We start from the raw sequence: 57,671 nt of genomic DNA, 5'->3' as shown, positions 1-57,671 counted from the left end.
AAGTTTGATGTGTAATCCAAATCATTGCGCGGATAAACGAATGGCTGACCGATGTGATATTTGAAAGCCATTGCCGCAATTGTCGGCATTTTCGCGATCATGCGAAGGCTTGCAATCATACGCTGGTGTGGGTCTGTAATGTCTGTGCTGTCATGATAAAATGCTGAAAGAGCACCAACAACACCACACATAATCGCCATTGGGTGCGCATCACGGCGGAAGCCTGTGAAGAAGCGCGCCATCTGTTCATGAAGCATTGTGTGATAGGTTACCCGCTCCACAAAATCTTCTTTTTCCGGTGCATTCGGCAAATCGCCATAAAGCAGCAGGTAGCATGTCTCTAGAAAATCACCATGGTCTGCAAGTGATTCGATCGCGTAACCTCTGTGTAGAAGCTGCCCTTTGCCACCGTCGATAAATGTAATTTCTGAATTACAAGATGCCGTTGACGTAAAGCCTGGATCATAAGTGAACATGCCAGTTTGCGCATATAACGAAGAGATATCGATTACATCAGGTCCGATGACACCAGACTTAATTTGGAAATCAAAGCTCTTTCCATCGATGTTAAGTTGTGCTGTTTTATCTGACATTCTTATCCTCCATGTAATCCCAGCAGGGAACAAACCGACATGGCTCGTAATTAGCTGAGAGCGTACAAGTTTATGAAATTGCACGTGGTTTTCGTTGGCCATTGAGTACCCGATTTAGGTCTCAGGGGCAATACACTGCAACCAATTGACTAGGCGAAAGTAAACTATGAATAAAATCATATTAAGCTTAGGCCTGCCAAGTTGTTGTAAACAAAGACATCTCTTGATGTGGGCTTTTGCTGCACAGCAACATAAATATTTTTTATTGCCCTATTTAATTCAATTGATCTTTGATGCGAGCAAGTGATTCATCACGGCCAAGCAGTTCAAGAACCTCAAAAATACCAGGCGCATTGGTCGTACCAGTCAGTGCGCAACGAAGGGCAGGGCCAACTTTACCAAGCTTCAAATCGTTCGCTTCAAGGAATGTCCTAACTGAGCTATCCAACTCATCGTGATTCCAAGTCTGCACAGTTTCAAGTTCATCAACTAACTTGGATAGACGTTCCTTCGCTTCGTCATTCAAAATGGAAACGGCTTTATCCGTCAAAGGCAACGGAATGCTGTCATAAACAAAAGCTGCACCCTCAATCAATTCAATCAAGGTTTTTGAACGCTCTTTCAAAAGCGGCAGCGCTGCTTGTACTTTCGCGCGCTTATCATCTGAGAGTTTCGCCGCAATCGCATCGCCACCTTCGATCTCAGGCAAGATGCGTTCAATGTGCCCCATAAGCTCGCCGTCATCAGCTTGTCTAATATAGTGTCCGTTAAGGGCTTCGAGTTTTGTAAAGTCAAAACGCGCGGCGGCTTTGTTCATACCGTCAAAACCGAACCAAGCGATCATATCCTCAAGCGTGATAATCTCTTCATCGCCCTTTGCCCAACCAAGGCGAACGAGATAATTTTTCAATGCTTCAGGCAGATAGCCCAACGCGCGATAGGCCTCAGCACCCAATGCACCATGACGCTTTGAGAGCTTCGCACCATCTGCACCGTGAATGAGAGGAATGTGGGCGAATACTGGTACATCCCAATTCATCGCATTGAAAATGGCAGTTTGTCGCGCAGCATTGGTGAGGTGGTCATCACCGCGAATAATGTGGGTAACACCCATATCATGATCATCAACCACAACAGCCAGCATATAGGTGGGCGTGCCATCTGAACGAAGAATAACAAAGTCGTCGATATCTTTGTTAGGAATGCGAACTTCGCCTTGAACTTTGTCTTGAACAATTGTTGTGCCGTCTTGTGGTGTTTTTACACGGATAACGGGATCCACACCCTCAGGTGCCTCAGATGGGTCACGGTCACGCCAGCGCCCATCATAGGCTGGGGAACGACCTTCAGCTTTTGCGGTTTCGCGCATTTCAGTCAATTCTTCAGGCGTTGCATAACAGCGGTAAGCGGTGCCAGCCTCGAGCATTTGGTCCACCACTTCGCGGTGACGGGCAACACCAGCAAATTGAGATATCGGATCACCATCCCAATCGAGGCCTAACCAAGATAAACCATCAAGCAAGGCACCGACTGCTTCATCGGTTGAGCGCTCACGGTCTGTATCTTCAATCCGCAACAGCATTTTACCACCGTATCGCTTGGCAAAAAGCCAATTAAACAGCGCGGTTCTAGCGCCACCAATGTGCAAATAGCCAGTTGGTGAAGGGGCAAAGCGGGTAACTACCTGTTCGGTCATTGTAAGATCTCAAGCTAAAATTTGAGTGATATTGGCATCCAACGCAGTCGCTGGAAATGAACTTTGTTGCCATCTAACACGAAGCATGTTTGCAATGAAGCCGTGTTTTGAACAAAATAGCGTTGAGTAACGAGAGTAAGTGGTGTGGCGTTAAAAAATTTAGATAGCCGTAAGAGGGGGGACACGCGCGCCAGACCCTTTGCTATCGAAGATTTCACGAAGCCGCAGCAATGGATAGAGACAGCCAAATTACTTACTTTTCATTGCAAATTGCAGGTTCATGACGAGGTTGAAAAGGCGGAACCTTTCATCTGGTTCACTGTGGTTTTTCTGTTTGGCGTCGTTGCTTATTTCGCAGCGCCCCAAGAGCCATCACTCTTTGCAGTCTTGCTTGCAACCATCGTGACCGGATTTGTTGCCGTCGTTCTTCGCCATAAAGGTCGGCAGTTTTATTATGCTGCGGCCCTTGCAGCATTGTTCGCTGGTTTCACCGCTGCAACATTTCACACGTCATTAAAAATACAACCATCCGTTTCTCGTTCAATCAATCAAACCATCAAAGCACAAGTGGTAAGCATTGAACGGCGGGCTGATGGATCGCGGCGTATAATTTTGAATAATGTGCAACCGCAAGAACGAGAATTGGATACTCCTTTACCAAACAAGGTCAGACTTCGCCTTTTAAGTAAGAGCGCCATTATCAAAATAGGGGACACTATTCAGGCCAACATCAGACTATCGCCACCCATTGGCCCTGTCATACCCGGAGGTTTTGATTTTAGCCGAGACATGTTTTTCAAAGGGATTGGTGCGTCTGGCTTTATCTATGGAACGCCACAAATTTTAAAAACAGGCACGAATGTAGGCGGGATTGGCAACCGAATTGAACGATTGCGCAACTTAATTGAAACGCGGGTTGTTGATGCGCTCAAAATGTCTGACTTGGAGAATGTATCAGGCTTTGCAACAGCTGTATTGGTTGGAACAAAAGGGGCCATCAAACAGGAAGACAGAAGGGTTTTATCTGTTTCTGGTATCGCGCACTTACTCGCAATTTCAGGCTTGCATATGGCACTGGTTTTCACCTTTGTCATGTTTGCCGCAAGAGCAGGTTTGGCACGCTGGTCTGTCATTGCAAGTGATGTTCCTATCCGAGACATTGCTATTGGCTTGGGGCTATTCACAACTCTTGGTTATTATACGATCTCAGGAGGAAGCATCTCAGCGACACGCGCTTTCATCATGGTGTCGATAATGGCTTTGGCCTTGCTTTGCGGGAGACGTGCATTGAGCGTTCGCAATATTGCTATCGCGGCTTTCCTTATTCTAGCCCTGTCACCTGCCGCCGCAATTGGCCCAGGTTTTCAAATGTCATTCATGGCAACGTTGTTTCTGGTGAGTTTTTCCAGTTGGTGGCTTTTGCCGAAGGTCGACCAGAACGAAAACAAGATCTCAAGATGGAAACGTTGGTTTAATGGTTTCAAACGCTATGGCATTGGTCTCGTCGTTACATCGAGCCTTGCAGGGCTAGCCACAGCGCCAATAGCAGCTTTTCACTTCAATCAATTCGCGCCATTTGGACTTGTCGCCAATTTGCTTGCTGTTCCCGTATTTTCAATTCTCGTAATGCCATTCGGCTTCCTCGGCCTTATCGCCATGCCGTTTGGGTTCGAAGCTTATCCGCTTTTCATCATGGGCCAAGGCATCGTCATTATTCAGCATATAGCAGAATGGTTTGAACTACTTTCAAGAGGGCTATCAGCAGCACCTCAGCTCAATGCCACTTTACTGACGACCGTGTTTTTTATCATGATGATTGCAGCACTATTGAAAACCAAATTACGCTATATTGCGCTGGCGGTCGGATGCGGCATTCTCGCCTTCATGCCGAGCTTAGCGCCGCCAGATATTTTGATTTCAGAAGACGGGAAGACAGTTGCGATTGCAAAAGATCGCGGGCTTATTGTCTCCGGTGCGCGGGCAGGACGGTTTGAAACGAAGGTATGGCGACAAGCACTAGGGTTGCCAGAAAGCCGAACAAAAAAATCGAAACATCAAAGCTTCAACTGCGATCATTATGGATGCATCTACAATGCTGGCACATACTCAGTCGCGCATGTAAAACACCCATCGGCCTTTTATGAGGATTGCCGCAAGGCCTCCATTGTTGTGTCGACGCTTTCTGCACCAAAGTTCTGTTCAAACACTGCATTGGTCATAGACCGTAAAGCACTAAGACAGGGTGGGGCGCATAAGTTGTTTGTTCAAAAAACAAAAAAGGAGGGCGAAACCCTCCTTAATTTCAAAATTCAAAAAGCCATCCCAGACATCAAACGTCCGTGGCACGCTCAGTTTAAACCCTAGAGCCTAATACTGGCGAACAAGACCAACGAGCTTACCTTGAACCTTTACGCGGTCAGGGCCGAAAATACGGGTTTCATAGGCTGGATTTGCCGCTTCAAGAGCAACAGATGCCCCTTTACGACGAAGCCGCTTGAGTGTTGCTTCTTCTTCATCAACCAATGCGACAACAATATCGCCGTTATCTGCTGCACTTTGATTTTTGATAATGACAGTATCGCCATCCAAAATACCAGCTTCAATCATCGAATCGCCACGCACTTCCAACGCATAATGCTCACCATTGCCCATGAGATCTGGCGGTACGGCGATAGAATGAGAATGCTCTTGTATCGCAGAAATTGGTGTACCCGCCGCAATGCGGCCCATCACAGGTATGCTAACTGCCTGACTGCCATCATCTGATGTTTGCAAAGGCGCAGGTTCATGCGTTTTGCCAAGACTGCCTTCAATAACACTTGGAGAGAAGCCTTTTGATCGATTTGCAGATGCAAGGCCCGGCGTCACTGATTCTGGTAGTTTCAAAATCTCTAAGGCCCGCGCACGGTTAGGTAGCCGACGCAAAAATCCACGCTCTTCCAAAGCTGTAATCAATCGATGAATTCCAGATTTCGATTTTAAATCAAGAGCATCTTTCATTTCATCGAAGGAAGGCGGCACGCCACTTTCGCGGAGCCTCTCATTGATGAACATCAAAAGCTCATGTTGTTTTCTAGTTAGCATGGCAGGTAAATCCCGAATCGTTGCAATGGATACAAAACACGAACATATATAGATGTTCTAGTTGTGTTCTGCAACGGTAAATATTCCGTTAAAGAATAAGCCTCGTAATTGAAAAAGTACTAAGAGTGGTCCAAATTGGTCTAAATCTTTAAAACGTAGTGCGTTGATAAACTGATCTGATGATCGGTAATTTGTGTTAGATTAAATGCAAATAGAATTAAAAGGTAAAAACTAGGCATGGCCAAAACACCAAAATCACCAAAAAAGCCCAAGAAATCAGACAAAGCGAGCGCGACGCCCGCGCTTCCCGCGCTTCCCATGTTTTACAACAAGGTGGAGGCTCTTTCTGCCAGCGCCCATGGTGATTTAAAAGTAAAAGAAAACAGCAATGACGTCTCTTTTGCGCGTGAGGCCAAGTCACTCATGCTGACAGCTGTCGAATTTTCCCAAGCCGCTCGTCATTATCCTATTGTATTTGGCACCTCAGACGTTGGCGCCGTCCCTTTAGCTGTAACTGGATACACAGGAAGCGAAAATATTTTCATTGGAGACGATGGCAAATGGCGTGAGGGTGTTTATCTCCCAGCCTATGTTCGCCGTTATCCATTCATTCTAATCGAAAACGCCGATGACGACAGCGTAATCCTAGCGATCGACCCAACCAGCCCGATGATTAGTAAAGATGAAGGAAAGCCACTCTTTGAGGACGGCGAAGGCACTGAAATTGCTAAAGGCATTATGAACCTTTGCGTCTCTTATCACCGTGAGTATCAAAAAACCAAAATACTGTGCAAACAAATTGATGACACAGGCATTTTGATAGAACAATCGGCGGAGGCAACGCTCCCCGATGGCAAGAAGACGCAGGTAACAGGGTTCCGCGTTGTTGACGAAAAAGCATTCAACGCGCTCAGCGACAAAGAATTCAACAAACTTCGCAAATCCGGAGCTCTCTCGTTGATCTATTGCCACCTATGGTCAATGGGCACATGGAAAAACCTGTTCGAATAATCTCGTAGATTGAAATTGGCTGGCCGCGCCTAGAAATTCGTTGGAGCGCCGCCTGCCTCATTTCGTTTTGCTACAAAAGCATAAAGCTCGTCTTTAATGGCTTTGTCCAAGGCGGGCTTTTTGTATTCTTGGGGCATAGAAAGCTGAACGGCTTCAATTGAAATGCTTTAGAACCGCATGATCATGCACGTATCACCAGCTTGAGCGGCGGGCGCATGGGGTGGACGGATAAGCAGGGCGTTGGCTTTGTTAAGAACCGAGAGCAGTGAGCTATCTTGATTATCAAAAGCGGTTGCGACCAGTTGGTTGCCTTGTTCTTGCACATGGCAACGCAAATACCCTTCACGCTGGCTATTCTTTGACATCGGCGCACCAACAACAGCTTCTTGAAGCGGGTAACTTGGGTCACGTTGCTGCATTTGTAACAAAAGCGGTTTTAAAAACAGCAAGCTACACACCAGACTTGAGACCGGATTGCCGGGCATACCTAGCACCAAAACATCATCACCCCAACGCCCAAACATAAACGGCTTGCCAGGGCGCATGGCGATTTTCCAAAAATCAAGCGAAACGCCGCGCTCACCAAAAGCATCTTTGATCAGATCATGTTCACCAACCGACGCGCCACCCAATGTGGTGATAATATCGCAGCCTAACTCGCGTGCTTTATCAAGTGCTTGAGAAATTGCGGTTTTGTCATCCTTCGCGATACCAAGATCAACAGGTATGCCGCCATTGGCGCGCACAAGGCTTGCAACACCAAACGAATTCGACGAAATGATTTGATCAGCCGACGGCGTTTCACCTGGCTGAACAAGTTCGTCACCATTGGATAAGATACCAACCACAGGTCGCTTGTGCACAGGCAGTGTGGGCTCATTCAGGCTTGCAGCGAGGGATAGCGAACGGAAATCAAGCAATGTCCCAGCTTTAAGTTGCACAGACCCTTGCGCGAAGTCGAAACCAGCGGGGCGCACATAATCACCTAGCGGCGGGATTTCTGTCGGCGTGATAGCATCACCCTCACGCACAGCATCTTCTTGAATGAGGATGGTATCAGCGCCCGTTGGAAGCGGTGCACCTGTAAAGATGCGCGTTACTTCGCCAGAGCCTATTTCACCACCAAAACCATGACCAGCAGCAGCTTCACCAATAACAGTGAGCGCTTGATCTAAACTTAGATCTGCATGGCGCACCGCATAGCCATCCATAGCTGAGGCTGCGAAAGGCGGTTGATTACGGGTGGCAATCTTGTCGCTTGCCAACACCATGCCGTCTGCATCATGCAAAGGAAGTTCAATAATATCAGTGGTTTTTGCAGCAGATAAAACGCGTGTCAGGGCTTCTTTAACTGGCAACAACATGGGCTACGCCTTAAAATCGCCGGAAGCACCGCCGCTTTTTTCTGTGAGTTTGATACCCGTAATGGTCATGGAGCGGTCAACGGCTTTCGCCATGTCATAGATGGTGAGACAGGCAACACTTGCCGCTGTCAACGCTTCCATTTCAACACCCGTCTGTCCGCTGCATTTCGCCATTGTTGAAACACGCAAACCGGGTAGGGTATCATCTGCTTTAATATCAACATCCACTTTGGTAAGCGCCAAAGGATGACAAAGCGGGATCAGGTCAGATGTTTTCTTTGCGGCCATAATACCAGCCAAACGAGCGGTGCCGATGACATCACCCTTTTTCGCATCACCATTCACGATAAGGGCCAGCGTTTCAGGCTGCATGATAACAGCGCCTTCAACCCGAGCGGTACGCGTTGTGATTTCTTTGTAGCCAACATCAACCATGTTGGCCGTGCCGTCGCCATCAATATGTGTGAGATGATCGCTTTTGCCGTTCATAGAAATTGCCTCAAGCCGTAACTGTTTGTCGGGTCAAAAGCGTTTTCGTCGCTCCCGCAACATCATCTTGGCGCATCAAGCTTTCCCCGACAAGGAAGGTTGTAATACCAACCGCTTCCATTCGCGCCGTGTCTTCGCCTGTGAAAATGCCGCTCTCTCCAACTAAATGCATGTTGGAAGGCACAGCCGCCGCCAATTCTTCTGAGGTTTTGAGCGTCACATCAAAGGTTTTGAGATTGCGATTGTTGATACCAAGCATTGTCGATTTCAATTTCAACGCACGTTCAAGTTCCGGCATATTGTGCACTTCAATCAGCACATCCATACCGAGTTCAAATGCCTTGTCTTCAAGTGCTACCGCTTCATCATCCGTGACCGAGGCCATGATGATCAAGATACAATCAGCGCCCCACGCACGGGCCTCATAAACTTGATAGGTCTCATAAAGAAAATCTTTGCGAAGCGCGGGCAGGGAGCAGGCTTCACGCGCTTGAATTAGAAACTCAGGCGCGCCTTGGAAAGACGGGCCATCAGTGAGGACAGACAAACACGCAGCGCCACCGGTCGCATAATCACGCGCATGGGCAGGCGGGTCGAAATCTGGTCGGATCAAACCTTTGGACGGGCTTGCCTTCTTGATCTCAGCAATCAGACCGTATTCACCGGCGTCTTTCTTGGCATCCAATGCTTTTAGAAACCCACGCGGTGCTTCTTGATCCGTAATTTTCGCCTTCAAATCATCCAGCGAGACAATGGCTTTTGCCGCCTCAATTTCTTGACGCTTATAAAGTTCGATCTTCTTTAGAATGTCAGTCATGACGCGTTTGATACCTCAACGAGTTTATTGAGCGCACCCATGGCACGGCCAGACGCAATACTGTCACGCGCAAGTGCCACGCCGTCCGCCCAGTTGTCAGCCTTACCAGAAACAACAAAGCCAGCACCTGCATTAAGCAGGATGGTGTCAGTATGGGCGCTTGTTTCGCCCGAAAGTACAGCCTTTAGTGCCTCCGCATTAACAGCAGCATCCCCACCTTTAATGGCAGAAAGCGGGGCAGTTGTAATACCAACATCAGACGGGTTTAGAATTGCATCAGTCAATTCGCCGTCTTTTAAGATGCAGGCCTTTGTCGGGCCAGAAATTGAGATCTCATCCAGTCCGCCATCACCATGAACAACCCAAACATGCTTTGAACCGAGCGCTTGCAATGTTTCAGCCATTGGGCGCACCCATTCTGCTGAAAACACGCCAATCATTTGACGCGAAGCATTGGCGGGATTGGACATGGGGCCGAGTAGATTGAAAATCGTGCGAGTGGCTAATTCAACGCGGCAAGGGCCGACAAAACGCATTGCCGCATGATGGTTCGGCGCGAACATAAAGCCGATTCCCGCTTCACGGATACAACGAGCAATCGCGTCAGCATCCGCTTCCAAGTTAAGCCCAAGCGCACTTAGAACATCACCAGCGCCAGACTTTGACGACATTGCCTTATTGCCATGTTTCGCAATCGGAACACCGCCGCCAGCAAGCACGAAGGCTGATCCGGTAGAGATATTAAACGTGCCAGAACCATCACCGCCTGTACCGACAATATCAACAGCATCGTCAGGCGCATCAACAACAGTCATCTTGGAGCGCATAGTAGTTACAGCGCCGACCAGCTCATCAACAGTTTCACCGCGCACCCGTAACGCCATCAAAAACCCGCCAATTTGGGAAGGTGTCGCCTCGCCAGACATCATAATGTCAAACGCTTGCTTAGCTTCCTCGCGGCTGAGGCTTTCACCCGTAGCGATTTTGCCAATTAGCGGCCTTAGATCAGACATGGAAATTGCCCCTTAAACTTTCTCAGACACTGTTTTCGCAATATCGAGGAAATTACGCAACATGTGATGTCCATGTTCGGACGCAATGCTTTCTGGATGAAACTGCACGCCATGCACAGGGTGATGGCGATGCATCACACCCATAATGGTGCCATCATCAGCACTGGCCGTGACCACAAGGTCATTAGGCACGGATTTCGGGTCAATGGTGAGGGAATGATAGCGCGTGACGTTCACAGGCCCGTTCAGGCCTTTAAAGACGCTGATTCCTTCATGGCTAATGGCACTGACCTTGCCATGCATCAAACTGTTCGAACGAACAATATCGCCACCATAGGCTTGGCCGATGGATTGATGGCCTAAGCAAACCCCGAGGATCGGAACCCGACCCGCTGATTTTTCAATCAACTCAAGACAAATGCCAGCTTCATTGGGGGAACAAGGACCAGGTGACAAAATGATGCCTTCTGGCTTTAACGCCAAAGCCTCATCAGCTGTAAGCGCATCATTACGGCGAACATCAAGTTCAGCGCCAAGTTCACCCAAATAATGAACCAGATTGTATGTGAAGCTATCGTAATTATCGATGACCAAAAAGCTCATAGCTATTGCCCCCGCGATGATTGACTAGAAAAACGAACGGCTTCTTCTGCTGCTCTAAACAGGGCTTTCGCTTTGTTGACGCATTCTTGGAATTCACTCTCAGGATCAGAATCGGCAACAATACCCGCGCCCGCTTGCACATACATCTTGCCATCTTTGACAATGGAGGTGCGAAGTACGATGCAGGTATCCATATCGCCGTCAGCTGTGAAATACCCAACACAACCAGCGTAGATGCCGCGTTTTTCGTGTTCCAGTTCGTCAATGATTTCCATCGCCCGCACTTTAGGTGCGCCCGAGACAGTGCCCGCAGGAAAACCAGCAGCAAGGGCTGCGATCATATCGTGACCATCAGCCAATCGGCCTTTGACGTTTGAGACAATGTGCATGACGTGGCTGTAATATTCGAGGAAGAATTTATCAGTCACTTCTACAGAGCCAATTTCAGAAACGCGACCAACATCATTACGCCCAAGGTCAAGCAACATAAGGTGTTCGGCCAATTCCTTTGGATCACTTAGTAGGTCATCCGCATAGGCTTTATCTTCAGCATTCGTCGCACCGCGTGGACGGGTGCCCGCAATTGGCCGCACAGTTACGTCACCATCGCGCACTCGAACCAAAATCTCAGGGCTGGAACCAGCGACGGAGAAGCCATCATATTTCAGATAAAACAAATAAGGGGCAGGGTTGGTGCGACGTAACGCGCGGTATAGTGAGAACGGCGGCAGGGTGAATTCAGCCTCAAAACGCTGAGCAAGCACCACCTGAAAAATATCACCTGCGGCAATATAGTCTTTGGCCCGAGCGACCATGTTCAAATAGTCGGCTTTTTCAGTGTTGGATGAAATGTTGATTTCAAAATCAGCTTCGCCACCAATAGCAGAGCGGTCAATCGGTCCATCTAATTGGTCGATGACTGTACGCAATCTATCAATTGCTGCTTCATAAAGCCGATCAGCGTCCTCGCTAGTGCCGTTGTTTCTTACAGGCGTAACAACAATGATCTCGTCTTTTACATTATCGAAAATTACGATCACCGTCGGACGGATCATGATGGCATCAGGCGCGCCAATTGGGTCGGGATTGATATCCGGCAAATGTTCAATCAATCGGATCGTGTCATAGCCGAGATAACCAAACACGCCGGCCGCCATTGGAGGCAAGGTCTCTGGTAGGGGAATATTCGATTCACTCACCAGCTCACGCAGGGCATCCAAGGTTGGAAGCGCGCAAGGCGAGAAAGCTTGCGAATTGGTCAGTGCTTCCCGATTGATTTCAGCCTCATTACCAAAGGCACGAAACACGATGTCAGGATCGACACCAATGATAGAATATCGAGCACGGTTCGCACCGCCCTCGACAGATTCCAACAAGAAGCAATTCTCGCGCGATGTTGAAAGTTTCAACATCGCGGATACGGGTGTTTCAAGGTCAGCTACCAGACGCGTGTAAACGAGCTGGCTTTCGCCCTTTGAGAAGCGCTGAGTGAATTCAGGTTTTGACGGTTCAAACATTGTACTAGTAGTTGTGCCCACCACCATGCTGCTGGCGGTCAAGATCGGTTGCAAGAGCTATGGCTTCAGCGTTGATGCTTGTACCTTCACGGTTTCTAACGCGCACTAAGTAAGTTTCAATCACATCATTCTGGATTGCTTGAAGAACTTGCTCAGTGCCAGTTTCTGTGGCTTCAGCCTTTGGTACTTTTACTTCTTTGATATGAAGCACAAACACTTGGGTTGCTCGATCACCTACGGCAGTCGTAACAAAGCCTTCAGCACCATTAAAGGCGAGGGCAACGGCTGGGCCGCTTAGACCGTTAGCAGGCTCTCCGCGTTTAACACCACTTACCGTTTGAACCTCTTTTGCAACTTCAAGAGCGAGCGCTTGAATGGCGCGGCCTTCTTTCATCTTAGCAATAATACGGTCTGCCTCAGCGGCAACGGCTTTGTCCGTCTCAACAGCTACCCAATCAGCGACAACTTGGCTTTTAACTTCATCAAGCGTTTGATCGCGCGCTTCTTTAACATCGGTTACTTCAAACCAAAGATAACCATCGCGACCAACTTCAATCACATCGTTTTCAACACCGACATCTGTTTGATAAGCTTCATCAAGCAGATTGTTTAGGGCAGGCGTGTTTTCGTCGATCTCGCCACCCGCAGCCAATGCACCCGATTTAGCCACGTCAGCGACGGTCACAAGTTTTACTTTGAGCTTTTCAGCAATTTCCTCAAATGTTTCACCCGCCAAACGCGCTTCTTCTACCTGATCGAGCTTCGCAGATAATTCGCGATTGCTTTGATCCGCCGCGAGTTCTTTCTTGATGGCGCCCAGCGATTGTTCAATCCCTTGGGTTCCGCCACCTTCAACTGCATCAACAATGATAATCACCTGGCCAAAGTCTGCCGCTACAGCGTCACTTGGTTTTCCAACTTCCAAACCAAAGGCAACATCAGCGAGTTTTTGATCGATCAAAGCAGACTTGGTTGATGACCCAAGCTCTAGATCGTCTTTGGTGAGGTTCAACTCAGCCGCAACTTCATCGAAAGACTTGCCCGCTTTGATCTTATCAGCAGCTTCCTGCGCTTTTGCTGTCGTATCAAAGGTCATTCGTCTGATTGTCCGAATTTCAGGCGTCTCAAACCGGCTTTTGTTAGCGTCGTAATAAGCACGCGCTGTTTCATCTTTGATTTTGCTTTCCCAACCAAAATCAGACGTCAAAACAACCAAATATTTCAGTGAGCGATATTCTGGTGCGCGGTAACGCAATTTGTTCTCATTGAAATAGGTTGAGAGTGTTGTGTCATCAGGATCAGAAACAGCCTGAATGTCGCGAGAATCAAGTTCAATGAACTCAATCGTGCGTTCTTCATTGGTATGAAGGCTAACTGCCTCCTTCAAAACATTGGGAACAGCCACATCTTGTGTCAGCGCATCAACAATTTGACGGCGCGAATAAGTGCGGCGTTGCTCTTCCAAAAACTGGCTCTCGGTAAACTGGTTGGAATAAAGAATTTGCTGATAGCGGCCCGCGCTAAAATTACCTTCTCCATCCAAAAATGCCGGATCTTTCAAAATTTCTTCTGCAAGACGGTCATCAGAAATACCAACACCGAACTCATTGGCACGGTCATCAAGAGCTGCTTGATTAATCAAGCGACCCAATACTTGTTGGTCGATACCAAACTGTTGCGCCTGCTGCGACGTTAGGCGACGGCCAAACTGCTGGCTTAAACGACCGATTTCACCAACATACTGGCGTTGAAAGTCTGTACTGCTGATTGTCACGGAACCAACAGTTGCCAAATTACCTGACGCGAAATTGAACGATGCACCGGTAATGCCCCAAACAGCAAAACTTGCAATTAGGAGGCCTAAAAGAATCTTTGCAATCCAAGTTCCAGCAGCACTTCGCAGAAATGTAAGCATTTGACGTATTACCTTTGTCTTTAAACGTGTTTGCGCGACATTATTCACCAACGCTTCTTGTCGCAAGCGCTTATGGCGTAAATTTTGGATTATTGAGGTCTGCGATGTGTAACTTTTACGTTTTTCTTCGCATTTACCCTAATATCAACCCAAACAACACCTAAACTGTTGGAGATGAAGCGGCTTTAACAATTGCAATTGACTGCATACTGCGCTCTGATAAACCGAAATATGAATAATCAGTGAGGAGCAAATATATGTCTATCAAACCACTCGTTGCAGGCAATTGGAAAATGAATGGCCTGAAATCTGCGAAAGCTGAATTCGAGGCGATGCAAAGCCAATATGATAGTAGCTTGCAAGCCGTGGTTGACCTAATGATTTGCCCACCAGCAACCTTACTGAGCGCTTTAGCATCAACAAGCGGCGCGGTATCATTAGGGGCGCAAGATTGTCATGTGAATGTGAGTGGTGCTCATACAGGTGATTTGTCGCCTGAGATGCTACTTGATAGCGGCGCAAGTGCCATTATTGTCGGCCACTCAGAACGCCGTGCGGACCACGGAGAATCAAGTGAACTTGTGAGAGAAAAGGCAGAAGCTGCCAACAGAGCAGGGGCCAGAGCCATCATTTGCGTTGGTGAAACCAAAGATGAGCGGGAAGCGGGAAAAGCAGAAGAAGTGGTTATAGGCCAACTCTCAGCATCCGTTCCAGACAATGCAACAGCACAAACAACCATCATTGCTTATGAACCAGTATGGGCGATCGGCACGGGCCTAACGCCAACAGCAGACGATGTTGCCGAAATTCACGCGGCGATCAGAAAAGCGCTGGTTGAGCGATTTGGTAATGGTGGCGCTGACTTTAACATCCTTTATGGCGGCTCCGTTAAACCAGCAAATGCGAGCGAACTTATGGGCGTTGAAAATGTTGATGGAGCCTTGGTTGGTGGTGCAAGTCTTAAAGCAGATGATTTCCTTGGCATCGCAAAGAGCTATCTAGGCTAACCGCTAACTGGCACTTAACAAATTAGCGCGAAGACTTTTTGATGAGTTTTAGCTGGTCAAACAGCGACAAGTCTTGTAAGGCAACCCATCAAACGCTATGTGTAGCGCAGATTATAGAACAACGAATTACAAAGATTAGGAACTAAAGCGCATGGAAACGGTACTCATCGTTATTCATTTGGTCATCGTGGTCATTATGGCTGGTGTCATTTTGCTACAGCGCTCTGAAGGCGGCGCGCTTGGTATTGGCGGCGGCGGCGGCAGTGGCGGCTTTACAAGTCGTGGTAGCGGCAACGTTATGACCCGCATAACGGCAATTCTTGCAACGTTGTTTTTCCTAACATCAATTACGTTGACTATTATTGGCAACTACGGCGGTTCTTCTATTCTAGATCGTGTTCCTGGCGGTAGTGGCGATGGCACAATTCAGCCACTCGCTCCAATCAGCACACCAAGTGATAGCAGCTCAACTGCGCCAGCACCGCAAGTGCCTTCAACGAATAATGAAGGCCCACAGGTGCCAACTGGCAACTAATCGTTTCGCAATTTAGCGAAGACTTTCTCGATTAACATCAACTTCGCAGGGGAAAACTTTCCCCTAGCGATAAATATGTTTGGCATTCATCTCCATAACGGTAATCTGCAAGCCCATGACACGGTATATTTTCATCACTGGTGGCGTGGTTTCTTCGCTTGGAAAAGGTCTTGCTTCAGCTGCTATTGGCGCAGCGCTACAAGCACGCGGCTATAAAGTCCGACTGCGGAAACTCGACCCTTATCTAAACGTTGACCCAGGCACTATGAGCCCGACTCAACACGGCGAAGTCTTTGTAACTGATGATGGGGCAGAAACTGACCTCGATCTTGGTCACTACGAGCGTTTTACGGGGCGCTCTGCGAACAAGAAAGATAACATCACCACTGGCAAAATTTATCAATCAATCATCGGCAAAGAGCGCCGCGGCGAATATTTGGGCGCGACAGTGCAAGTTATTCCGCATGTGACTGACATGATCAAAAACTTCGTGCTTGATGGCAACGAAGAATACGACTTCGTGCTTTGCGAAATTGGCGGTACAGTTGGCGATATTGAGGCTTTGCCTTTCTTCGAAGCGATCAGACAGCTTGGCAATGATTTGCCGCGCGGGCAGGCAATCTATATTCACCTTACATTGATGCCGTATATTGCCAGTGCTGGTGAGTTGAAAACAAAGCCAACACAGCACTCTGTGAAAGAACTGCGTTCTATCGGCATTCAACCTGACATCCTGCTTGTGCGCTGTGATCGTGAGATACCGCGCGGACAACTCGCAAAACTGGCTCAGTTCTGTAACGTGCGTGAGTCCGCCGTTATCCCAGCGTTGAACGCAAGCAGCATCTATGAAGTGCCTTTGACTTATCACGATGTTGGCCTCGACCAAGAAGTACTCAATGCGTTTGGCATTGAGGATGCTCCAGAGCCTGACTTGAAGCCTTGGCAAGATATCTGCAACATCATGAAAAACCCTGAGGGCGAAGTAACAATCGCAATCGTGGGTAAATATGTTGATCTGCATGATGCTTATAAATCTCTGATTGAAGCATTGACCCATGGCGGAATCGCCAACAAAGCCAAAGTCAATTTGGAATGGATTTCTTCTGAGACCATCGAAGAAGACGATCCCATTCATCACCTTCAAAATGTGCATGGCATTTTGGTTCCTGGCGGGTTTGGCCTGCGTGGTGCTGAAGGTAAAATCAAAGCTGTCCAATATGCGCGCGAGCACAATGTTCCGTATTTCGGCATCTGCTACGGCATGCAAATGGCCGTTCTCGAAAGCGCGCGCAATCTTGCTGGCATTGAAGATGCGTCATCGTCAGAGTTTGAAAATGGCGGTCAAACCATCGTTGGTCTTATGACCGAATGGACCCGTGGTAACGCACTTGAAAAACGCCAAGATGACGGCGACATGGGCGGCACCTTGCGCCTTGGTGCTTATCCTGCAAGCTTGGCAGCTGATAGCAAAATTGCTGAAATTTACGGCGCCAACGAAATTTCTGAACGCCACCGCCATCGTTATGAAGTGAACGTGGGCTACAAAGAAACGCTTGAAGATGCAGGCCTTGTTTTTGCTGGCCTATCACCTGACGGCATTTTGCCTGAGACTGTTGAGCGCACAGACCACCCGTGGTTTGTCGGCGTGCAGTATCACCCAGAGCTAAAAAGCCGTCCATTAGAACCGCATCCGTTGTTTTCTTCATTTATTGAAGCAGCGCTCGTTCAAAGCAGATTGGTGTAACAGCCAATGATACGCGGTTTAGATCATCTTGTGTTGCCGGTTTCTTCCCTAGACATTGCACGTCAACGCTATGAAGCACTCGGCTTCTCAGTCAACAAAGATGGCATCCATCCGTTTGGCACATCAAACTGCTGCGTGTTCATTGAAAATGGCGTCTATCTCGAACCAGTGGCCGTTTATGATGAGGCTTTGGCAGCGCAATATGCGAAACAAAACAGCTTTGTCATGCTTGATGCTAAATTCCGTGAGATAGTTGGCAATGATGGCCTCGCTGCACTCTCTTTGCAAACGAATGATTCTGAAGAAGATCGGAAGAGTTTTACACCGCCTTACGAAGTGGGAGCGGGTAACTTTGAATTTTCGCGCAAGGCAATCCATCCAGATGGCAGTGAAGACACGCTAAACGTTGCGCTTACCTTTTGCATGAACCCTAGTTCTCCAGCCTTCGGTCTTTTCACCTGCGAATGGCGAGGCGACCCAGCTGTCGTGGCAAAAATCAAAACAGCACCAGCCCATCCCAACACGGTCTTGGCAACCATTGGTGTAGACCTTGTCTCCAACGACATACCAAACGCGCTTGCATACCTAAACCACGCCTTTGGTGCCAAATTTGAAAGCATAGGCAATGACCGTTACGCTTTAACAACGCCAAACAGTCTCATCACCCTTCATAAAGGTGATAAGCCATTGCAAGCATCAAGCGTTACCTTTTCTGCCACTTCCGTCCAAGCAGTAGCCGATTGCCTTGAAAAAGCTGGAATAGCTTTTGATAGTGAAGAAGGAACTATTGTAGTCGCACCTGCACAAGGGCAGGGCGTCACCATGAAGTTTACAGAAAAGACAACGCTCGCATGACCCAAGCACCAAATTCACGCGTAGAAGCTGGCAATGTATCATTCGACAACACAGCGCCCTTCGTTCTGATTTCCGGCCCATGCCAAATGGAAACCCGCGATCATACAATGATGCTTGCTGAAAAAATCAAAACCATGGCCGACAAGCTTGGCATTGGTTATGTCTTCAAAGCATCCTTTGATAAAGCAAACCGCACCAGCTTAAGCGGCAAACGCGGTATTGGTCTTGAGGCTGCTCTTCCCATTTTTGAAGAAGTCCGCAAAACCTTCAACATTCCCGTATTGACGGATGTTCACACAGAAGAACAATGCGCGGCGCTGGATGGATCTGTCGATATTCTGCAAATCCCAGCTTTTCTTTGTCGCCAAACAGATCTGCTCATTGCGGCAGCAAAAACTAATTGCATTGTGAATATCAAAAAGGGGCAGTTCCTAGCCCCTTGGGATATGGCAAACGTCATTCAAAAAGTGATCGAAAGCGGCAACAACAACGTCTTGCTCACTGACCGTGGCACCAGCTTTGGCTATAATACGCTTGTGTCTGATTTCAGAGGATTGCCAACGATGGCAGAAACGGGTGCGCCTGTTGTTTATGACGCGACGCATTCGGTTCAACAACCAGGCGGTCTTGGTGGCTCATCAGGCGGACAACGGCAATTTGTGCCCGTTCTAGCCCGTGCAGCCGTCGCTGTTGGTGTTGCTGGATTGTTTATGGAATGTCACGAAGACCCAGATAATGCACCATCGGATGGCCCCGTCATGGTGCCGCTTGATCAGATGGAAGCGCTTTTGACGAGCTTAAAAGCACTGGATGATGTCGCGAAGAAAAACACATTCTCCTTCGCGACTTAAAGTTCTATTTTCTTGACTTAGTACGGTAACCCAATTTACGGCCTTGCTTGCGTGCGGCTTGGCGATCTTGGTATCGGATTTGCCATTCGATGGCTTCAACACCAAGTTTTTGATTAGCGTCACCTGGGAATGGCTTAATGCCTTTCTCGCGGTAAAGTTTTATAATCTGCTGTCGCTCAGCAATTGTAATGAATAGCTCTGGGTTCTGCCCCAATGCACTGCCTCCACCATAACCACCAGCAAAAGCAGGCATTTGAGATGCAAGGCCAGCGATAAGTGTTGTTGCTAAAACAAGTGTGGTTTTCCGCATGATATTCTCCAATCAAATTTCTAAGATGCAAAATTTAGTGCCTTGGTAAGGCCGTTGCATCGCTTGAACCTAAAGTGGGGGTATTCGGAAGAAATTACAAACACGCTCTCATCACGTTTATTCCAACTAATACTTTTTCGCGTTATCAATGATCGTGATTCAATCAATTACCGCCAAAGCACTTTTATTATTTGCAACCATGCGATAGGACAGATCATCTCTTTCAACTTTAGATTAGCTGGGACCTCTCGATGACCGCAATTTTAGATATTTCCGCCCGCCAAATTTTTGATAGCCGTGGCAACCCAACAGTAGAAGTTGACGTCGTTCTCGAAGATGGCTCTATGGGCCGCGCCGCTGTACCATCAGGTGCATCGACAGGCGCACACGAAGCCGTAGAACTTCGCGACGGTGGCGACCGTTATATGGGCAAAGGCGTCACCAAAGCCGTTGAAGCTGTAAATACTGAAATCTTCGAAGCCCTAAGCGGCCTTGATGCAGAAGATCAAATCAAGCTCGACCGCATTATGATTGACCTTGATGGCACACCAAACAAAAGCCGCCTCGGCGCCAATGCAATCTTGGGCGTATCATTGGCAATTGCGAAAGCAGCCGCAGAAGCAGCCGCACTTCCGCTATACCGTTACATTGGCGGCACACAAGCGCACGTGATGCCGGTTCCAATGATGAACATCATCAATGGTGGCGAACATGCTGATAATCCAATCGACATTCAAGAATTCATGATCATGCCTGTAAGCGCCACATCCATTGCGGATGCAGTGCGTATCGGTTCAGAAATCTTCCACACGCTCAAAAAAGGCCTCAGCAAAGCTGGTCACAACACCAATGTGGGTGATGAAGGTGGATTTGCACCAAACATCGGCTCAACAGTTGAAGCGCTTGATTTCATCATGACATCGATTGAAGCAGCCGGATACAAACCGGGTGATGATGTTTGCTTGGCTCTCGATTGCGCCTCATCAGAATATTACAAAGATGGCAATTACGTTCTTAGCGGTGAGGGCAAAACGCTCAACTCTGCTGAAATGGCTGATTACCTAGAAAACCTCGTCAACAAATACCCAATCATCTCAATCGAAGATGGCATGGACGAAGATGACTGGGATGGTTGGAAAATCTTGACCGAAAAAGTAGGCAACCGTTGCCAGCTTGTTGGTGATGACTTGTTTGTAACCAATTCAATCCGTCTTGCAGACGGCATCGAAAAAGGTTGTGGCAACTCAATCCTCGTGAAAGTGAACCAGATCGGTACGCTGTCAGAAACCTTGGATGCGGTGAACATGGCGCAACGTGCTGGCTTTACAGCGGTTATGTCACACCGTTCTGGCGAGACAGAAGACAACACAATTGCCGATCTTGCCGTTGCAACCAATTGCGGTCAGATCAAAACGGGCTCTCTTGCTCGCTCAGACAGAATGGCTAAATACAATCAGCTGATTCGTATTGAAGAAGAGTTGGGCCCACAAGCCGTTTATCCAGGCCGAGGTGGCTTGAAAGTATAATTCTTTCAAACACTTGACCGATCAAAAAATTCAAACCCCAGCCTTCATGGTTGGGGTTTTTCGTTATATTGAAAATTTATTTTCCTATTGTTTAGGATCGCAACGGTTTCTTAAACTCAATGACCGATTCTATAGATGTAGTATTGAGTAAATAGTTTCGGTGACTGTCTATGGCGACCCGCCAGCGTAAAAAATCACTAATCAACCGTTTTATCCTGCCAGTTTTTTCTGTTGCGTTCTTAGGGTATTTCGGTTTCCATTCATTTCACGGCTCCTACGGTTTGATTGGCTATCAGTCCATCAAAGGTAGAATTAATGTCTTAGAAACAAGGCTTTCTGCGGTTCAAAAAGACCGAGAAGCGTTGGAATTGCAGGTCAATTTGTTGACGCCAGGCAGTCCAGACAAAGAGACCGTAGACGAACTCGCTCGCGCCAAGCTCAATGTGGTGCATCCAAATGAGGTTGTCTATTTGCTGGATAATTAATTCATAAGCAGTTAATTTGCTTAATTAACTGAAATCAAGTTATTAATATAAAAACTCATTATAATCAGGTAGTTGGACGGGAGTGATATATCCCAATCCCTGTCTTCTATTTTGCTATAGATAATGATACGTTTCACTAATCCAATCTCATGAGGGCGGCATGGCAGCAAAAACAAAAGGCGGGAAACCGTCGACAGGCTCTAACAAGCCAAATGATTTCTCAAAAGAACAAGACCTCCAAGCTTACAAAGACATGTTGTTGATCCGACGGTTTGAAGAAAAAGCCGGTCAACTATATGGCATGGGCCTTATCGGTGGTTTCTGTCACCTTTACATCGGCCAAGAAGCTGTTGTTACAGGCATGCAAATGTGTATTCGCGAAGGTGAAGACCAGCTTCTCACCAGTTACCGCGACCACGGTCACATGATTGCCTGCGGCATGGACCCAAATGGCGTTATGGCTGAATTGACCGGACGCATGGGCGGCTTATCGAAAGGTAAGGGTGGCTCAATGCACATGTTCTCCAAAGAGAAACAATTCTTTGGCGGTCACGGCATTGTTGGAGCACAGGTGCCAATCGGTGCCGGCCTCGCATTCGCCAATAAATATCGCGGCAATGACAAAGTTTCGCTCACCTATTTCGGTGACGGCGCCTCTAACCAAGGCCAAGTCTACGAAAGCTTCAACATGGCGTCGCTATGGAAGCTGCCAGTGATCTTCATTATCGAAAACAACCATTATGCAATGGGTACATCTGTTAGCCGTTCATCGGCACAATCAGAATTTGCTCAACGTGGCGAAGCGTTTGATATTCCAGGCGTTAAAGTTGACGGAATGGATGTTCGCGAAGTCTACCATGAAGGCATGAAAGCTGTAGAGCATTGTCGTGCTGGCAAAGGCCCATACATTCTTGAAATGAGCACATACCGCTATCGCGGCCACTCAATGTCTGATCCGGCGAAATATCGCAGTAAAGACGAAGTGCAAAAAATGCGCGCTGAGCACGACCCGATCGAGCAGGTTAAGCAGCGTATTATTGAGCGTGGCCATGCGGACGAAGCGTCACTCAAAGACATTGATAAGAAAATTCGTGGTGTCGTAAATGCGTCCGCTGATTTTGCAACAAACGATCCGGAACCGCCGATTTCCGAGCTTTACACGGACATTCTGGTTTAAGGGGACGATACCATGCCAATAGATATTTTAATGCCTGCGCTCTCCCCAACCATGGAAGAGGGCAAACTTTCAAAATGGCTCAAAGCTGAAGGTGACACTGTGTCATCTGGCGATGTGCTTGCTGAAATCGAAACAGACAAAGCCACAATGGAAGTTGAAGCCGTTGATGAAGGCGTGATCGGTAAGATCATGGTGGAAGAGGGCACAGAAGAAGTAAAAGTAAACGCTGTCATTGCAGTTCTCTTGGAAGAGGGCGAAGACGCAAGCGCGATCGGTTCATCACCAAGCCCAGCGCCAGCAGCAGCTGCCGCAGCACCAGAAGCAAGCGCTGAACCAGCACCAAGTGTGCCAGCACAGCCAATTGCACCTGCCGAGACATTATCTGACCCTGACATTCCAGCAGGCACAGAAATGGTGCCAACAACAGTGCGCGAAGCATTGCGCGATGCAATGGCTGAAGAAATGCGCTCAGATGATGATGTATTCGTCATGGGTGAGGAAGTTGCTGAATATCAAGGTGCTTATAAAATCACCCAAGGTTTGCTTGCTGAGTTCTCTGACCGTCGCGTCATCGACACGCCGATTACAGAGCACGGCTTTGCTGGTCTCGGTGTTGGTGCAGCCTTTGCGGGCTTGAAACCAATTGTTGAATTCATGACATTCAACTTTGCCATGCAAGCGATTGACCACATCGTCAATTCTGCGGCTAAAACGCTTTACATGTCTGGCGGCCAAATGGGTTGTCCAATCGTGTTCCGTGGTCCAAATGGTGCCGCCTCTCGCGTGGCGGCTCAGCACAGCCAGTGTTATGCAGCATGGTACAGCCAAATTCCGGGCCTCAAAGTCGTTATGCCTTACGGTGCAGCAGACGCAAAAGGCCTCTTGAAAGCGGCCATTCGTGATCCAAACCCTGTGATCTTCTTAGAAAACGAAATGATGTACGGTCGTACCTTCGACGTGCCAAAGCTTGATGATTTCGTCTTGCCAATTGGTAAAGCGCGCATTGAACGTGCGGGCGATGACGTGACAATCATTTCTTTCGGCATTGGCATGCAATACGCCATTGAAGCCGCCGACACCCTTGCAAGCATTGGCGTAAATGCTGAGGTCATCGACCTTCGTACAATTCGTCCGCTTGATATGGACACTATTTTGGCTTCTGTTCGCAAAACAGGTCGATGCGTAACCGTTGAAGAAGGTTTCCCACAGTCATCTGTTGGCTCATATCTTTCTAGCCAAATCATGCAGCAAGCATTTGATTATCTTGATGCGCCAGTGATTACTTTGGCGGGTAAAGATGTTCCAATGCCATATGCGGCGAACCTAGAAAAGTTAGCTCTTATAACAACAGCTGAGGTTATCGAAGCCGTTAAAGCTGTGACGTATATGAGCTAAGCCAATGATCAAACTGGATATCAGATCTGTCCGCTATGACCGGATGAATGATGGCGTCCAGTTTGACACCGCCAGCCGGGTCGGTCGTCGACCTGGATTGGTAATCGAGATTTCCAAGGATGCGTTGGAAGACCATTTTCATCGCCCCCTTGACCAAGAAATGGCCGTTTTAAAAGCGGTTGAAATTCAAACCTTTATTCAGCAGGCCGCTAACCGGATTCCGGCTGATGATGGCAAAATTCGCCTGACGAAAGCCACCCTAAACGGGCGCGACTGGGAGTAAACAATGCCGATTGAAATTTTAATGCCAGCTCTTTCACCAACGATGGAAGAAGGCAAACTGAGCAAATGGGTCGTAAAAGAAGGTGACAGTGTCACTTCTGGTGATGTGTTAGCCGAAATTGAAACCGACAAAGCGACCATGGAAGTGGAAGCTGTAGATGAAGGCACCATTGGCAAAATTATGGTCGATGAAGGCGCTGAAGGCGTCAAAGTAAATGCCATAATCGCGGTTCTCCTAGAAGAGGGCGAAAGCGTCTCAGACATTGGCGCTGCCCCTGCAGCCGCACCAGCCGCTGCACCCGCAGCGCAAGCGCCTGAGGCGGAAGCTGCGCCAGCACCTGCTGCTGTCGCACCAGCACCTGCCGCTCCAAAGGCTGCTTCCGGTGATCGCATCTTCTCTTCACCACTTGCTCGCCGGATCGCCTCACAAGAGGGCGTCGACATTGCAGCTGTTAGTGGCACAGGCCCACATGGCCGTGTTGTAAAGCGGGATGTTGAAGCAGCAATCAAATCTGGAACAGGCAAAGCCAAAGCAGCAGCTAGCGCTCCTGCATCGCAGAAAACCCTTGCAACCGGCATGTCAGATGAAACTGTGCTTAAACTCTTTGAAGAAGGCTCTTACGAGATCGTTCCTCATGATGGTATGCGCAAAACAATCGCAAGCCGCCTGACAGAATCAACGCAGACAATCCCAAGCTTCTATCTTTCAGTTGATTGTGAGCTGGACGCGCTATTGGCCACCCGCAAACAAATCAATGACGCCGCGCCAGTCGTGGATGATAAGCCTGCTTACAAAGTCTCTGTAAACGACTTCATCATCAAAGCATTAGCGCTAGCCCTTAAAGCCAACCCAGCAACCAACGCTTCTTGGACTGAGAGCGGCATGGTTATGCATAAGCATGCAGACGTCGGCGTTGCAGTGGCAATTGAAGGTGGCCTGATTACGCCTATCGTGAAAGCGGCGGAAGAAAAATCGCTGTCTGTCATTTCAAACAACGTGAAAGACCTTGCCAAGCGCGCCCGTGATCGCAAGTTGAAACCATCTGAATATCAAGGTGGCACAACAGCAGTCTCAAACCTCGGCATGTTTGGTGTTCGTGATTTCACATCCATCATCAACCCACCGCATGCGTCTATCGTATCTATTGGTGCGGGCGAAAAGCGTCCGGTTGTTCGTGATGGCGAGCTAACTACAGCAACCATGATGACAGCGACCTTCGCGTTCGATCACCGTGTGATTGATGGATCTGTTGGCGCGACATTGTCATCAAGCTTTAAGCACTACCTCGAAAACCCATTTTCAATGATGGTGTAAACCTATGAAGACCGTTCTGGCCTTCGGTGACAGTATTATGTGGGGCTTTATCCCAGGCACGAGAGCGCGTTATCCGCGTGACGTGCGCTGGCCCCGCGTTTTACAAAAAGCCTTAGGCAATGACGTTGAAGTGCTCGACAACGCGCTAAACGCCAGAACGACTGTTCATGACAATCAATTTCGCGATCATCGCCGTGGTTTGGATATCTTGCCGTCACTGCTTGAAAGCCACGCACCGCTTGATTTGGTTATTTTGGCATTGGGGTCAAACGACTTCCATACCAATTACAGCCTCACACCGTTCAATGTAGCGCGTGGGATGCGTCGATTGGTCCAAACGGTCAAAACCTATCACACAGAGCCAGACATGCCCGTTCCTGAGGTGCTTGTCGTCTCACCAACGAAGATCATCAAAACCGATGATCCTTATTACGGCCCAATCTTTGGCGACACCTACAAACGCTTTGATGAATTAGCCCCGCTCTATGAGCAAATGGCAAACGACGAAGGCGCACACTTTTTCAATGCTGCAACCGTTGCAAGCGGTACAGCGTTAGATGGCATTCATTTGAGTGCTGAAGACACGATCAAACTTGGTGAGGCACTTGTCGCACCAGTCAAAACAATTCTCTCAGTTTAGGAGCTAAGCTCATGTCTAATTACGATATCATTGTTATCGGCGGCGGCCCCGGCGGCTATGTGGCCGCAATCCGTGCCGCGCAACTTGGCATGAAGACAGCCGTAGTTGAGCGCGAGCATCTCGGCGGTATCTGCTTGAACTGGGGCTGTATCCCAACAAAAGCACTGCTGCGTTCTGCTGAGATTTTCCACTATATGGAAAATGCCAATGATTACGGCCTAAGCGCTGACAAGTTTGGCTTTGATATTTCAAAAGTCATCGCCCGTTCTCGCGGCGTCTCTGCTCAATTGAACGGTGGCGTTGGCTTCTTGCTTAAGAAAAACAAGGTCGATGTTATTTGGGGTGAAGCTGAAATCGTCAAAGCAGGCGAAGTCAAAGTTTCTGCACCGAAGAAAAAGGCTGTAGAGCCTCAACACCCAGCGCCAAAAGGCACAAAGGGTGAGGGCACTTACAAAACCAAGCACATCATCTTATCCACTGGCGCACGTCCACGCGCTATCCCAGGTATTGAGCCTGATGGCGATAAGATTTGGACATACTTTGAAGCAATGAACCCGAAAGAGATGCCAAAATCTCTGGTGGTTATGGGTTCTGGCGCCATCGGTATCGAGTTTGCAAGCTTTTATAAAACAATGGGCGCTGATGTGACTGTTGTGGAATTGATGCCTCAAATCATGCCGGTAGAAGACAAAGAAATCTCAACCATTGCCCGCAAGCAGCTTGAGAAGCAGGGCATGAAGATCATTACTGAGGCGAAGGTGACCAAGGTTGAAAAGACCAAAGATGGCATTACGGCTCATGTTGAAGGCAAAGACGGAAAAGTAACACCGATCAGCGCTGACAAACTCATTTCTGCGGTTGGCGTTGTTGGTAACATCGAAGGTCTCGGCCTTGAAAAGCTCGGCATTAAAACTGATCGCGGCTGTGTTGTGATTGACGGCTATGGCAACACCAATGTTGCTGGCATCTACGCAATCGGCGACGTGGCTGGCCCACCAATGCTTGCACACAAAGCTGAGCATGAAGGCGTTATCTGCGTCGAGAAAATCGCAGGCCTTGATGCACACCCAATGGACAAAGCAAAAATACCTGGCTGTACTTACTGTAACCCACAAGTTGCAAGCGTTGGCATGACGGAAGAAAAAGCCAAAGAAGCAGGCCACAAAGTGAAAGTTGGTCGCTTCCCATTTGCTGGTAACGGCAAAGCAATAGCGCTTGGTGAACCGAATGGTTTGGTCAAAACAATCTTTGACGAGAAAACGGGCCAATTGCTTGGCGCGCATATGGTTGGTGCTGAAGTAACAGAGCTTATTCAAGGCTATGTGGTTGCCATGAACCTTGAGACCACAGAAGAAGACCTAATGCATACAGTCTTCCCGCACCCAACTCTGTCAGAGATGATGCATGAAAGCGTGCTCGATGCTTATGGCAAAGTTATTCACGCCTAAGGGCTAAAATTACTGAACCATTTCTGAATAGGTTATTTGACATCTGTTCACAAACGATTTGATATACCCTGTAATCATTATTTGATTTAACAGGGTATATTTTTATGAAAATTATGACAATCGGCGCACTATTGCTCGCCACCACCGCCTCCACAACATCAATGTCGCTGTTCACAGCAACAGCCGCAAACGCAGATAGCTGCTGGAACCATAACGGCTCCATCATGCGCCTTAAAGCCAGCGGAAAAAAACGCTGGTTTTATTACGAACACCCACGCTCAGGCCTTTCAGTTAGCCCTGGCACACTGCTTTTCAATGGCCGTAATAATGGTGGCTATTATTCCGGAAATGCGCGGGTTTTTTCGCGCTTTAATCCTGACAACCCCTTGCAGTATCATGTTGAAGGCCCTGTAAGTAAAAACCAAACGCGTATCACCATGCGTGGCACTCGTGAGGTCTGGCGCAGAGGACAACCAACTGGCCGCCAGAAAACAGACACACTGGTTTTCACCTTTCAATATCAGTGCTAGGTTTGTACAAATTCATGGGTTTCACCATGAGATAATTTAACTGGGTGAGCGATTAACCGTCGCTCACCATTATCATGTGAGGGTGTTATGGGAATTTTTTGGTCAATCATCATCGGCGGCATCGCAGGCTGGATCGCCGAACAAGTGATGAAAACCAATCATGGCCTTTTGACCAACATAATTTGCGGTGTCGTCGGCTCATTCATTGGTTGGTGGATCGTTGGCCTAATAGGCATCACCATTCTACCCGGCTTTATTAGCAATATTATCGTAGCGTCTTTAGGCGCGATGTTGGTGATTTTTGTCTACCAGAAAGTAAAAGGTCGATAACACGATCAATCCGAATAGCTTTTAATTTCAGCGCTGGCTTTTCAATGAAGTTCCAAAACAGGGCTGAGACAGGCAATGCGATGAGCATAGCACTTGCAAAATTTATAACAGGCGAGGCTTCTGGCAGCAGAGTGTAGATGATCTGCTGGAGTGGGAAACCTGTAATATACACGCCGTATGAATAATCTTGGCGATCCGTAAAACGCGCCAAAGCACCAAAGTTCAAACTACCGATATAAAGCGCAAGGTAGCTACCCATGATAATCTGGATTGGTGCGTAATGAATGCCAACGAGAAGCAAAACTAGGTTCAAAGCACCGAAGATCACCAACCCTTTGAGATTAGGGCGAAGCGCGTCACGCCACTGCCATACCCAAGCACCGATAAAGAACGCAAAAACAAAACGTGCAAGGTGTGAATCGATCGTTGCGGTTTTCTCATCATAGAAGAAATTCATATGCACAACGCAAATAACCATGACGGTTAAACTGAAGGTCTTGAAAGTTACGAATGCAGGAAAACGGTTTTTGATCGCTGCAACAACGGTAAAGCTGAGAGCCAAAAACAAATAACAAAACACCTCAAACCGCAGTGTCCACAAAGGTGAGTTAATTGTATCGGAAAGCGGATTGTTCGCAAAAACACCGGGTAGGGTGGCACTATCACCAAACAACAATAGGGTGCGTGCTGAAAGGTCAACAAAGGTGAATAACGAAAACGGTTCAGACGACATCACCGCGCCAATGCCAAACATAAAGAAGACAAGCGCAAGGATCGCTGGATATAGGCGCAAAAACCGAGCCCACAAAAATTGAAGCGTCGATGATGTGCGTTCCATTGATGCCATGATCAACAAGCCAGACAAACAAAAGAACATATTCACTGAATGCCAACCTAAGGTGTGACCAGTCAATTCAGCCAAGGGTTCTTTCACCGCATCGCCATGTACAATCGCTGTTGCATGAGAAAACACGACCAAGCTCGCGGCCAATAATCGAACCACGCCAAAACTATTAGATCCAGTAGGGGAAATTTCTGAGATAGTACGAGTATTTCTTCGCATGTTCTGCCAAGCTCCGGCTGATAAATTTGCGGTTCACCCCTGATCGCAAATTTAAATTTTCCAGTACTGTCCCAGCTATTAAAATATTACATCGCCTTATAACCTGCAACTTAATGCTGAATTAACCATTAATGTGAAGGATTTGCTCCAGTTTACGCTCGACTTTTTGCCCAACAAAATCCATATAGGGGGGCAGGAGAAAGATACTAATATGGTCACTGTTCTTGATACGGCAAAACAGACAAAGCCACAGCTTCGTCACCCAGAAAAAGCGAACCGCCCAGTTCATGCACGCGTTGAAAAACCGTCGTGGATCAGAGTGCGCGCTCCGGGGTCAAAAGGCTATTTAGAAACCCAGAAGATCGTAAAAGAAAACAATCTTGTCACCGTCTGCCAAGAAGCAGGTTGCCCGAATATTGGTGAGTGCTGGGAAAAGAAACACGCTACCATGATGATCATGGGCGAAATCTGCACCCGCGCTTGTGCCTTTTGTAATGTGCGCACAGGCATGCCGCACCCGCTTGATCTGGATGAACCAAGCAATGTTGCCAATGCCGTTGCTAAACTCGGCCTTGAGCATGTGGTTATTACATCCGTTGACCGCGATGATCTTGATGATGGCGGTGCCCAGCACTTTGCAAACGTCATCACCTCAATCCGCGAACGTTCGCCCAATACGACAATTGAAATTCTAACGCCTGATTTTCTTCGCAAAGAGGGCGCTTTGGAAATTGTCGTTGCGGCAAAGCCAGATGTGTTCAATCACAACCTTGAAACGATACCAGGCAAATATCTCACTGTAAGACCGGGTGCTCGTTATTTCCATTCGTTGCGTTTGTTGCAGCAGATAAAAGAGATTGACCCAACCATCTTCACTAAATCTGGCATCATGGTGGGCTTTGGTGAAACGCGGAATGAAGTCTTGCAGGTAATGGATGACCTGCGCAGCGCTGACGTTGATTTCATCACCATCGGCCAATATTTGCAGCCAACACCACGTCACCATGAATTGGTGGAATATGTGACACCAGAAGCTTTCAAAGGCTATGAGACAGTTGCTTATACCAAAGGCTTCTTGATGGTATCATCAAGCCCGCTTACCCGTTCATCGCACCATGCTGGCGAAGATTTTGCCAAGCTTCAAAAAGCCCGTGCTGAAAAGAACGCATCACATTAGTGAGCGAGACCGAAACTTTCATGCCAAGTTTTGAAACCACCCGCCGCGTCAACCATTCATCAAGCAACATGTTTGACTTGGTGGCGGATGTTGAAAGATACACTGAGTTCGTGCCTTTATGCGAAACGCTCGTCGTTCGTGGCCGCAAAGCGCGTCCTGATGGCACTGAGATTTTGGTGGCTGATATGACAGTTGCCTATAAAGTTTTCCGCGAGACATTCACGACCAAAGTAACCCTGAACCGTGAAGCCAATGAGATACTCGTTGAATACCTCGATGGTCCTGTTAGCGAACTTGAAAACAAGTGGAGCTTCAAAGACGAGGGCGAGGGCACGTCGGACATCATTTTCAAATTAGATTATGAGTTTAAAAGCAGAGCATTTGCAGCTCTTATGGGCACCGTTTTTGACCGCGCCTTCAGACGATTTGCAGAGGCTTTTGAAGACCGCGCCGATAAAGTCTATGCGTCTAGTTGATCAAGTAGCATAGTCAAAGCACGCTGCACTGTCGCTTCGCGAATAGACGCACGGCCATTATCTGGAAACAGTTCTTTTGAGACTATGACCCGCTGCGGCTCTTTGCTTGCGGCCGCTATATAGACAAGGCCAACCGGTTTCTCTTCGCTTCCACCACCGGGTCCAGCAACACCTGTCACGGCCACGCCAAAATTTGCCTGCGAATGCCCTAAAGCACCCAGCACCATATAATGAGCAACTTCTTCGCTAACGGCACCATGCTCTTCAATCATTTCAGCAGGCACGCTGAGCATCTCGTTTTTAGACTCATTAGAATAGGTCACAAAACCACGCTCTAAAGCCGCTGACGATCCCGCAATATCAGTAATAGCACCTGCAATAAGGCCGCCCGTGCACGACTCAGCCGTCACAACCAACTTTGCGTTATCCGTGCAACGCTGAACAATCGTCTTGCTAAGTTTCTGGATGGCTTCAGACATTTTAGTCCTCAAATGGAATTTGGATCGTAGCCGTCGCCATTGCCGCAATGCCTTCTTCGCGGCCTGTAAACCCAAGTCTTTCCGTTGTCGTTGCTTTAACAGCAACACGGGAGAGGGGCAGGTTACAAATCTCTGCGATTTTCTCACGCATGGCTTCACGGTGCGGACCAATCTTCGGCGCTTCGCACATCAGCGTAAGATCAAGATGAACAATGCGCCCGCCGCGCTGCTTCACCCGATCACAGGCATGGATAAGGAACTGATCGGATGCCGCACCCTTCCATTGCTCATCGCTTGGCGGGAAGTGGCTACCAATATCACCATCAGCCAGCGCGCCATAAATTGCATCGGTGATTGTATGCAAAGCAACATCTGCGTCTGAATGGCCTTTCAGCTTTTTCGTATGCGGAATAGAGATACCGCCAAGAATGACGGCAATACCATCTTCAAACGCATGCACATCAAAACCATTGCCAACACGTGTTTCCATCTCTGTCATTTTTTCTTCCCGTTCATCCTGATCGACCATATTCTTTACCCGTCTTTCGGCTTCATCAATATCATCAGGCGTTGTTATTTTTATGTTCTCGCCATTGCCTTCAACAATACGAACATCATGACCAGCCGCTTCCATCACCGCGCAGTCATCTGTAAAATTATCAGCTTCCGCGTCATCATGGGCTTTCAAGAGCTCATCATAATGAAAACCCTGCGGAGTTTGTGCCGACCAAAGCAAAGATCGATCCACCGTCTCACTAACAATCGGATTAACGCCGCTGTCAGGTGCCACACGCTTTATTGTATCAACAACAGCAAGCGCTGGCAGGATGGAGCTGTGCTCTTGCAAACCCTCAACCACACGCTCAATCGTTCCATCCGATACAAATGGGCGAACACCGTCATGCACAAGCACGAAATCAATCTTTTCAGCCTTTAAAGCCGACAAACCATTATAGACGGAGCCTTGCCGTGAAGCGCCACCAACAACGGGAGACGAAAGCTTTTCATGTTGAAAGCCAGCTAACCCGTCGAGATAAAGCGCATCGTCATCTTGATGGATAACCGGTACGACGAGATCCACTAATGCGTGATTACAAAAGCGGTCAATCGTATGGGCAATAATCGCTTTGCCACCAATCAGGCGATACTGCTTCGGGCCTTTATCGCCTTCACCAGCTCTTTTGGCCCGTTCACCGCGTCCAGCAGCGACAATTACCACGGCAATTCTATTTTTTTCCATCAAATCAATCTTCTGATAGCGCGAGAGAGATTACCAGATACGCCGCGCCCATACGGATCGCAAGGTGATTACGATAGATTTTACTATTTCTATCATTTACACCTTGCCGCGCTGCAACATTTGGCTATTATATAGGCATCATATAAATTGCATAAATTTTATGCACAGCAACAAGGGCGTTCCCTCGGTGTTATCCATCGGCCCAATCACATTGCCAAATAACGTTTATCTCGCGCCCATGTCTGGGGTCAGCGATTTGCCGTTTCGCCGTCTTGTCAGTCGCTTCGGCGCTGGCGGTGTTGTGTCTGAAATGATTGCAAGCGAGCAACTTGTCAAGGAAGACAAAGAAGCTGTCTTAAAAATTGCAAAGACAGGCGAGGCACCTCACATCGTCCAATTGGCTGGACGTGAAGCAAGTTGGATGGGCGTTGGTGCGAAATATGCCCAAGACGCGGGTGCTGACATTATCGACATCAACATGGGCTGCCCGGCAAAAAAGGTAACCTCTGGCTATTCAGGCTCAGCCCTTATGCGCGATCTTGATCATGCGCTGACCTTGATTGAAGCAACCGTCGAGGCGGTCGATTGCCCTGTAACGCTGAAAATGCGGCTTGGTTGGGATGACAACAGCCTCAATGCCGCAGACCTTGCCAAACGTGCGGAAGATGCGGGCGTTCAATTGATAACATTGCATGGGCGCACGCGATGCCAGTTTTACAACGGTAAAGCTGATTGGGCGGCAATTGCGAAGGTCAAAGAAGCAATCAATATTCCACTTATCGCCAATGGTGATGTGCTCGATGTATCCGACGCCAAAGAAATCCTCAGCGTCACCAAAGCGGATGGCGTGATGATTGGCCGAGGAACCTATGGCCGTCCTTGGCTTGTGGGCTATGCCGCTCATTATCTTGAAACGGGTGAAACATTAGCGGAGCCATCTGGCGATGATCTGGCCTCTCTGATTGGCGAACATTATGAAGCGCTGCTTGATCATTACGGGGAACACATCGGCATGCGGGCTGCTCGCAAACATATGAGTTGGTATTTGGATGCTAACGATTTTCGAAAAGCCAATACACCTGCAACAGAACGACTAGCGCTTCTTACCAACACAGATATTACAGAGGTCATGAAAACCATCAAAACAGTCTTTTCCCGCGACGTACCCGATATAACCGCGGCCAACCTTGAGAGTGTTGCCTAATGGATAGTGAGATCTCAGGAAATTTTTGCGACGCCGTTTTGAATGTCTTGCCTAATCCGGTTTTGGTGGTGGGCGACGACAACAAGATCATCTATGCCAATTATTCTGGCCAAGACTTCTTCCAAGCTGGCCTTTCATGGTTCAAGAAACATTATATCGAAGACATCATGCCATTTGGCAGTCCGGTTTTATCGCTCTTACCACAAGTGCGCGAACGCAATGGGCCGATCAATGAATATAAGGTCGATATTGGCACCCCAAGAACCGGCGGGACGCGTGTCGTTGATGTCTTCGCAACGCCTCTGGATAGCCATTCAAAGAACGTCGCAATCATGCTGCAAGAACGCACGATGGCAGACAAAATCGACCGCCAATTGACCCACAGAAGTGCAGCAAAAAGCGTGACAGGCCTTGCAGCAATGCTGGCTCATGAAATTAAAAACCCCTTGTCAGGCATACGCGGCGCCGCCCAATTGCTTGAACAAGGCGCCGATGAAGACGACCGCACACTTACACGCCTCATAACAGATGAAGCCGACCGCATTGTCGGCCTCGTCGATCGGATGGAAGTATTTTCAGACGAACGCCCGATTGAGCGCGACCCGATCAATATTCACACCGTGTTTGATCACGTGATCACATTGGCTGAAAGCGGTTTTGCCTCTGATTTGAAGGTCTCGAAGAAGTACGACCCTTCATTGCCACCAGTTCTGGCAAATCGAGATCAGCTCATTCAGGTATTCTTGAATCTCATCAAAAATGCCCAAGAAGCCTGCGAGCACACTGCGGACCCAGAAATAATCGTCACCTCGGCCTATAGACCGGGTGTACGCATTGCGACAGCAGGCAGCAATGAGCGTGTGGCATTACCGATGGAATTTTGCGTCATCGACAATGGCGCTGGCGTACCAGACGAATTATTACCGAACCTTTTTGATCCATTCATCACCAGCAAAACCAATGGCAAAGGCCTTGGGCTTGCATTGGTTGCCAAAATTATTGGCGACCACGGTGGCATTATTGAATGTAAATCCCAACCCAAACACACCATGTTCCGTATCCTCCTCCCAGCATTTAAGGAAACGGCACAGGCTAAAGAAGGGCAAATAAATGTCTAAAGGACAAATCCTAGTTGCAGATGACGACGCAGCCATCAGAACAGTACTCAACCAAGCACTTTCTCGCGCAGGCTATGAGGTGCGGCTAACCTCCAATGCCGCTACGCTTTGGCGCTGGGTCAACGAAGGTGAGGGCGATCTTGTTGTCACCGATGTGATCATGCCCGATGAGAACGCCTTTGACCTTTTACCGCGTATCAAACGTTTGCGCCCAGACCTACCAATCGTTGTGATGAGCGCTCAAAACACCTTCATGACCGCGATCAAAGCCTCTGAACGTGGCGCTTATGAGTACCTACCCAAACCATTTGACCTAACAGAGCTAATTTCCATCATTGGCCGCGCCCTTGCTGAGCCAAAAACCAAAGCTGCCGCAAACACGAGAGATCAAGATAGCGACCAGATGCCATTGGTCGGGCGTTCTAGCGCGATGCAGGAAATCTACCGTATTCTCGCTCGCTTGATGCAAACAGACCTAACCGTTTTGATCAACGGCGAATCTGGCACAGGTAAAGAACTCGTCGCGCGCGCGTTGCATGACTTTGGCAAACGCAAACACGGCCCCTTTGTCGCGATTAATATGGCTGCAATCCCCAAAGACTTGATCGAGGCAGAACTATTCGGCCACGAAAAAGGCGCATTCACGGGCGCGCAAAATCGAGCAACAGGTCGTTTTGAACAAGCGGAAGGCGGCACACTGTTTCTTGATGAAATCGGCGATATGCCTATGGACGCTCAAACACGGCTCCTGCGCGTTCTTCAACAAGGCGAATACACTACCGTCGGCGGGCGCAATGCCATCAAAACAGATGTACGCATCGTCGCAGCCAGCAACAAAGACCTAAAACAACTGATCAATCAGGGATTGTTCCGCGAAGACCTCTACTTCCGCCTCAACGTTGTGCCTCTTCGTTTACCGCCACTACGCGAGCGCCTGGAAGACATAGACGACTTGGTACACCATTTCTTCCGCCTTGCTTCTGAAGAAGGCCTTGGAAACAAACAAATCGAAAAAGCAGCTCTCGACCGTTTAAAGCAACATAATTGGCCAGGTAATATTCGCGAACTTGAAAACATGGTCCGCAAACTCACGGCCCTATGTCCCGATGAAGTCATTACCGAATTGGTGGTCTCATCAGAATTTGACCAGCGCGAAGAACCACAATTGGTGCACGGAATTACTGAAGAAAAAACGCTCCATGCGTCTGTTGAGCGGCATCTAACCACTTATTTCAACCAATTTAATGATGATTTGCCGCCGCCTGGTCTCTATCACCGTATTTTACGAGAGATAGAAGAACCGCTACTGATTGCAACCTTAAGTGCGACCCGTGGCAATCAGATAAAAGCAGCTGAATTACTGGGTTTAAACCGCAATACATTACGGAAAAAAATCAAAGACCTACAGATTCCTGTTATCCGCGTATCTCTTTAAAACGACGATTAACAACGCACGTTGGATATTCACAAAATTATGGGGTGGAACCATATTTTCGCCATTGTATTAGTGTGGCTTTTGGGTAACATGAGGTGTTGCAAAAACAACGCACACACCACTACCTGGGATCAATATCGATTAATATTTTTGGCGTACAACAATAATGTCTACCAAGACGGACATACAGACATCTTTTAACAAAAGAGCAAATGAACCAACGAATAGGCGCACGTTTAGTCGTCGTTTGGGGCTTGTTCTGGTTGTTGTATCCCTCATCGCGACAGTGGCCGCATTTGCGGTGTTGCTCGGTTTCACCCCAATAGACCCTAACCGCAACGTAACGCTTTCGATTGTTACCACCATTGCAGTCTTGATGGTTTGCCTTGTTATGCTCGTTCTTTGGGAAGTTAGCCAACTTTGGCGAGCTCGCAAGAAGGGGAAGGCCGCCGCTCGACTGCATATTCGCATCGTTAGCCTGTTTGCCGTCATTGCTGCTGTTCCTGCTATTTTGGTTGCGATTGTCGCAAGTTTAACGCTCGACCGCGGGTTAGATCGCTGGTTTTCTGAGCGCACTCAAGCCATCGTCGAATCATCTGTCACCGTTGCTCGCTCCTATCTTAATGAACACGCTCGCTTTCTCGTCGCAGATATTTCAGCAATCGCGAATGACTATGAGAGACTGGACAACGTTTTAATTTCGAATGCAGATCAGCTTCAGCTGTTCATGAACACCCAAGCGCGCATTAGAAACATTCCGCATCTTCAAATCGTTGATAAAGAAGCAAATGTTTTAGCATCAGCAAATCTGCCCACGCCGCGCGAATGGCCTAAAGCCCCTATAGTAGCGCTTAATGATGCCGCTAAAAGTCTTGAGCGCGTCCCGATTTTTATCAACCCAGGTCGAACCAGCAATTTGGTAGGCGCCTTAATTAGAATAGACCTTTTTGAAGATCGATTTTTATATGCCATCAGATCGGTCGATCAAGAAGTGGTTGAATATCTAAGAACAGCGGAAATCAATTCAGCAGAATATTCTGATCTTAGAAACACCCAAACCGGCACTCAGGTCGCATTCGCCTTGCTTTACCTTGGCGTCGCCCTCGTTTTGCTGGTCTCTTCGGTTTGGCTCGCGATCAATTTCGCTGACGGCTTGGTCAATCCAATCAGGCAGTTGATGACGGCAGCTTCCGCCGTCTCAAAAGGTGATCTTTCTGTGCAGGTACCTGTGCGCAAAAAAGAGGGAGACATTGGAGCTCTCAGTGAAACATTCAACGAGATGACCACTCAACTTAATGATCAACGCCGTGATATTTTGGAAGTGAATGAGCAGCTAGATCATCGTCGCAGATTTATTGAAACGGTTTTGGCTGGTGTTTCTGCCGGCGTGGTCGGTATGTCAGAAGATGGCACCATCGAAGTCATCAACCGCTCTGGTCTTACCTTGATAGGCACCAACCAGCAGAAAAGTATCGGCAAAAAGCTGGTCGATGTTATCCCTGAAATGGCGAGCTTAATGGATCGTGCTTTTCTAAATGATCGCACAGATCACCGCGAGCAAATCTCCCTCAATCGTGGCGGCATGGAGCGCACGGTAAATACGCAAATTTCTGCTGAATTTTCAGAAGGCCGCCGTGATGGTTTCGTCCTCACATTGGATGACATTACAGAGCTTGTAACAGCCCAACGCACATCCGCATGGGCCGATGTTGCAAGACGCATTGCTCATGAAATCAAAAACCCGCTAACTCCGATCCAGCTTTCTGCAGAACGCCTACGTCGCCGATTTGGCAAAGACTTGGAAGAAAAAGATCAGGAAGTATTCGACAAATGCACCAGCACAATTGTGCGCCAAGTTGGTGACATTGGCAGAATGGTCGATGAGTTTTCTTCTTTTGCCAGAATGCCGAAGCCGGTTTTAGAAAAGGGCAATCTTTCCGCTTGTTTGCGTGAAGCGCTAGAGGTGAGGGAAGTCGCCCAGCCAAACATCGACTTCACCCATGAGCTACCAAAAGACCCAATGATGACCATGTTTGACGAACGACTGCTGTCACAGGCTTTCACAAACCTCGTCAAAAATGCAGGGGAAGCCATACCGGGGACCGATGATGAGACAGAAGCGCTCGAAGGTTCAGAACGTGGCAAAGTGCACATTCATGGTCGAGAAATTGATGATAAATACGTCATAGACATCATTGATAACGGAAAAGGGTGGCCCAAAGAAAACCGACACCAATTGCTAGAACCATATATGACCACCCGCAAAAAAGGCACAGGGCTCGGCCTTGCGATTGTTGTGAAGGTCATTGAAGAACACAACGGCCAAATGCGTCTGCTTGATGCGCCTGACTATGAAGAAACAGGTCGCGGTGCAATGGTTCGCATTACCTTGCCAATGGCAAATAATCCATCCTTGGATGAGACAATACAAGAGGACCAACCGAGTGACGGTTTGGCTCCTCAATCAGAAACTCAAACTGCGAGTATATGACGATATGGCAACAGATATCCTTGTTGTAGACGATGAAGACGATATCCGCGATCTGGTAACCGGCATCTTGGAAGATGAAGGCTATGAAACGAGAGACGCTGCAAATGCCCGTGACGCACTTGCCGAAGTGCAAAAACGGAAACCAGCACTCGTCTTTCTCGATATTTGGCTACAAGGCAGCGACCGCGATGGTTTGGCTATTCTCGATGAATTGCAAAAGCATCATAAGGACTTGCCCGTCGTCATGATTTCTGGACATGGCAATGTTGAAGTTGCTGTATCAGCCATTCAGCGCGGTGCTTACGATTATATCGAAAAGCCGTTTAAAACCGACCGCCTCTTACAAGTGGCAGAACGTGCTATCGAAGTATCCAAATTACGCGACCGCGTGCAGGAACTAACGATTAAAGCTGGTGGCGAAGAAAAGCTCGTCGGCGAAAGCTTGATCTTCCGTCAAACGGTCCAAACCGCCCACCGGATAGCACCAGCCAACAGCCGGATCATGATTTCTGGGCCGTCAGGCTCAGGAAAAGAACTGATAGCACGAGAAATTCATGCAAGTTCAACGCGCGCAGAAGGCTCCTTTGTTATTTTGAATACAGGCGGCATTGAAGCGTCTCGCATCGAAGAAGAGTTGTTTGGTAGCGAAGCAGCTGACGGCAGTCCACGACGGACCGGCGCCCTAGAACGCGCCCACGGAGGCACGCTCTATCTCGATGAAGTGGCCGACATGCCTTATGAAACGCAGAACAAGATTTTGCGGGTGTTGATTGACCAGCATTTCCACCGCGTTAATGGCGTGACACCTGTAAAAGTAGATGTCCGCTTTATCTCATCGACCGCACGCAATCTTGAAGCAGAAATCCAGCAAGGCACATTCCGTGATGATTTGTTCCATCGTTTAGCTGTGGTGCCGCTTCGTGTGCCTGCTCTCAATGAGAGACGCGATGATATTCCTGAGATTGTGGAGCATTTTATGAGCCAAATCTCTGAGAGCCAAGGCTTGCCGAAACGCCCCATTGCGGAAGAAGCCATGGCCGTTTTGCAAGGGCATGATTGGCCAGGCAACATTCGCCAACTCAAAAACAATGTTGAACGGTTGATGATTTTAGCGCAGGGCGAGCCTGATAGCGAAATCACAGTTGAACACCTGCCATCTGAAATTGGCGCTTATCTTCCAAGCGCACCAAGTGGTTCGGGCGACGGCGAACAATTGATGGCGATGCCTCTGCGAGAAGCTCGAGAAGTGTTTGAACGTGAGTACCTCTTAGCGCAAATCAGCCGATTTGGTGGAAATGTCTCCAAAACTGCCGATTTCGTGGGCATGGAAAGGTCCGCATTGCATCGAAAACTCAAGTCTTTGGGTGTAAGTGGCAAAAACACTAATAACCAATAACAAAATCAGCTAAAACAGTCCGACAAACGGTCCACGTGACCATTTAAAGGACGAGACACGATGAAAGTTGTTATTTGTGGGGCAGGGCAAGTCGGTTACGGTATTGCTGAGCGCTTATCGAGCGAGGGCAATGATGTAACGGTTATCGATTCGTCTGAGGCGCTCACTCAACGCATTCGTGAGACACTCGATGTACGTGCTTATGTCGGTCACGGCGCGCATCCAGACACGCTGCAACGGGCAGGTGCCGCAGATGCGGATATGCTCATTGCAGTAACGCTCTATGATGAAGTGAACATGACGGCCTGTCAGGTTGCTCACTCGCTCTTTAATGTACCAACCAAAATTGCCCGCATCAGAGCGCAATCTTATCTAAAACCACATTGGCAAGACTTGTTTTCGAGGGAAAACATGCCAATTGATGTGATCATCTCACCAGAGGTTGAAGTCGGTGAGATGCTTATGCGTCGGCTTCAAGTGCCAGGTTCCGATGACACTGTTATGTTTGCAAATGGTAATGTAGCCGTGGTGGGCATTCACTGTGGCGAAGATTGCCCCGTTATTGAAACACCTCTCAGACAGCTCTCAGAACTGTTTCCAACCCTTCATACAGTCGTGGTTGGCATTGTGCGCGGAAGCAGCCTCTTCGTTCCGCAATCTGATGACAGCATGCTAGCTGGTGATCTTGTCTATGTGACAGTTGAACGTGATCAAATCCAAAGAACACTTGGCATTTTTGGCCATGATGAAACGCAAGCCAGCCGCGTTATTATCGCAGGCGGCGGCAATATCGGGCTTTACGTGGCAAGTGCGATTGAACGCACACAGGCACGGGCTAAAGTAAAAATCATCGAGGCAAACAAAGAGCGCGCTATTACGGTTGCCGACAAACTTCAGCGCACCGTTGTTCTGCACGGTAATGCGCTTGATGAAAACCTTCTCATCGAGGCCGACGCCGCAGCCTCAGACATGATGGTTGCCTTGAGCAATAATGACGAAGTAAACATGCTTTCATGCGTTATGGCCAAGCAGTTAGGCTGCACACGCACGATGGCGCTTTTAAATAACAAAGGATATCCGAACCTTACCAGAAGCATTGGTATCGATGCTTATATCAATCCGCGCCAAGTTACGATTTCAAAAATCCTGCAACACGTGCGACGCGGGCTTATTCGGGCAGTCCATTCCGTCCAAAACGGGAAGGCTGAGGTTATCGAAGCTGAAGCACTTGAAACCTCCTCACTCGTTGGTAGACCTTTACGAGAGCTCAACCTTGAAGCTGGCATCCGCTTTGGTGCTATCTATCGCGATAAAGAGGTCATTATTCCTCATGGAGACACGCAAATACTCGCAAAAGACCGGGTTATCATCTTCGCTGAAGCTTCTCGGGTGAAGCAAGTTGAACAAATGTTCCGCGTCAGCCTCGATTTCTTCGGTTAAGCTATGTCAGGCGTATTCCGGTTCGCAGCTATCTGTTTTGCATTTGTCGGGCTTCTCATCTGTATCAGTGCCCTGATTGGCAGTAAGCATACAGATCAATCAACCAATTTGATCATTGCAGGCGTCATCATTTACGTGAGCGTTTCTTTGTTCTTCGCGTTTCGCCGAGGGGACTGGGCCGTCAATCGGGTGGAAAGCTTCATGCTGCTGGTCGTTTTATGGACTGTGCTGCCTTTACCTGTGGCCATCTCCTTTATGCAAATCACAGACTTGTCGCTGGCTGATGCTTATTTTGAAGCGACATCTGCCTTGACCACAACGGGAGCCAGTGGCTTTCAAACCATCAATGAAGTACCAATCGCTGTCATTGTTTTGCGCGGCCTTATTCAGTGGGTAGGGGGATTGCTGACGTTGATTGGTGTCGTACTTATCATGGCACCTGCCGGTCTCGGTGGTTTGAGCGTGAGCCATTCCCATTACAATCAAGGTGAAACGGACATCACTCGTCATCAAGCACGGCAAGTTATTGTGAACCTTGCGGCGGGTTATCTTTGCATTTCCATCTTATGTTTTATCGCGTTAAATGCGACGTCTGTGCCCGTCTTCGATGCATTTCATTTAATGACTGCAGCCGTTGCAACAGGTGGCATGGTGGCGACAGACACACCGATTAGCGAACTTGGGAATGTTTTGACACCCTATGTGCTGAGCCTCTTCTTGCTCATTGCTGGCACAAGTGTCCTTTGGCAAAATAATCTAGTGGCACGACGGTTTGATTTGTTAAAGCAACACCGCGAAACCTATTTCTATTTCGCAGCCTTCGTGATTCTAGGCATTACTTTTGCTGCAACGTTCTTTCAACGCGCAGGTTCCACAGAAGTGTTGGCGCCTGGAGCCGCACTCACAGAAGGTTTCTTCACTGCAGCTTCTCTTGTAAGCACCTCAGGCCTAGAAATCAGAAACGGCTCGTTTAGCGTCCTACCAGCTCCCTTCATTCTTCTGATCGTAATAATAGGCGGCTGCTCGCTATCAACGGCTGGTGGCATTTCATTCTACCGAATAGGGGGCATGCTCTCTCACTCGGTTAAAGACTTCGCCAAATTGGTTTATCCAAACAGTGTTCAACCTGAGCGGTTTGGCAGTCAGCGTTATAATTTGTCGAAGATCAAAGCTATCTGGAGCTACTTTTTTGCCGTAATGGTGGTAGTCATGATGGGGGCCGTATTTTTATCACTTCGGCTAGATACCTTCGAAGCAGCACTCATCGCAAGTGTTGCCGCCTTTTCTAATGTTGGTGGTTTTTATGCGACAGGGTGGAGCGAAACAGGGCAATGGACCGCATATCACCAAATGGACGCCGAAACGAAAGTTGTTTTATCCATTTTGATGATATTGGGCAGACTTCATATTCTGGTACTATTGACTGCGTTCAATAGGGTCTATTGGTTGCATTCGCGTTGACCCAAATGTGTTTTGAATTTTTACAGTTACGAGGTGAGTTATGAGCCGCATTGCTTATGTTAATGGACAATATCTATCCCACGCCCACGCAGGTGTGCATATCGAAGACCGCGGTTATCAATTTTCCGACGGCATTTATGAAGTTTGTGAAGTTCGCGACGGCAAAATCATCGATATGGGCGGGCACCTTGATCGTTTGGAACGATCTGCCAACGAACTCGAAATCAACCTGCCAAACAGACGTAAAACAATCGAGATTATTGTCGAAGAAATGCGTCTTAAAAACCGCGTCCAAAACGGCATTGTCTATATCCAAGTAACGCGCGGCGTTTCCCCTCGAAATCACCTATTTCCATCACCATCGACGCCTGCATCAATGGTGATGACCGCGAAATCGACATCTCGTGAAGCATCCGACAAAAAAGCGGCCGCAGGTGTCAGCGTCATCACTGTTCCAGATAATCGATGGGACCGTGTAGACATTAAAACTGTCTCGCTGCTGCCAAATATTCTTGCCAAACAAAAAGCCCATGAAGCTGGTGCCTATGAGGCTTGGTTTGTTGATGCCGACGGCGACGTGACTGAGGGATCATCGACCAACGCGTGGATTGTGACGCAAGACAATGTCCTTGTCACACGAGATGCATCTCGCGGCATTTTAAAGGGAATTACGCGTGGTACGACGATGACGGTCGCCGAAAATTTACAACTAAAAGTCGAAGAACGTCGCTTTACGGTTGAAGAAGCAAAACAAGCAAAAGAGGCTTTTATTACCGCCGCCACTACTATATGTATGCCAATAATACAAATTGACGGACAGCCAGTGGGTGATGGGAAAGTTGGAGAAGTATCGCAAAGACTGCGGGCGCATTTTCACGAACATGCAGGCTGAATACATTTAAACTAAGGATAACTTGTCTATTTCAACTTCTTATGGCAGCTTACGCTTCAAGTCGTAGAAACGGCAAAAAATAAAAAAAATAGGGCGAGAAAATGCCCTACTAAGGGGCATTACTAGGATGGCTGAACGTTCACAGAACCTACAAGACAATTTTTTAAATCATGTACGTAAAGAAAAAATCTCACTAACCGTATTTTTGGTCAATGGTGTCAAATTGCAAGGAGTTGTCACTTGGTTCGACAATTTCTGTCTTCTACTAAGAAGAGATGGGCATTCTCAACTAGTATATAAGCACGCGATTTCAACGATCATGCCGAGCAGCCCGATCCAAATGTTTGAACAAAATGAATCTTAAGCCAGCTTTGCTGTCTATGCTTTATCCCATAAATTCGTCGCTGCTTAATGGGTGACGGTTATCAAACAATGCAGGAGCGCACCAAGTGCGCCGTTCTTGTGCCGACCATAGTGGAGGCTGGCTCTCCTATGCGCTCTGTTGAGGCCCAGCTGGAAGAAGCAATGGGCCTTGCAGCCGCGATTGATCTTGATATCTGCTTCACCAATATCAGCCGAATTTCGAAGGTAAAACCCGCAACCCTTTATGGCAGCGGCAAGGTCGAAGAAATTGCCGAACACCTGCGCGAAAACGACATCAAAGTTACGATTGTCGACCACCCGCTAACCCCCGTACAGCAGCGCAATTTGGAGCGCGATTGGCAGACAAAGGTGCTTGATCGTACTGGCATTATTCTCGAAATATTTGGTGCCAGAGCCCAGACTAAAGAGGGGACGCTACAAGTTGACCTTGCAGCGCTAAATTATCAACGGGGCAGGCTGGTTCGCTCATGGACCCACCTTGAGCGACAGCGCGGCGGCGGTGGCTTCCTTGGCGGACCTGGTGAAACCCAAATCGAATCTGATCGACGCGCCCTGCAAATGAAAATTGAACGGCTGGAAAAGCAACTGGACCAAGTGCGTCGCACTCGTTCGCTTCACCGAAAGCAACGCCAGAAACAGGCAATCCCGATTATTGCTTTCGTCGGCTATACCAATGCAGGCAAATCGACGCTGTTTAACACCATAACCAATGCTGAAGTGTTCGCGAAAGACTTGTTGTTTGCAACACTTGACCCGACCCTGCGAAGGTTAGAGCTTGGGGACGGAACGGCAGCTATTTTATCAGACACGGTGGGCTTCATCTCAAGCTTGCCGACAGACCTGATCGCCGCTTTTCGCGCCACGCTCGAAGAGGTGACCGAAGCCGACATCATTGTTCATGTGCGTGATATATCCCACGAAGACAGCCACGCGCAAAGCCAAGACGTAAGTTCCGTATTGGGTGATCTGGATGTCGACATTACGAACCCAGACACACTTGCCAAAAACCAACAGGCTTATGTGGAAGTATGGAATAAGATTGACCTATTGAGCGACGATGAGAAGGCCTTCGCCCACGCAAAATCTGAAGGCCGCGGCTTCCCAACCATCAAACTAATTTCCGCCTTTACAGGTGAGGGCGTTGAAGACCTTCTGCTCTATTTCAAAGAGATTTTAGAAGCCAATCAAACAACACGCACCGTCACATTGAACGGCGAAAAACTGGCAAACATGCATTATGCCTACAGTCTCGGCACTGTTTTATCTTGCGATACCGCAGAGGATGGATCAGTCACAATTAAAGTAAAATCTGAGAATTGGGAAAAGCTATCAAATTACCTGAGTTAGCACATATAACCAATTGATTTAAATAGACTTTGCTTCAATCCAATACCTTTCCAATTCATTCAAATCTGCCTCAGTCAACGTGCGATTTTTTACTCGTAATTGCCGTTCTATATGATTGAATCGCTTTATGAACTTGCGGTTTGTCCCAGCCAAAGCCGCTTCTGGGTCAATTTTTAAATGCCTCGCCAAGTTGACCGCGACAAACAAAATATCGCCTAGCTCATCCTGCATTTTATCCTGATCACCAGACGCCTGTTCGACTTCAAATTCCTGAAATTCTTCGCGCAGTTTATCGAACACAAGCCCAATATCGTTCCAGTCAAAGCCAACGGTCGAAGCCCGTTTTTGCAGCTTCATTGCATGGGATAATGCGGGCAGGGTGGCGGGCACACTATCAAGCAACAACGGCTCCTCGGCTTCTGTTAGCTTTGGTTTCAACGCAGCTTTTTCAGCCCGCTCAACAGCCTTAATCCGCTCCCATTCACCAGCCTGAATGCCGCTCTTCTTTTGCTCTTCAGTGCCAAAAACATGCGGATGACGACGGATCATTTTACGGTTGATGGCTTCCACAACATCACCAAAATCAAACGCGCCTTGCTCCTTAGCAATCTCCGCATGATACACCACCTGAAGCAGCAAATCGCCAAGTTCATCACAAAGGTCCGGCATATCATCACGATCAATCGCATCCTTCACTTCATACGCTTCTTCGATAGTGTATGGAGCGATGCTCTCGAATGTTTGCTTCTGATCCCAAGAACAACCAGCCACAGGATCACGCAACCGCGCCATCACTTCCAAAAGACGCTCTATGTCACGAGACGGCTCGATATCACGGTAATCTTCATCCATGGCCATGCAATCATTCTCCAGATCAGCAACAATCATTGCTTAGCCCGACAAGATGAGAATGAACAGAGTTGATATAAGTTATGGCATGGTTGAGCTCGCTTTGATCTACGTCAAAAATCAAAAGAGGGCTACAGCTATACACACAAGCTTAATTCGCATAATATATATTATGGAACTTTTATTATATAGCGAATATAAGTTTAGCCAGATACCTCGATCTTCATACCGTCATATGCTGGCTCAACGCCTTTTGGTAGCTCGGCTTTGAGCTTGCCGTAATCTAGATCAATATGCATATGCGTGAAGATCGTACGCGCTGCTTTGACGCGGCCTGCGGCCACTAAAGCTTCATCGACGCTAAAATGACTTGGATGCAGCTTATAGCGCAGCGCATCGACGATCCATATATCGACGCCATCCAGCGCATCGAATGCCTGATCGCTCAGAGCGTTCACATCGCTAGAATAGCCAAAATTCTCAATTCGGAAGCCGAGAGAAATAATATCGCCATGGGTCTGCTCGTATGGCAGCGCTGTAATGGGACCGCCAGCGCCATTGATGGTGACAGGCTCATAAGGCTCAATGCGGTGATCGTTTAATATTGGCGGATAAGAACTTCCTTCAGGCGTCTTATAACAATAGCCAAATGCTTCATGCAGCCGCTCAGAGGTTGGCGCATCAGCATAAGTGTCAACGCGACGGCCACCTTCGATGATCCAAAACGCACGTAGATCATCAATGCCGTGAATGTGGTCAGCATGCGGATGGGTGAAGAGCACGCCATCAAGTTTATCCACTTTCTCCCGAAGCAACTGCTGTCGCATATCCGGCGATGTATCAATCAAAACCCGCGTTACATCGTTGTTCTCATTGAATTTTTCAATCAATAGAGAGCAACGCAAACGCTCATTTTTCGGATTATTTGGATCGCAATCGCCCCAATCATTGCCAATTCGCGGCACACCCGGCGATGAGCCACAGCCTAGAATTGTAAAAACTGTGCGGGCGTCACTCATCCGTTATCCTTCGCCACCAAAGCCTTCTGGCGGCGGTATTTTCTTGAACAATCGGAAGAAATTAGATGTGGTTTGATGGGCAATTTCCTCATTGGAAACGCCTTTCACATCCGCCAAAACTGCCGCTGTATGCGCTGTATATGCCGGCTCATTGCGCTTTCCGCGATAAGGCATGGGTGCGAGATACGGCGCATCTGTCTCAACGAGAAGCCGATCCATTGGAACGCTAGCAGCGATTTCGCGGATTTCGTGGGCGTTTTTAAAGGTCAAAATGCCTGAAAATGAGAGGTACAAACCAAGCTCTACACCAACACGCGCAAGCTCTGGACCAGACGAAAAGCAATGTAAAATTGCTGGGAAGGCACCCTTCCCAGTCTCTTCTTCCAAAATGCGGATCATGTCTTTGTCAGCATCGCGTGCATGTATCACAAGCGGCAATCCGGTGTCCCGAGCGACTGCAATATGCAGCTTAAGGCTTGCTGCTTGATTGGCAGGTGTCGCCTTATCGTAGAAATAATCAAGACCAGCTTCACCAATCGCCGCCACCTTACTTAAAGTGGATTTTTTATATATATCGTCGTAGGTTATATCAGTTTCTTCATTTGCATTATTAGGGTGTGTACCTACAGAACAATAGATATTCTCATACCGTTCAGCCACAGAATGAATGCGTTCAAACTCACGAACCTTCGTGCAAATCGTCACCATATATTTGATGCCAGCATCAGACGCGCGGGCGACCACATCGTCGAGCTCGTTCTCGAAATCTGGGAAATCGAGGTGGCAATGACTATCAACAAGCACTTAGGATGCCCCCTCTTCCACATAGCGCGGAAACACACCTTCTGGCTTATCAATCACCAAGCCTGAAGGTAGCCGTGTTGCAATGTCTGCGAATTGACGATTGCCGGCATCCACCTTGAGAATATCCAGCAAAGCGTTTGCCGACTTTGGAACAATCGGCTGCGCTAAGATTGCAACCTGACGCACAATCTCAGCCGTCACATAAAGCACGGCGGCCATACGTTCAGGGTCCGTCTTTTTCAAAGCCCATGGTTCTTGGCCTGCAAAGTAGCGATTGGCCTCAGCCACCACATCCCAAATCGCGCCCGTCATCTTGTGAATGGCGTAGCTTTCCATGGCCGTGCGGCACGCAGCCAACATACCATCAGCCTGCGCCAAGATTGCTTCATCTTCAGCACTGAGGTTTTGCGGCGCGTCGAGCTTTCCATCGAGGTTTTTGAAAACCATCGACAAGGAACGCTGAGCAAGATTGCCAAGGTCATTGGCAAGGTCGGCATTCACGCGGTTGACGATAGCCTCATGGCTGTAGCTTCCGTCATTACCAAATGGCACTTCACGCAGAAGAAAATAGCGGATTTGATCAACGCCGTACTCGTTGGCCAAATCAAACGGATCGAGCGAATTGCCGCCCGACTTCGACATTTTCTCGCCCTTGTTCAAAACGAAACCGTGCCCAAACACTCGCTTTGGAAGCTCAATATTTGCAGACATCAAAAACGCGGGCCAATAGATGGCGTGAAAGCGCGTGATGTCCTTGCCAATAATATGTGCATCAGCAGGCCAGTATTTTTTAAACATCTCGGCATCCGTGTCCGGAAAACCAACGCCTGTTAGATAGTTAGTGAGCGCATCAACCCACACATACATCACGTGCTTCTCATCACCAGGCACCGGCACACCCCAGTCGAAGGTCGTGCGGGACACAGAGAGATCGCGAAGGCCAGATTTTACGAAGCTAACAATCTCGTTCTTACGCTCACGTGGGCCGATGTAATCAGGCTGATCCTCATAAAGCGCCAGAAGCTTGTCGCCATATGCTGAAAGACGGAAGAAATAGCTCTCCTCATCAACCCACTCAACTTCAGTCCCCTGCGGGCCGTATCGCTTGCCATCTTCGCGCTTTTCCGTCTCGCTCTCATCATAGTAAGCTTCATCACGAACAGAATACCAACCAGAATAGCTATCCTTATAGATGTCGCCATTGGCTTCCATCTTCTTCCAAATCGCTTGGCAGGCTTCTTTATGGACTTCTTCTGTTGTGCGAATAAAACGATCCGCAGAACAATCAAGCGCCTCGCCCATATCAATGAACACTTGTGCGTTTTGATCAGCCAGCTCTTTCGGCGTAATGCCAAGATCACGCGCTGTCTGCATCATCTTTATGCCGTGCTCATCGCTACCAGTTTGAAAATAGACGTCACGGCCTTCAAGGCGGAAGAAACGCGCAATCGCATCACTGGCGATCAGCTCATAGGCATGGCCAATATGCGGTCGACCATTTGGGTATACGATCGCAGTTGTGAGATAAAAGGGAGACGTGTTTGTTGGGTCAGCCATGGTCAATCTTGTCGAAATACGGGGCCGTTGAAAGCGGCAACGGTGTCCTTAGGATGCCTCGCACACATCATGAAAAAGGGAGAGCACTGTTTGTTTGCGGTCCAAATTCATGCGTGATTCTAGGTCAATCCGCTCACGCATCTTTTCCCATACCTTAGCCAAACTGACAAGCGTCTCTGGCGTGCCATCACTTCTAACTTTTTGGCTAATGTAATCCTCCATGAGATCGATGAAGAAATGATACTTTTCATCGCCACCTCTTGCCGCCACTTGATCCGCAAAACTATGCAATGCCCCCATATTATAATTTGGTTGGCTTGCAAGCAATGAGTGACAGTCATCGACCAGCGAGGCCATTTCATTTTCTAAGAACTGATACGCACGACGAACGCTGCCACCAAGGTGAGCATTGTAGTTTTGCAAGCTATCAAAGTTCAACGCTTTGCCATTGCTAGCAGCCGATAAGGCAGTTGTCAGATCGGCGTAATTGAGAGAATTGAAATCTAACTGTTGGCAGCGGGACCTAATGGTCGGAAGCAATCGACCGGGTTGGCTGCTGAGCAGGAAAAACAGCGTCTTTTCAGGCGGTTCTTCCAATATTTTCAACAAAGCATTGGCGGCACTGATTGTCATCTGGTCTGCGCTATCAACGATTGCAACCCGCCAACCAGATTCCCCCGCTGTTGCACCAAAGAAGCCAACACTGCGGCGCACTTCATCAACCGTCAGCTGAGTTTTGAATTTCTTGGTCTTTTCATCCATCGGTATACGGAGGTGGAGAATATTAGGGTGTCCGCCGCTGGCGATACGGCGAAACACGGCGTTATCGGCATTAGAACTTGCGACAAGCGCATCCATGTCCGGCAATGGTTGATCTGCATTGAGTTCGCAAAAAGCGCGAGCAATCCGAAAGGCAAAACTAGCTTTTCCAACGCCAATCGGCCCACACAACAGCCAAGCATGATGCAAACGCCCAGCCTTGGCACCTGCCAGAAAACGCTCAGCCGCAGCCTCTTGACCAACAAAACATCCGTTTTCATAAGGTTGAAGCAGCCCCTCAATCCTATCGGCAATCGGTATGTCATAATCAACAGACTGCATTGGTAGCCCTTATTTGTTCTTAGGTTTTGGTGTTGAGAGCGGTTTCAAGAAGGGCTGAATACAAGCGCTGATAACTCCCGCAACATTCTCAGGATCTTGGCTCGCATCCACAACAATACAGCGTTTTGGTTCATCAGCTGCAATTTTCAAAAAAGCTTCACGGCGCTTCACATGAATGGCGATGTCGTCTTTCTCAAAGCGGTCGATATGATCGATGATGTTTTTCGCACCGTCTTGTCCTGCAACAAGCCGTTTCGTCACACGCTCCAAACCAATTTCTGGCGCAATATCCATGATGATGGTGAGATCTGGATGCTTGTCACCAACGGCAATCTCTTCCATTTGCTTTAAATAGTCAGCGGAAACACCATCCCCACCGCCTTGGTAAGCGCGGGTGGAATCATAAAAGCGGTCGCACAAAACGATTTTATTGTTCGCCAATGCAGGCAGGATGGTTTCACGCATATGATCAAGTCTAGCTGCGGCAAACAGCAAAACTTCGGTCTCTGCACCAAATGGCTGAGCCGCACCGCTCAAGAGCACTTGTCGAACAGCTTCGGCACCCGTTGAACCACCAGGTTCTCGAGTTAAAACAACATTATAGCCATTTTTCTTTAAGTAATCTGCAAGACGTTTTATTTGGGTGGATTTACCAGCCCCTTCGCCGCCCTCAAATGTCACAAAGACCCCAGACACTTTTCGCCCCCATTAGCCGCATCAAATTCAGCAAGACGCGCTAAATAGCGTCGGTTATATCCAGCCGATCATTAGCTCGAAAATTGCATCCAACGCGCGTTGATGCAACTCCCCCTTTTCAACATCGTCATTTGTGAACACCTCAGTGGTACTCACCACCTTGCCATCCAATTTAACAATGAGCTTACCAGCAGGCTGCCCCGCTTCAACAGGAGCAACCAGAGGGCCTTTATAATGGACCTTCGCCGTTAGGCGTCCACTGACCCCTTTTGGCAAGAGAATAGCGACAGGTTGCTTAGCAACCACATCGACGCGACTTTGTGTTCCACCAAATACTTTCGCACCGCCAATAACTTCACCTTTTGCAAAGATCGGTCTTGATTCAAACGAGCGGAAACCCCAACTCAACATGCGGCGTGCTTCTTCTGACCGCGCTTTGCGCGTTTCCAAACCATTGATAACGAGCAAGAGACGACGATCATCTTGAACAGCGGATCCAACGATCCCGTATCCAGATTCTTTGGTAAAACCAGTTTTAATACCGTCACCACCAATTTTGGATTTCAGCAACGGATTGCGATTGAACTGGCGAATTTTGTTCCACGTAAACTCAGGTTCAGAGAAAATCTTATAAAGGTCAGGATATTCATGAACCACATGGCGCCCTAAGATCGAAAGGTCACGCGCAGTCGTATATTGATCAGGGTCTGGTAATCCGGTTGCATTGGTAAAATTACTGTCGGTCATACCAACGCTTTTGGCGAAGTTATTCATACGGGTCGCAAAAGAGGTTTCATTTCCCGACATACCCTCCGCAATCACAATTGAAGCGTCATTGCCTGATTGTATGGCAACGCCACGGATAAGGTTTTCAACCGAAACAGTTTCCGTTTTGGGGTCGATAAACATTGTCGACCCGCCCGAACTACCGCCACCTTTTTTCCAGGCATTAATGGACATCGGCAGCCCATCTTTTAGCGAAAGCTCGCCCCGCTTCAACGCATCAAACACCACAGCAAGCGTCATGATCTTCGCCATACTAGCAGGCGGCATTCTCGTTTCAGCATCATGCTCATACAAGGTGGCACCGGAGGCGACATCTATCAAAATGGCATGTTTTGCTTCAGTTGAATAAACCTGAGCCGAGACCGTTGAGCTTGCGATGAATAGAAAGAATGCAGAAAATAAATAGAAAACAGTGCGATGTGCCATCATCTTATCCAAACGAGAAATCTTGTCCCCCAACAAAACGCGAGTAGTAAACTCAATTTTGAGAAATAACTATAGCATTTGGAGCCGTTTTGCGAATTATCTTTAGAGCAAAAGGTAAATTAGTCTCAAGTGTTACTGAAGCGTAGCTGTTTTTCTTGTTTAACTCACTTGAAAGCGAGACTGAACCATAACGGCTAAATTGCTCAACAAACTTAAACGCATCATCATGCGCGACATTTTTGCCGATCAGTATCGTTTGGCGGATTTGAAACGCTAACGGTTGAACTTTTGATGGTTTCAGCAAACCATCAAACACATTACGAACATTGACCGTCGGCAAATAAGCATTCTGCCCATTTGGTCTTGCTTTAATCACTTGTGCTGGTTGGCCATGATTAGGCGTTACAGTGCTTGATCCGCCTTCTTGCCACAACAAACGAGGGCGCAACACCAAAGGACCGGCGTCACCCGAGCCAACAAGAGCTGCTGGCTTTATCGATGCCGCAGGTGCTGTTGGTGTATTGGATACTAAGATCGGCGCTGGGGTTGGAGCTGGGTTCTTCGGGACGGCAGGCTGAATAACCCGCGTTGGTGCTGCAGCAATCTGCGTTTCACCACCAATTTCCCCATTAAGCGCCGCATTCACTTCTTCCGGCGATAAGCCTGCATATTGAAGCAGCTTTTTTCGAGCCGCGACTTTGCTTGGTTCAACTGAACCCGGCCCCTTGTAGGAGGATAGAAGATATTTCTCATCACTACCATCAACTGGCGCACGACCGATATATTTCACCTTAACTTTAGCAATACCCCCTGCCCGCGTGCCCAAAAGCTCAGCGGTGCGATAGGATAAATCGATAATGCGTGTCTTGTGGAAAGGCCCGCGATCATTCACACGAACAATAACAGAGCGACCATTTCGTACATTCTCAACGCGCACATAACTTGGAAGCGGCAACGTTGGATGCGCTGCCGACAAGGCGGTTTGATCGTAAACTTCACCGTTCGCCGTTTTGCGACCATGGAAATTAGGACCATACCAAGAGGCTATGCCGGTCTTATTATAATTTGGCTGGTGGCGCGGTTTATACCAGCGCCCATTAATTTTGTAAGGCTTGCCAACAACAGCACGTCCGCCACCACGTGGAACGGGTGCAAATGCTGATTTTACAATGCGCTCACTAGCGGCGCCATAACTGCGGCCAGCTTTAAACTTTGCTTTGGTGCGGATTTCTCCAGACACGGGCGGCTTAACAACCGCACTTTTGGCCGTTTTATTCGCGCTCTTAAGACCTGGAATACCTGCAGACGGTGTCTTCGAAAATTCACCCGAACAGGCAGACAATGCAACAGCAACACCTGCAAGCATTGCAGTATGCAAATACGTTTTTTTAGCTCTCACCGGCATGGTGCGCACATTCCCCGTAAAATCCCGACAGTCTGTGGATACATTGGTATACCACGAGTCTTATCCGCAACACCAACACAAACGTGTGAGAAACGCGCGCACTCAACCCAATGATCAAACACTTCGATCACATAAGATAAAATTAGCTAAAATTCTAAACATGGCATTAAGGACAACGCCTCGGACCCCTCGTCCCTGCCATCAAAAAAGTAGTTTCAGCCCCAAATTCTCACAACTTTCACCCCTTATGGCGAAGGAAATGGTTCTGCACCTGCCGCCTCTTCCCTATTTTTGCCAGCGCCGTTGATCTCTAAAGGACATTTTCGCAGCCTGTATAGATCCTCAGACGCAATACAGCATACGCCGAATTCACCGCCACAAAAAAACGTAAGTCATTGTATCTATTCAATATATTTTCTTTATTTTCAAAATTCATATAACAGCACATCAGATTTTCAACTGACAAACTACCGTTTCAATCAAGATTGGAGCGCTAACAGGCAAGCCAAGGCGGGTAACAAAAAAAGCAACCGCTATCGCGTTCACGATTCGCCTGTAAAATTTTGGGAAAACCCATTTTCATCGTTAAGCCTCCCTTAACAACACCAACCTTCACAGCCTTACGGAGCCTCTTCAACCAAGAGATTTTTCACAATTCCATTGTTTTTTTGTGTTTTGGCAAAAAAATGCGTTTTTTGCTCTTGTATTTTGAACAACATTCTAGCAATAAGGCGGTCTCGGAGAGGTGGCAGAGTGGTCGAATGCGGCGGTCTTGAAAACCGTTGAGGTTAACGCCTCCGGGGGTTCGAATCCCTCCCTCTCCGCCATATCACATCTATATCCATATGTTTTTCAATCAGATAAATGAAATCGACTGGGCTTCACCCCACCGATTACGCGCGACTATTATTTTTTTTGGCTAAGTTATACGGAAACACTGGAGCCAACTTGCTCCCCCAAAATCGGGCCATTTAGTCCTACAACTTTCCCATTATGATCCCGTTATCGGGAAAAGGCCTTTTCTATGAACCCATCAAAGTGCAACGAAGCTTAGATCGCGTTTGTTTTTAGGTAGGCAGAGGGTAAAGGGGGCGTTGCCGAGGTGCGGAGTTTCTTTGCCACTTCTCGCTTTGCTTCATCATTGCTCTGGTCGTGCTGTAGCCCCCAAGAAGCTATTTCCAGTTCGCTTGAAAGCGGCAAACTTTCGACAAAACCGTCTGAATTTCGCACCTTTCCCTGACATCTGGTTGAGCCCTAAAAAAATATAAACAACAAATTAATTTCGAGGACAAATAGTTAGGATGGCAATAATCATTTGAAAATTAAATTAATTTAATACACATTATAAGCAGAATAAAAAAATACAGAAAATATAAATACTATAAATTGAAATTTGGAATGTGGAATATGAGATATTAATAATTATATAGATAGAGATACTTGTTATGGACGATAATATATTTGAAATTGAAAACCCATCAAGTATTAAATCCACATCAAATCCCTATAAAATATTTGTTGATGGCTTGGATTTTTATAAGAATAACCTCTCTAAATTGAACAAAAATAAGAAAAATGAAATTGAAAAGTTTTTATTGAAACTCCTTGATGCGGCACCAGCCCAATTCAATGTTAAAATTTCTATCGAAATTTGTAATCATGACTACCTCCCCTTAAAAATCGTTAGATACCTCGCGTTAAAACCAATTGATATTGCTAAGCCGATCCTTACGCATTCCAAAATCTTAAGTGAGCGCGATCTATTGGTGGTTACAAGCGTGCGAGGAGATCAGCATCGCGCTGTCATTGCCGCTCGAGCTGATGTGACTTTTGCAATCTCTTCAAAGCTTGTCGAAAAAGGCGATGAGGAAGTCATGCGGATTTTGACAGAAAATTTAAACGCTTTGATTTCTCAAAAAACATTTCGAATAATCGGAGATAAATCGTCAAACAATGAAAATCTCAAATTTCTCGTTCTAAACCGAAACGACATTACTATTAAGTCGACGGAATATCTCCTTGAGAAATTCAATTTGGCCGAACTGAATGAAATAAATGAAAAAGCTGATGGGCCATTAAAAATACACCTAGAAATCAAAATTGATAAATTAAACACCAATGACAATTTTAGCTACAAATTAAACGATGAAACCAATGCTGAATTGCAGAATTTAAATCAGATACAAAAACAATATTTGGAAACTAAAATTACCGAAAAAGCACTCATAGATGCCATTAATTCCGGTACAAGTGATATTGTAATTTGTTTCTTTTCAACCTTAACCGGCTTGGGTTTAGAGGACATGCTCGAGTGTATTTCTAATGCTGACGCACGAAAGTTCGCGATTGCATCAAAAGCAAAAGGGTTAAAACAGAAAACGCTCGAAGAAATTTTGAATTCAGACGTATGGCGAGCTACGCCTTCTCGTGAGAAGGTTTCAGATGCCGTGCGGACTTATAAAAACCTCAAGCAGAACATTGCATGCGAGCTTTTGAAGAAATAACGCGTTAGGTTGCTTAAGAATTTACGCGTGACTTGATGTTTTGAATATCCAGATGCAAAATACAAGAACATAGGCACCACATTAGGTAGCCATTCACTTCCAAAAACTCTTCAAAATATGTGGGATTGTCCACCAGATCCTTGATTCTATCAAAAGGCCAAGCCGATAGAATAAACGCGAGTGCGCTATAGGCAGCAAGTGCTGACGCTGAGATTAGGTACAGCTTAAGTGAGCCTTTAAAAACATCCCACGATTTAAGGATCTTAAAAAGACACGCGAGCGCTGCCATGACAACGACAACTCTAAATACTGACTTTAAGGTGTCCAAAATGTCTGCTTTGTCTTCCAGCGCAGTTGGTAGCTCCAGAGCAAACTCGCGGGAGAACAAT

General features: G+C 47.8%; 52 protein-coding genes, 1 tRNA gene and 1 pseudogene (2 of these 54 cut by a window edge). 31 read left to right on the top strand and 23 right to left on the bottom strand.

All coding sequences use genetic code 11. The annotated features are described in order from the left end of the window. Both gltA and gltX read right to left on the bottom strand, forming a co-directional pair. Window positions 1-593, bottom strand: the 5' end (the start) of a protein-coding gene (gltA, locus tag ABJO30_11090; protein MEP3233362.1) for a citrate synthase. It extends 703 nt beyond the left edge of the window; only the first 593 of its 1,296 coding nucleotides appear in the window; the start codon lies at window positions 591-593; the stop codon falls past the left edge of the window. 274 nt (window positions 594-867) lie between these two features. After that, window positions 868-2,289 carry a glutamate--tRNA ligase gene (gene gltX, locus ABJO30_11085; GenBank protein MEP3233361.1) on the bottom strand — a complete coding sequence of 474 codons (1,422 nt, stop codon included), beginning with the start codon at window positions 2,287-2,289 and terminating at the stop codon, window positions 868-870. 144 nt (window positions 2,290-2,433) lie between these two features. On the opposite strand from gltX, the gene ABJO30_11080 reads away from it, so the two are divergent. Beyond that, a complete protein-coding gene (locus ABJO30_11080) occupies window positions 2,434-4,653 on the top strand; it encodes a ComEC/Rec2 family competence protein (protein MEP3233360.1) in 2,220 nt (739 codons plus the stop codon). A gap of 3 nt (window positions 4,654-4,656) precedes the next feature. Here the strand turns inward: ABJO30_11080 and lexA are convergent, their stop codons facing one another. Next, a complete protein-coding gene (gene lexA, locus ABJO30_11075) occupies window positions 4,657-5,373 on the bottom strand; it encodes a transcriptional repressor LexA (GenBank protein MEP3233359.1) in 717 nt (238 codons plus the stop codon). A gap of 237 nt (window positions 5,374-5,610) precedes the next feature. Between lexA and ABJO30_11070 the strand changes: the two genes are divergently transcribed. Beyond that, a complete protein-coding gene (locus ABJO30_11070; protein MEP3233358.1) occupies window positions 5,611-6,384 on the top strand; it encodes a SapC family protein in 774 nt (257 codons plus the stop codon). Between the two features lie 167 nt (window positions 6,385-6,551). On the opposite strand, the gene glp is transcribed toward ABJO30_11070, so the two are convergent. The 7 genes from glp to ABJO30_11035 are packed head-to-tail and all read right to left on the bottom strand — an operon-like array spanning window position 6,552 to window position 14,102. Then, window positions 6,552-7,748, bottom strand: coding sequence for a gephyrin-like molybdotransferase Glp (gene glp / locus ABJO30_11065; protein MEP3233357.1), 1,197 nt, complete (start codon window positions 7,746-7,748; stop codon window positions 6,552-6,554). Window positions 7,749-7,751: 3 nt separating this feature from the next. Continuing rightward, window positions 7,752-8,237, bottom strand: coding sequence for a cyclic pyranopterin monophosphate synthase MoaC (gene moaC / locus ABJO30_11060; protein ID MEP3233356.1), 486 nt, complete (start codon window positions 8,235-8,237; stop codon window positions 7,752-7,754). 10 nt (window positions 8,238-8,247) lie between these two features. Then, complete coding sequence (trpC, locus tag ABJO30_11055) at window positions 8,248-9,054, bottom strand: indole-3-glycerol phosphate synthase TrpC (protein ID MEP3233355.1); 807 nt, start codon at window positions 9,052-9,054, stop codon at window positions 8,248-8,250. Continuing rightward, a complete protein-coding gene (gene trpD, locus ABJO30_11050) occupies window positions 9,051-10,067 on the bottom strand; it encodes an anthranilate phosphoribosyltransferase (protein ID MEP3233354.1) in 1,017 nt (338 codons plus the stop codon). The genes trpC and trpD overlap by 4 nt, the downstream gene beginning before the upstream one ends. Before the next feature lie 12 nt (window positions 10,068-10,079). Next, entirely contained in the window at window positions 10,080-10,670 is a 591-nt protein-coding gene (locus ABJO30_11045) for an aminodeoxychorismate/anthranilate synthase component II (GenBank protein ID MEP3233353.1), read from the bottom strand. A 2-nt stretch (window positions 10,671-10,672) separates the two neighbouring features. Beyond that, a complete protein-coding gene (trpE, locus tag ABJO30_11040; protein ID MEP3233352.1) occupies window positions 10,673-12,187 on the bottom strand; it encodes an anthranilate synthase component I in 1,515 nt (504 codons plus the stop codon). Window positions 12,188-12,191: 4 nt separating this feature from the next. After that, window positions 12,192-14,102: a SurA N-terminal domain-containing protein gene (locus ABJO30_11035; protein ID MEP3233351.1), complete on the bottom strand. Its 1,911-nt coding sequence runs from the start codon at window positions 14,100-14,102 to the stop codon at window positions 12,192-12,194. A gap of 257 nt (window positions 14,103-14,359) precedes the next feature. Between ABJO30_11035 and tpiA the strand changes: the two genes are divergently transcribed. The 5 genes and pseudogenes from tpiA to kdsA all read left to right on the top strand — a co-directional run bounded on the left by tpiA (window position 14,360) and on the right by kdsA (window position 19,094). Next, complete coding sequence (tpiA, locus tag ABJO30_11030) at window positions 14,360-15,109, top strand: triose-phosphate isomerase (GenBank protein MEP3233350.1); 750 nt, start codon at window positions 14,360-14,362, stop codon at window positions 15,107-15,109. 151 nt (window positions 15,110-15,260) lie between these two features. Continuing rightward, a pseudogene (secG, locus tag ABJO30_11025) lies at window positions 15,261-15,536 on the top strand (preprotein translocase subunit SecG). A gap of 223 nt (window positions 15,537-15,759) precedes the next feature. Further along, complete coding sequence (locus tag ABJO30_11020) at window positions 15,760-17,388, top strand: CTP synthase (GenBank protein MEP3233349.1); 1,629 nt, start codon at window positions 15,760-15,762, stop codon at window positions 17,386-17,388. Window positions 17,389-17,394: 6 nt separating this feature from the next. After that, complete coding sequence (locus ABJO30_11015) at window positions 17,395-18,243, top strand: VOC family protein (GenBank protein ID MEP3233348.1); 849 nt, start codon at window positions 17,395-17,397, stop codon at window positions 18,241-18,243. Continuing rightward, complete coding sequence (gene kdsA / locus ABJO30_11010) at window positions 18,240-19,094, top strand: 3-deoxy-8-phosphooctulonate synthase (GenBank protein MEP3233347.1); 855 nt, start codon at window positions 18,240-18,242, stop codon at window positions 19,092-19,094. The genes ABJO30_11015 and kdsA overlap by 4 nt, the downstream gene beginning before the upstream one ends. Window positions 19,095-19,098: 4 nt before the next feature. On the opposite strand, the gene ABJO30_11005 is transcribed toward kdsA, so the two are convergent. Then, window positions 19,099-19,404: a hypothetical protein gene (locus tag ABJO30_11005; protein MEP3233346.1), complete on the bottom strand. Its 306-nt coding sequence runs from the start codon at window positions 19,402-19,404 to the stop codon at window positions 19,099-19,101. 251 nt (window positions 19,405-19,655) lie between these two features. Here ABJO30_11005 and eno point away from each other — a divergent pair, with 251 nt between their 5' ends. The 10 genes from eno (at window position 19,656) to ABJO30_10955 (ending at window position 28,532) form a co-directional block, all read left to right on the top strand. Next, entirely contained in the window at window positions 19,656-20,930 is a 1,275-nt protein-coding gene (eno, locus tag ABJO30_11000; GenBank protein ID MEP3233345.1) for a phosphopyruvate hydratase, read from the top strand. 170 nt (window positions 20,931-21,100) lie between these two features. Then, a complete protein-coding gene (locus ABJO30_10995; protein ID MEP3233344.1) occupies window positions 21,101-21,415 on the top strand; it encodes a septum formation initiator family protein in 315 nt (104 codons plus the stop codon). A 160-nt stretch (window positions 21,416-21,575) separates the two neighbouring features. Further along, window positions 21,576-22,592 (top strand): pyruvate dehydrogenase (acetyl-transferring) E1 component subunit alpha, encoded by a 1,017-nt coding sequence (pdhA, locus tag ABJO30_10990; GenBank protein ID MEP3233343.1) that lies wholly within the window; start codon window positions 21,576-21,578, stop codon window positions 22,590-22,592. Window positions 22,593-22,604: 12 nt separating this feature from the next. Further along, window positions 22,605-23,987 carry a pyruvate dehydrogenase complex E1 component subunit beta gene (locus tag ABJO30_10985; GenBank protein ID MEP3233342.1) on the top strand — a complete coding sequence of 461 codons (1,383 nt, stop codon included), beginning with the start codon at window positions 22,605-22,607 and terminating at the stop codon, window positions 23,985-23,987. Window positions 23,988-23,991: 4 nt separating this feature from the next. Continuing rightward, window positions 23,992-24,270, top strand: coding sequence for a hypothetical protein (locus ABJO30_10980; GenBank protein MEP3233341.1), 279 nt, complete (start codon window positions 23,992-23,994; stop codon window positions 24,268-24,270). Window positions 24,271-24,273: 3 nt separating this feature from the next. Next, the gene (locus ABJO30_10975) at window positions 24,274-25,584 is read left to right on the top strand and encodes a pyruvate dehydrogenase complex dihydrolipoamide acetyltransferase (protein ID MEP3233340.1); all 1,311 of its coding nucleotides are present in this window, start codon (window positions 24,274-24,276) and stop codon (window positions 25,582-25,584) included. A 4-nt stretch (window positions 25,585-25,588) separates the two neighbouring features. Beyond that, a complete protein-coding gene (locus tag ABJO30_10970) occupies window positions 25,589-26,224 on the top strand; it encodes an SGNH/GDSL hydrolase family protein (GenBank protein ID MEP3233339.1) in 636 nt (211 codons plus the stop codon). 11 nt (window positions 26,225-26,235) lie between these two features. Continuing rightward, on the top strand, window positions 26,236-27,672 hold the full coding sequence (gene lpdA, locus ABJO30_10965; GenBank protein MEP3233338.1) for a dihydrolipoyl dehydrogenase: 1,437 nt from the start codon (window positions 26,236-26,238) through the stop codon (window positions 27,670-27,672). Between the two features lie 104 nt (window positions 27,673-27,776). Further along, window positions 27,777-28,202 (top strand): hypothetical protein, encoded by a 426-nt coding sequence (locus ABJO30_10960; GenBank protein ID MEP3233337.1) that lies wholly within the window; start codon window positions 27,777-27,779, stop codon window positions 28,200-28,202. Window positions 28,203-28,289: 87 nt separating this feature from the next. Then, window positions 28,290-28,532, top strand: coding sequence for a GlsB/YeaQ/YmgE family stress response membrane protein (locus ABJO30_10955; GenBank protein MEP3233336.1), 243 nt, complete (start codon window positions 28,290-28,292; stop codon window positions 28,530-28,532). On the opposite strand, the gene ABJO30_10950 is transcribed toward ABJO30_10955, so the two are convergent. After that, window positions 28,468-29,595 carry an acyltransferase gene (locus tag ABJO30_10950; GenBank protein MEP3233335.1) on the bottom strand — a complete coding sequence of 376 codons (1,128 nt, stop codon included), beginning with the start codon at window positions 29,593-29,595 and terminating at the stop codon, window positions 28,468-28,470. The genes ABJO30_10955 and ABJO30_10950 overlap by 65 nt on opposite strands. 211 nt (window positions 29,596-29,806) lie before the next feature. On the opposite strand from ABJO30_10950, the gene lipA reads away from it, so the two are divergent. Next, window positions 29,807-30,772 carry a lipoyl synthase gene (gene lipA / locus ABJO30_10945; GenBank protein MEP3233334.1) on the top strand — a complete coding sequence of 322 codons (966 nt, stop codon included), beginning with the start codon at window positions 29,807-29,809 and terminating at the stop codon, window positions 30,770-30,772. Between the two features lie 20 nt (window positions 30,773-30,792). Further along, the gene (locus ABJO30_10940) at window positions 30,793-31,248 is read left to right on the top strand and encodes an SRPBCC family protein (protein MEP3233333.1); all 456 of its coding nucleotides are present in this window, start codon (window positions 30,793-30,795) and stop codon (window positions 31,246-31,248) included. On the opposite strand, the gene ABJO30_10935 is transcribed toward ABJO30_10940, so the two are convergent. Then, a complete protein-coding gene (locus tag ABJO30_10935) occupies window positions 31,233-31,727 on the bottom strand; it encodes a CinA family protein (GenBank protein MEP3233332.1) in 495 nt (164 codons plus the stop codon). The genes ABJO30_10940 and ABJO30_10935 overlap by 16 nt on opposite strands. A gap of 1 nt (window position 31,728) precedes the next feature. Beyond that, window positions 31,729-32,970 (bottom strand): bifunctional 2-C-methyl-D-erythritol 4-phosphate cytidylyltransferase/2-C-methyl-D-erythritol 2,4-cyclodiphosphate synthase, encoded by a 1,242-nt coding sequence (locus ABJO30_10930; GenBank protein ID MEP3233331.1) that lies wholly within the window; start codon window positions 32,968-32,970, stop codon window positions 31,729-31,731. Window positions 32,971-33,127: 157 nt separating this feature from the next. Here ABJO30_10930 and dusB point away from each other — a divergent pair, with 157 nt between their 5' ends. From dusB to hflX, 10 genes are all read left to right on the top strand, one after another. Beyond that, window positions 33,128-34,171, top strand: a complete 1,044-nt coding sequence (gene dusB / locus ABJO30_10925) for a tRNA dihydrouridine synthase DusB (protein MEP3233330.1) — start codon at window positions 33,128-33,130, stop codon at window positions 34,169-34,171. Beyond that, window positions 34,171-35,289 carry an ATP-binding protein gene (locus ABJO30_10920; GenBank protein MEP3233329.1) on the top strand — a complete coding sequence of 373 codons (1,119 nt, stop codon included), beginning with the start codon at window positions 34,171-34,173 and terminating at the stop codon, window positions 35,287-35,289. Before dusB ends, ABJO30_10920 begins: the two co-directional genes overlap by 1 nt. Beyond that, window positions 35,282-36,724, top strand: a complete 1,443-nt coding sequence (gene ntrC, locus ABJO30_10915) for a nitrogen regulation protein NR(I) (GenBank protein ID MEP3233328.1) — start codon at window positions 35,282-35,284, stop codon at window positions 36,722-36,724. Before ABJO30_10920 ends, ntrC begins: the two co-directional genes overlap by 8 nt. Window positions 36,725-36,890: 166 nt before the next feature. Further along, on the top strand, window positions 36,891-39,215 hold the full coding sequence (locus ABJO30_10910; GenBank protein MEP3233327.1) for a PAS domain-containing sensor histidine kinase: 2,325 nt from the start codon (window positions 36,891-36,893) through the stop codon (window positions 39,213-39,215). Window positions 39,216-39,219: 4 nt separating this feature from the next. Further along, complete coding sequence (locus ABJO30_10905; protein ID MEP3233326.1) at window positions 39,220-40,611, top strand: sigma-54 dependent transcriptional regulator; 1,392 nt, start codon at window positions 39,220-39,222, stop codon at window positions 40,609-40,611. A 60-nt stretch (window positions 40,612-40,671) separates the two neighbouring features. Next, on the top strand, window positions 40,672-42,051 hold the full coding sequence (trkA, locus tag ABJO30_10900; protein ID MEP3233325.1) for a Trk system potassium transporter TrkA: 1,380 nt from the start codon (window positions 40,672-40,674) through the stop codon (window positions 42,049-42,051). 3 nt (window positions 42,052-42,054) lie between these two features. Then, a complete protein-coding gene (locus ABJO30_10895; GenBank protein ID MEP3233324.1) occupies window positions 42,055-43,512 on the top strand; it encodes a potassium transporter TrkG in 1,458 nt (485 codons plus the stop codon). 40 nt (window positions 43,513-43,552) lie between these two features. Further along, complete coding sequence (locus ABJO30_10890; GenBank protein ID MEP3233323.1) at window positions 43,553-44,404, top strand: D-amino-acid transaminase; 852 nt, start codon at window positions 43,553-43,555, stop codon at window positions 44,402-44,404. Window positions 44,405-44,531: 127 nt separating this feature from the next. Next, window positions 44,532-44,768 (top strand): RNA chaperone Hfq, encoded by a 237-nt coding sequence (gene hfq, locus ABJO30_10885; GenBank protein ID MEP3233322.1) that lies wholly within the window; start codon window positions 44,532-44,534, stop codon window positions 44,766-44,768. Window positions 44,769-44,896: 128 nt separating this feature from the next. After that, window positions 44,897-46,135, top strand: coding sequence for a GTPase HflX (gene hflX / locus ABJO30_10880; protein MEP3233321.1), 1,239 nt, complete (start codon window positions 44,897-44,899; stop codon window positions 46,133-46,135). Window positions 46,136-46,153: 18 nt separating this feature from the next. Here the strand turns inward: hflX and mazG are convergent, their stop codons facing one another. The 8 genes from mazG to ABJO30_10840 all read right to left on the bottom strand — a co-directional run bounded on the left by mazG (window position 46,154) and on the right by ABJO30_10840 (window position 54,778). Then, window positions 46,154-46,993, bottom strand: a complete 840-nt coding sequence (gene mazG, locus ABJO30_10875; GenBank protein ID MEP3233320.1) for a nucleoside triphosphate pyrophosphohydrolase — start codon at window positions 46,991-46,993, stop codon at window positions 46,154-46,156. Window positions 46,994-47,187: 194 nt separating this feature from the next. Continuing rightward, window positions 47,188-48,003: an MBL fold metallo-hydrolase gene (locus tag ABJO30_10870; protein ID MEP3233319.1), complete on the bottom strand. Its 816-nt coding sequence runs from the start codon at window positions 48,001-48,003 to the stop codon at window positions 47,188-47,190. Between the two features lie 3 nt (window positions 48,004-48,006). Next, window positions 48,007-48,807: a TatD family hydrolase gene (locus ABJO30_10865; GenBank protein MEP3233318.1), complete on the bottom strand. Its 801-nt coding sequence runs from the start codon at window positions 48,805-48,807 to the stop codon at window positions 48,007-48,009. Further along, entirely contained in the window at window positions 48,808-50,364 is a 1,557-nt protein-coding gene (metG, locus tag ABJO30_10860; GenBank protein MEP3233317.1) for a methionine--tRNA ligase, read from the bottom strand. A gap of 48 nt (window positions 50,365-50,412) precedes the next feature. Next, window positions 50,413-51,465, bottom strand: coding sequence for a DNA polymerase III subunit delta' (locus tag ABJO30_10855; GenBank protein ID MEP3233316.1), 1,053 nt, complete (start codon window positions 51,463-51,465; stop codon window positions 50,413-50,415). A gap of 9 nt (window positions 51,466-51,474) precedes the next feature. Further along, window positions 51,475-52,161 (bottom strand): dTMP kinase, encoded by a 687-nt coding sequence (gene tmk, locus ABJO30_10850; protein ID MEP3233315.1) that lies wholly within the window; start codon window positions 52,159-52,161, stop codon window positions 51,475-51,477. A 54-nt stretch (window positions 52,162-52,215) separates the two neighbouring features. Then, a complete protein-coding gene (locus tag ABJO30_10845; GenBank protein ID MEP3233314.1) occupies window positions 52,216-53,373 on the bottom strand; it encodes a D-alanyl-D-alanine carboxypeptidase family protein in 1,158 nt (385 codons plus the stop codon). Window positions 53,374-53,425: 52 nt separating this feature from the next. Then, window positions 53,426-54,778 (bottom strand): septal ring lytic transglycosylase RlpA family protein, encoded by a 1,353-nt coding sequence (locus ABJO30_10840; GenBank protein ID MEP3233313.1) that lies wholly within the window; start codon window positions 54,776-54,778, stop codon window positions 53,426-53,428. Window positions 54,779-55,517: 739 nt separating this feature from the next. Here ABJO30_10840 and ABJO30_10835 point away from each other — a divergent pair. Both ABJO30_10835 and ABJO30_10830 read left to right on the top strand, forming a co-directional pair. Continuing rightward, window positions 55,518-55,605, top strand: a tRNA-Ser gene (locus ABJO30_10835). 618 nt (window positions 55,606-56,223) lie between these two features. After that, window positions 56,224-57,282 carry a DUF2336 domain-containing protein gene (locus tag ABJO30_10830; protein MEP3233312.1) on the top strand — a complete coding sequence of 353 codons (1,059 nt, stop codon included), beginning with the start codon at window positions 56,224-56,226 and terminating at the stop codon, window positions 57,280-57,282. 13 nt (window positions 57,283-57,295) lie between these two features. Here ABJO30_10830 and ABJO30_10825 read toward each other — a convergent pair whose 3' ends face one another. Next, window positions 57,296-57,671: the 3' portion of a hypothetical protein gene (locus ABJO30_10825; GenBank protein ID MEP3233311.1), read on the bottom strand. Its footprint extends 269 nt past the window's final position; only the last 376 of its 645 coding nucleotides appear in the window; the start codon falls outside the window, past its right edge — the gene reads right to left on this strand; the stop codon is at window positions 57,296-57,298.

Source organism: Hyphomicrobiales bacterium (assembly GCA_039973685.1).
GTDB lineage: Bacteria > Pseudomonadota > Alphaproteobacteria > Rhizobiales > JACESI01 > JACESI01.
Note: the sequence above shows the minus strand (reverse complement) of the source record. Positions and strands in the feature narration are given on the sequence as shown.

Excerpts from the sequence above, each read along its gene's own strand:
- gltX (MEP3233361.1), bottom strand. The coding sequence starts at position 2,289 with ATGACCGAACAGGTAGTTACCCGCTTTGCCCCTTCACCAACTGGCTAT.
- lexA (MEP3233359.1), bottom strand. The coding sequence starts at position 5,373 with ATGCTAACTAGAAAACAACATGAGCTTTTGATGTTCATCAATGAGAGG.
- ABJO30_11070 (MEP3233358.1), top strand. The coding sequence starts at position 5,611 with ATGGCCAAAACACCAAAATCACCAAAAAAGCCCAAGAAATCAGACAAA.
- glp (MEP3233357.1), bottom strand. The coding sequence starts at position 7,748 with ATGTTGTTGCCAGTTAAAGAAGCCCTGACACGCGTTTTATCTGCTGCA.
- moaC (MEP3233356.1), bottom strand. The coding sequence starts at position 8,237 with ATGAACGGCAAAAGCGATCATCTCACACATATTGATGGCGACGGCACG.
- trpC (MEP3233355.1), bottom strand. The coding sequence starts at position 9,054 with ATGACTGACATTCTAAAGAAGATCGAACTTTATAAGCGTCAAGAAATT.
- trpD (MEP3233354.1), bottom strand. The coding sequence starts at position 10,067 with ATGTCTGATCTAAGGCCGCTAATTGGCAAAATCGCTACGGGTGAAAGC.
- ABJO30_11045 (MEP3233353.1), bottom strand. The coding sequence starts at position 10,670 with ATGAGCTTTTTGGTCATCGATAATTACGATAGCTTCACATACAATCTG.
- trpE (MEP3233352.1), bottom strand. The coding sequence starts at position 12,187 with ATGTTTGAACCGTCAAAACCTGAATTCACTCAGCGCTTCTCAAAGGGC.
- ABJO30_11035 (MEP3233351.1), bottom strand. The coding sequence starts at position 14,102 with ATGCTTACATTTCTGCGAAGTGCTGCTGGAACTTGGATTGCAAAGATT.
- tpiA (MEP3233350.1), top strand. The coding sequence starts at position 14,360 with ATGTCTATCAAACCACTCGTTGCAGGCAATTGGAAAATGAATGGCCTG.
- ABJO30_11020 (MEP3233349.1), top strand. The coding sequence starts at position 15,760 with ATGACACGGTATATTTTCATCACTGGTGGCGTGGTTTCTTCGCTTGGA.
- ABJO30_11015 (MEP3233348.1), top strand. The coding sequence starts at position 17,395 with ATGATACGCGGTTTAGATCATCTTGTGTTGCCGGTTTCTTCCCTAGAC.
- kdsA (MEP3233347.1), top strand. The coding sequence starts at position 18,240 with ATGACCCAAGCACCAAATTCACGCGTAGAAGCTGGCAATGTATCATTC.
- ABJO30_11005 (MEP3233346.1), bottom strand. The coding sequence starts at position 19,404 with ATGCGGAAAACCACACTTGTTTTAGCAACAACACTTATCGCTGGCCTT.
- eno (MEP3233345.1), top strand. The coding sequence starts at position 19,656 with ATGACCGCAATTTTAGATATTTCCGCCCGCCAAATTTTTGATAGCCGT.
- ABJO30_10995 (MEP3233344.1), top strand. The coding sequence starts at position 21,101 with ATGGCGACCCGCCAGCGTAAAAAATCACTAATCAACCGTTTTATCCTG.
- pdhA (MEP3233343.1), top strand. The coding sequence starts at position 21,576 with ATGGCAGCAAAAACAAAAGGCGGGAAACCGTCGACAGGCTCTAACAAG.
- ABJO30_10985 (MEP3233342.1), top strand. The coding sequence starts at position 22,605 with ATGCCAATAGATATTTTAATGCCTGCGCTCTCCCCAACCATGGAAGAG.
- ABJO30_10980 (MEP3233341.1), top strand. The coding sequence starts at position 23,992 with ATGATCAAACTGGATATCAGATCTGTCCGCTATGACCGGATGAATGAT.
- ABJO30_10975 (MEP3233340.1), top strand. The coding sequence starts at position 24,274 with ATGCCGATTGAAATTTTAATGCCAGCTCTTTCACCAACGATGGAAGAA.
- ABJO30_10970 (MEP3233339.1), top strand. The coding sequence starts at position 25,589 with ATGAAGACCGTTCTGGCCTTCGGTGACAGTATTATGTGGGGCTTTATC.
- lpdA (MEP3233338.1), top strand. The coding sequence starts at position 26,236 with ATGTCTAATTACGATATCATTGTTATCGGCGGCGGCCCCGGCGGCTAT.
- ABJO30_10960 (MEP3233337.1), top strand. The coding sequence starts at position 27,777 with ATGAAAATTATGACAATCGGCGCACTATTGCTCGCCACCACCGCCTCC.
- ABJO30_10955 (MEP3233336.1), top strand. The coding sequence starts at position 28,290 with ATGGGAATTTTTTGGTCAATCATCATCGGCGGCATCGCAGGCTGGATC.
- ABJO30_10950 (MEP3233335.1), bottom strand. The coding sequence starts at position 29,595 with ATGCGAAGAAATACTCGTACTATCTCAGAAATTTCCCCTACTGGATCT.
- lipA (MEP3233334.1), top strand. The coding sequence starts at position 29,807 with ATGGTCACTGTTCTTGATACGGCAAAACAGACAAAGCCACAGCTTCGT.
- ABJO30_10940 (MEP3233333.1), top strand. The coding sequence starts at position 30,793 with ATGCCAAGTTTTGAAACCACCCGCCGCGTCAACCATTCATCAAGCAAC.
- ABJO30_10935 (MEP3233332.1), bottom strand. The coding sequence starts at position 31,727 with ATGTCTGAAGCCATCCAGAAACTTAGCAAGACGATTGTTCAGCGTTGC.
- dusB (MEP3233330.1), top strand. The coding sequence starts at position 33,128 with ATGCACAGCAACAAGGGCGTTCCCTCGGTGTTATCCATCGGCCCAATC.
- ABJO30_10920 (MEP3233329.1), top strand. The coding sequence starts at position 34,171 with ATGGATAGTGAGATCTCAGGAAATTTTTGCGACGCCGTTTTGAATGTC.
- ntrC (MEP3233328.1), top strand. The coding sequence starts at position 35,282 with ATGTCTAAAGGACAAATCCTAGTTGCAGATGACGACGCAGCCATCAGA.
- ABJO30_10910 (MEP3233327.1), top strand. The coding sequence starts at position 36,891 with ATGTCTACCAAGACGGACATACAGACATCTTTTAACAAAAGAGCAAAT.
- ABJO30_10905 (MEP3233326.1), top strand. The coding sequence starts at position 39,220 with ATGGCAACAGATATCCTTGTTGTAGACGATGAAGACGATATCCGCGAT.
- trkA (MEP3233325.1), top strand. The coding sequence starts at position 40,672 with ATGAAAGTTGTTATTTGTGGGGCAGGGCAAGTCGGTTACGGTATTGCT.
- ABJO30_10895 (MEP3233324.1), top strand. The coding sequence starts at position 42,055 with ATGTCAGGCGTATTCCGGTTCGCAGCTATCTGTTTTGCATTTGTCGGG.
- ABJO30_10890 (MEP3233323.1), top strand. The coding sequence starts at position 43,553 with ATGAGCCGCATTGCTTATGTTAATGGACAATATCTATCCCACGCCCAC.
- hfq (MEP3233322.1), top strand. The coding sequence starts at position 44,532 with ATGGCTGAACGTTCACAGAACCTACAAGACAATTTTTTAAATCATGTA.
- hflX (MEP3233321.1), top strand. The coding sequence starts at position 44,897 with ATGCGCTCTGTTGAGGCCCAGCTGGAAGAAGCAATGGGCCTTGCAGCC.
- mazG (MEP3233320.1), bottom strand. The coding sequence starts at position 46,993 with ATGGCCATGGATGAAGATTACCGTGATATCGAGCCGTCTCGTGACATA.
- ABJO30_10870 (MEP3233319.1), bottom strand. The coding sequence starts at position 48,003 with ATGAGTGACGCCCGCACAGTTTTTACAATTCTAGGCTGTGGCTCATCG.
- metG (MEP3233317.1), bottom strand. The coding sequence starts at position 50,364 with ATGGCTGACCCAACAAACACGTCTCCCTTTTATCTCACAACTGCGATC.
- ABJO30_10855 (MEP3233316.1), bottom strand. The coding sequence starts at position 51,465 with ATGCAGTCTGTTGATTATGACATACCGATTGCCGATAGGATTGAGGGG.
- ABJO30_10845 (MEP3233314.1), bottom strand. The coding sequence starts at position 53,373 with ATGGCACATCGCACTGTTTTCTATTTATTTTCTGCATTCTTTCTATTC.
- ABJO30_10840 (MEP3233313.1), bottom strand. The coding sequence starts at position 54,778 with ATGCCGGTGAGAGCTAAAAAAACGTATTTGCATACTGCAATGCTTGCA.
- ABJO30_10830 (MEP3233312.1), top strand. The coding sequence starts at position 56,224 with ATGGACGATAATATATTTGAAATTGAAAACCCATCAAGTATTAAATCC.